The sequence below is a fragment of the Janthinobacterium sp. LPB2021202312-11-4 genome, from assembly GCF_037049705.1.
Taxonomy (GTDB): domain Bacteria; phylum Pseudomonadota; class Gammaproteobacteria; order Pseudomonadales; family Pseudomonadaceae; genus Aquipseudomonas.
The window spans coordinates 115344-172381 of sequence record NZ_JBAGKV010000015.1 but is presented as its reverse complement, the minus strand read 5'-3'; the positions used below and the strand labels follow the sequence as shown (position 1 = coordinate 172381).

At 61.3% G+C, this 57038-nt stretch carries 49 protein-coding genes and 1 riboswitch (2 of these 50 cut by a window edge); of the genes, 35 read left to right on the top strand and 14 right to left on the bottom strand.

Annotation, left to right across the window (positions count from 1 at the left end; genetic code table 11):
- The 16 genes from glnE to V5E99_RS17545 form a co-directional block, all read left to right on the top strand.
- A protein-coding gene (gene glnE, locus V5E99_RS17620) for a bifunctional [glutamate--ammonia ligase]-adenylyl-L-tyrosine phosphorylase/[glutamate--ammonia-ligase] adenylyltransferase (protein WP_499803583.1) crosses the window boundary here: on the top strand, positions 1–2871 show its 3' portion. 69 nt of this gene lie to the left of the window's left edge; the window shows 2871 of its 2940 coding nt (coding positions 70–2940); the start codon falls outside the window, past its left edge; the stop codon is at positions 2869–2871.
- Between the two features lie 194 nt (positions 2872–3065).
- Positions 3066–4100 (top strand): lipopolysaccharide heptosyltransferase II, encoded by a 1035-nt coding sequence (gene waaF / locus V5E99_RS17615; protein WP_499803582.1) that lies wholly within the window; start codon positions 3066–3068, stop codon positions 4098–4100.
- A gap of 1 nt (position 4101) precedes the next feature.
- A complete protein-coding gene (gene waaC, locus V5E99_RS17610) occupies positions 4102–5163 on the top strand; it encodes a lipopolysaccharide heptosyltransferase I (RefSeq protein WP_499803581.1) in 1062 nt (353 codons plus the stop codon).
- The gene (locus V5E99_RS17605; RefSeq protein WP_499803580.1) at positions 5163–6284 is read left to right on the top strand and encodes a glycosyltransferase family 4 protein; all 1122 of its coding nucleotides are present in this window, start codon (positions 5163–5165) and stop codon (positions 6282–6284) included. Before waaC ends, V5E99_RS17605 begins: the two co-directional genes overlap by 1 nt.
- Complete coding sequence (gene rfaP, locus V5E99_RS17600) at positions 6284–7090, top strand: lipopolysaccharide core heptose(I) kinase RfaP (protein ID WP_499803579.1); 807 nt, start codon at positions 6284–6286, stop codon at positions 7088–7090. The genes V5E99_RS17605 and rfaP overlap by 1 nt, the downstream gene beginning before the upstream one ends.
- The gene (locus tag V5E99_RS17595; protein WP_499803578.1) at positions 7090–7824 is read left to right on the top strand and encodes a lipopolysaccharide kinase InaA family protein; all 735 of its coding nucleotides are present in this window, start codon (positions 7090–7092) and stop codon (positions 7822–7824) included. Before rfaP ends, V5E99_RS17595 begins: the two co-directional genes overlap by 1 nt.
- Positions 7821–8573, top strand: a complete 753-nt coding sequence (locus tag V5E99_RS17590) for a lipopolysaccharide kinase InaA family protein (RefSeq protein WP_499803577.1) — start codon at positions 7821–7823, stop codon at positions 8571–8573. Before V5E99_RS17595 ends, V5E99_RS17590 begins: the two co-directional genes overlap by 4 nt.
- Positions 8573–10024 carry a lipopolysaccharide kinase InaA family protein gene (locus V5E99_RS17585; protein WP_499803576.1) on the top strand — a complete coding sequence of 484 codons (1452 nt, stop codon included), beginning with the start codon at positions 8573–8575 and terminating at the stop codon, positions 10022–10024. Before V5E99_RS17590 ends, V5E99_RS17585 begins: the two co-directional genes overlap by 1 nt.
- Positions 10025–10283: 259 nt before the next feature.
- On the top strand, positions 10284–10616 hold the full coding sequence (locus tag V5E99_RS17580; RefSeq protein WP_499803575.1) for a YceK/YidQ family lipoprotein: 333 nt from the start codon (positions 10284–10286) through the stop codon (positions 10614–10616).
- 289 nt (positions 10617–10905) lie between these two features.
- Positions 10906–12663 carry a carbamoyltransferase family protein gene (locus V5E99_RS17575; RefSeq protein WP_499803574.1) on the top strand — a complete coding sequence of 586 codons (1758 nt, stop codon included), beginning with the start codon at positions 10906–10908 and terminating at the stop codon, positions 12661–12663.
- Positions 12647–13777 (top strand): glycosyltransferase, encoded by a 1131-nt coding sequence (locus tag V5E99_RS17570; RefSeq protein WP_499803573.1) that lies wholly within the window; start codon positions 12647–12649, stop codon positions 13775–13777. Before V5E99_RS17575 ends, V5E99_RS17570 begins: the two co-directional genes overlap by 17 nt.
- Positions 13777–14673 (top strand): antimicrobial resistance protein Mig-14, encoded by an 897-nt coding sequence (locus tag V5E99_RS17565; RefSeq protein WP_499803572.1) that lies wholly within the window; start codon positions 13777–13779, stop codon positions 14671–14673. Before V5E99_RS17570 ends, V5E99_RS17565 begins: the two co-directional genes overlap by 1 nt.
- An 8-nt stretch (positions 14674–14681) precedes the next feature.
- The gene (locus V5E99_RS17560; RefSeq protein ID WP_499803571.1) at positions 14682–16106 is read left to right on the top strand and encodes a PIG-L deacetylase family protein; all 1425 of its coding nucleotides are present in this window, start codon (positions 14682–14684) and stop codon (positions 16104–16106) included.
- 62 nt (positions 16107–16168) lie between these two features.
- Positions 16169–17083 carry a DUF6625 family protein gene (locus V5E99_RS17555; protein ID WP_499803570.1) on the top strand — a complete coding sequence of 305 codons (915 nt, stop codon included), beginning with the start codon at positions 16169–16171 and terminating at the stop codon, positions 17081–17083.
- Positions 17046–18200, top strand: coding sequence for a glycosyltransferase family 4 protein (locus V5E99_RS17550; protein ID WP_499803569.1), 1155 nt, complete (start codon positions 17046–17048; stop codon positions 18198–18200). Before V5E99_RS17555 ends, V5E99_RS17550 begins: the two co-directional genes overlap by 38 nt.
- Entirely contained in the window at positions 18197–19081 is an 885-nt protein-coding gene (locus tag V5E99_RS17545; RefSeq protein ID WP_499803568.1) for a glycosyltransferase, read from the top strand. Before V5E99_RS17550 ends, V5E99_RS17545 begins: the two co-directional genes overlap by 4 nt.
- A gap of 25 nt (positions 19082–19106) precedes the next feature.
- On the opposite strand, the gene V5E99_RS17540 is transcribed toward V5E99_RS17545, so the two are convergent.
- Positions 19107–20321 (bottom strand): acyltransferase family protein, encoded by a 1215-nt coding sequence (locus V5E99_RS17540; RefSeq protein WP_499803567.1) that lies wholly within the window; start codon positions 20319–20321, stop codon positions 19107–19109.
- Positions 20321–22024 (bottom strand): O-antigen ligase family protein, encoded by a 1704-nt coding sequence (locus V5E99_RS17535; RefSeq protein ID WP_499803566.1) that lies wholly within the window; start codon positions 22022–22024, stop codon positions 20321–20323. The genes V5E99_RS17540 and V5E99_RS17535 overlap by 1 nt, the downstream gene beginning before the upstream one ends.
- Positions 22025–22060: 36 nt before the next feature.
- Between V5E99_RS17535 and V5E99_RS17530 the strand changes: the two genes are divergently transcribed.
- The 4 genes from V5E99_RS17530 (at position 22061) to hldE (ending at position 26669) form a co-directional block, all read left to right on the top strand.
- Positions 22061–22309 carry a hypothetical protein gene (locus V5E99_RS17530; protein ID WP_499803565.1) on the top strand — a complete coding sequence of 83 codons (249 nt, stop codon included), beginning with the start codon at positions 22061–22063 and terminating at the stop codon, positions 22307–22309.
- A gap of 33 nt (positions 22310–22342) precedes the next feature.
- Positions 22343–24145: a lipid A export permease/ATP-binding protein MsbA gene (gene msbA, locus V5E99_RS17525; RefSeq protein ID WP_499803564.1), complete on the top strand. Its 1803-nt coding sequence runs from the start codon at positions 22343–22345 to the stop codon at positions 24143–24145.
- Between the two features lie 270 nt (positions 24146–24415).
- On the top strand, positions 24416–25120 hold the full coding sequence (locus tag V5E99_RS17520; protein WP_499803563.1) for a sulfotransferase family 2 domain-containing protein: 705 nt from the start codon (positions 24416–24418) through the stop codon (positions 25118–25120).
- A 139-nt stretch (positions 25121–25259) separates the two neighbouring features.
- Positions 25260–26669, top strand: a complete 1410-nt coding sequence (hldE, locus tag V5E99_RS17515) for a bifunctional D-glycero-beta-D-manno-heptose-7-phosphate kinase/D-glycero-beta-D-manno-heptose 1-phosphate adenylyltransferase HldE (RefSeq protein ID WP_499803562.1) — start codon at positions 25260–25262, stop codon at positions 26667–26669.
- A 133-nt stretch (positions 26670–26802) separates the two neighbouring features.
- Here hldE and V5E99_RS17510 read toward each other — a convergent pair whose 3' ends face one another.
- The 4 genes from V5E99_RS17510 to V5E99_RS17495 form a co-directional block, all read right to left on the bottom strand.
- Positions 26803–27771, bottom strand: a complete 969-nt coding sequence (locus V5E99_RS17510; RefSeq protein WP_499803561.1) for a hypothetical protein — start codon at positions 27769–27771, stop codon at positions 26803–26805.
- Between the two features lie 32 nt (positions 27772–27803).
- The gene (locus tag V5E99_RS17505; protein WP_499803560.1) at positions 27804–28616 is read right to left on the bottom strand and encodes an aldo/keto reductase; all 813 of its coding nucleotides are present in this window, start codon (positions 28614–28616) and stop codon (positions 27804–27806) included.
- A complete protein-coding gene (locus V5E99_RS17500; RefSeq protein ID WP_499803559.1) occupies positions 28613–29788 on the bottom strand; it encodes an NAD(P)/FAD-dependent oxidoreductase in 1176 nt (391 codons plus the stop codon). Before V5E99_RS17500 ends, V5E99_RS17505 begins: the two co-directional genes overlap by 4 nt.
- 199 nt (positions 29789–29987) lie before the next feature.
- Positions 29988–30320 carry a DMT family transporter gene (locus V5E99_RS17495; protein ID WP_008027887.1) on the bottom strand — a complete coding sequence of 111 codons (333 nt, stop codon included), beginning with the start codon at positions 30318–30320 and terminating at the stop codon, positions 29988–29990.
- 101 nt (positions 30321–30421) lie between these two features.
- Between V5E99_RS17495 and V5E99_RS17490 the strand changes: the two genes are divergently transcribed.
- Positions 30422–31342 (top strand): LysR family transcriptional regulator, encoded by a 921-nt coding sequence (locus V5E99_RS17490; RefSeq protein WP_499803558.1) that lies wholly within the window; start codon positions 30422–30424, stop codon positions 31340–31342.
- The gene (gene waaA / locus V5E99_RS17485; RefSeq protein WP_499803557.1) at positions 31335–32612 is read left to right on the top strand and encodes a lipid IV(A) 3-deoxy-D-manno-octulosonic acid transferase; all 1278 of its coding nucleotides are present in this window, start codon (positions 31335–31337) and stop codon (positions 32610–32612) included. The genes V5E99_RS17490 and waaA overlap by 8 nt, the downstream gene beginning before the upstream one ends.
- A 100-nt stretch (positions 32613–32712) precedes the next feature.
- Here the strand turns inward: waaA and V5E99_RS17480 are convergent, their stop codons facing one another.
- Positions 32713–34146, bottom strand: coding sequence for a TolC family outer membrane protein (locus tag V5E99_RS17480; RefSeq protein WP_499803556.1), 1434 nt, complete (start codon positions 34144–34146; stop codon positions 32713–32715).
- Positions 34147–34339: 193 nt separating this feature from the next.
- Positions 34340–34445, top strand: a riboswitch (TPP riboswitch).
- Between the two features lie 166 nt (positions 34446–34611).
- Here V5E99_RS17480 and thiC point away from each other — a divergent pair.
- Both thiC and cytX read left to right on the top strand, forming a co-directional pair.
- Entirely contained in the window at positions 34612–36501 is a 1890-nt protein-coding gene (thiC, locus tag V5E99_RS17475; protein ID WP_499803555.1) for a phosphomethylpyrimidine synthase ThiC, read from the top strand.
- Positions 36502–36657: 156 nt separating this feature from the next.
- A complete protein-coding gene (cytX, locus tag V5E99_RS17470) occupies positions 36658–37950 on the top strand; it encodes a putative hydroxymethylpyrimidine transporter CytX (protein ID WP_499803554.1) in 1293 nt (430 codons plus the stop codon).
- On the opposite strand, the gene V5E99_RS17465 is transcribed toward cytX, so the two are convergent.
- Entirely contained in the window at positions 37919–38665 is a 747-nt protein-coding gene (locus tag V5E99_RS17465) for an RsiV family protein (protein ID WP_499803553.1), read from the bottom strand. The genes cytX and V5E99_RS17465 overlap by 32 nt on opposite strands.
- Before the next feature lie 225 nt (positions 38666–38890).
- Between V5E99_RS17465 and V5E99_RS17460 the strand changes: the two genes are divergently transcribed.
- The 3 genes from V5E99_RS17460 (at position 38891) to cpdA (ending at position 40866) form a co-directional block, all read left to right on the top strand.
- Positions 38891–39508 carry an NUDIX domain-containing protein gene (locus V5E99_RS17460; protein WP_499803552.1) on the top strand — a complete coding sequence of 206 codons (618 nt, stop codon included), beginning with the start codon at positions 38891–38893 and terminating at the stop codon, positions 39506–39508.
- The gene (locus V5E99_RS17455) at positions 39499–39951 is read left to right on the top strand and encodes a DUF1249 domain-containing protein (RefSeq protein WP_497643013.1); all 453 of its coding nucleotides are present in this window, start codon (positions 39499–39501) and stop codon (positions 39949–39951) included. Before V5E99_RS17460 ends, V5E99_RS17455 begins: the two co-directional genes overlap by 10 nt.
- A 63-nt stretch (positions 39952–40014) precedes the next feature.
- Complete coding sequence (gene cpdA, locus V5E99_RS17450) at positions 40015–40866, top strand: 3',5'-cyclic-AMP phosphodiesterase (protein ID WP_499803551.1); 852 nt, start codon at positions 40015–40017, stop codon at positions 40864–40866.
- Here cpdA and V5E99_RS17445 read toward each other — a convergent pair.
- The gene (locus tag V5E99_RS17445; protein WP_499803550.1) at positions 40860–41009 is read right to left on the bottom strand and encodes a hypothetical protein; all 150 of its coding nucleotides are present in this window, start codon (positions 41007–41009) and stop codon (positions 40860–40862) included. The two genes, cpdA and V5E99_RS17445, sit on opposite strands and share 7 nt — an antisense overlap.
- Before the next feature lie 52 nt (positions 41010–41061).
- Here V5E99_RS17445 and V5E99_RS17440 point away from each other — a divergent pair, with 52 nt between their 5' ends.
- From V5E99_RS17440 to V5E99_RS17415, 6 genes are all read left to right on the top strand, one after another.
- A complete protein-coding gene (locus V5E99_RS17440) occupies positions 41062–41670 on the top strand; it encodes a YqiA/YcfP family alpha/beta fold hydrolase (protein ID WP_499803549.1) in 609 nt (202 codons plus the stop codon).
- A gap of 42 nt (positions 41671–41712) precedes the next feature.
- Positions 41713–43617, top strand: coding sequence for a DNA topoisomerase IV subunit B (parE, locus tag V5E99_RS17435; protein WP_054053318.1), 1905 nt, complete (start codon positions 41713–41715; stop codon positions 43615–43617).
- Positions 43617–44606 (top strand): esterase-like activity of phytase family protein, encoded by a 990-nt coding sequence (locus V5E99_RS17430; RefSeq protein ID WP_499803548.1) that lies wholly within the window; start codon positions 43617–43619, stop codon positions 44604–44606. The genes parE and V5E99_RS17430 overlap by 1 nt, the downstream gene beginning before the upstream one ends.
- Positions 44603–45124, top strand: coding sequence for a retropepsin-like aspartic protease family protein (locus V5E99_RS17425; protein ID WP_499803547.1), 522 nt, complete (start codon positions 44603–44605; stop codon positions 45122–45124). The genes V5E99_RS17430 and V5E99_RS17425 overlap by 4 nt, the downstream gene beginning before the upstream one ends.
- A 10-nt stretch (positions 45125–45134) precedes the next feature.
- Positions 45135–47402, top strand: a complete 2268-nt coding sequence (gene parC / locus V5E99_RS17420; protein WP_499803546.1) for a DNA topoisomerase IV subunit A — start codon at positions 45135–45137, stop codon at positions 47400–47402.
- A 176-nt stretch (positions 47403–47578) separates the two neighbouring features.
- A complete protein-coding gene (locus V5E99_RS17415; protein ID WP_499803545.1) occupies positions 47579–48292 on the top strand; it encodes a PqiC family protein in 714 nt (237 codons plus the stop codon).
- Between the two features lie 238 nt (positions 48293–48530).
- On the opposite strand, the gene V5E99_RS17410 is transcribed toward V5E99_RS17415, so the two are convergent.
- Positions 48531–50057, bottom strand: coding sequence for an AhpA/YtjB family protein (locus V5E99_RS17410; RefSeq protein WP_499803544.1), 1527 nt, complete (start codon positions 50055–50057; stop codon positions 48531–48533).
- Positions 50058–50191: 134 nt separating this feature from the next.
- Here V5E99_RS17410 and serB point away from each other — a divergent pair, with 134 nt between their 5' ends.
- The gene (gene serB / locus V5E99_RS17405) at positions 50192–51406 is read left to right on the top strand and encodes a phosphoserine phosphatase SerB (RefSeq protein ID WP_499803543.1); all 1215 of its coding nucleotides are present in this window, start codon (positions 50192–50194) and stop codon (positions 51404–51406) included.
- A gap of 105 nt (positions 51407–51511) precedes the next feature.
- On the opposite strand, the gene V5E99_RS17400 is transcribed toward serB, so the two are convergent.
- Positions 51512–53299: a cyclic-di-GMP receptor FimW-related protein gene (locus V5E99_RS17400; protein WP_499803542.1), complete on the bottom strand. Its 1788-nt coding sequence runs from the start codon at positions 53297–53299 to the stop codon at positions 51512–51514.
- A 298-nt stretch (positions 53300–53597) separates the two neighbouring features.
- Here V5E99_RS17400 and V5E99_RS17395 point away from each other — a divergent pair, with 298 nt between their 5' ends.
- Complete coding sequence (locus V5E99_RS17395; RefSeq protein ID WP_499803541.1) at positions 53598–53999, top strand: lectin OAA family protein; 402 nt, start codon at positions 53598–53600, stop codon at positions 53997–53999.
- Positions 54000–54056: 57 nt separating this feature from the next.
- Here the strand turns inward: V5E99_RS17395 and asd are convergent, their stop codons facing one another.
- The 3 genes in view from asd to V5E99_RS17380 are tightly spaced (at most 42 nt apart) and all read right to left on the bottom strand, a layout consistent with a single transcriptional unit that may run on beyond the window.
- Positions 54057–54917, bottom strand: a complete 861-nt coding sequence (gene asd, locus V5E99_RS17390) for an archaetidylserine decarboxylase (RefSeq protein WP_499803540.1) — start codon at positions 54915–54917, stop codon at positions 54057–54059.
- An 18-nt stretch (positions 54918–54935) separates the two neighbouring features.
- A complete protein-coding gene (gene rhdA / locus V5E99_RS17385) occupies positions 54936–55751 on the bottom strand; it encodes a thiosulfate sulfurtransferase (RefSeq protein WP_499803539.1) in 816 nt (271 codons plus the stop codon).
- Between the two features lie 42 nt (positions 55752–55793).
- Positions 55794–57038, bottom strand: the 3' portion of a protein-coding gene (locus V5E99_RS17380) for an HDOD domain-containing protein (protein WP_499803538.1). 294 nt of this gene lie beyond the right edge of the window; 1245 of the gene's 1539 nt are visible here — the last part of the coding sequence; its start codon lies beyond the right edge, outside the window — the gene reads right to left on this strand; it ends in the stop codon at positions 55794–55796.

Here is a 57038-nt window from a genome sequence, read left to right as displayed (position 1 = left end):
TTGCGCGCCGCTGTGGCCTTATTAGAAGACGACCATGGCCTGTCCACCTGGACGCCGGAACGCTGGGCGCAATTCGCCCGGGTCAGCGCCGCCAGCGACTTCGTGATTGAACAGAGTGTTCGTGACCCTTTGATGTTGCTGGGGCTGGTGCAGTCTGGCGAACTCGATCGCCGCTTCGCGCCGGGCGAACTGTGTGGCCAGATTGCGGCAGCGGTGAATGCCGCTGAAACCGAAGACGAACTCGGCCGCGCCCTGCGCCGCCAGCGCACCCGCCAGCAAGTGCGGATCATCTGGCGCGACCTGACCCGCCAGGCCGATCTGGTCCAGACCTGCCGCGACCTCTCGGACATGGCCGATGCCAGCATCGATCAGGCCTATCAGTGGTTGTACGCGCGGCACTGCCAGCAGTTCGGCGTGCCCACCGGCCGGCGCAGCGGCGAGCCGCAGCAAATGGTCATCCTCGGCATGGGCAAGCTCGGCGCGGTGGAGCTGAATCTGTCCTCCGACATCGACCTGATCTTCGCTTACCCCGAGGGCGGCGAAACCGTGGGCGTGAAGCGCTCGCTGGATAACCAGGAATTTTTCATCCGCCTCGGCCAGCGCCTGATCAAGGCCCTGGACCCGATGACCGTCGACGGTTTTGTGTTCCGCGTCGATATGCGCCTGCGCCCATATGGTTCGGCCGGTGCGCTGGTCTTGAGCTTCAACGCGCTCGAACAGTATTACCAGGACCAGGGCCGCGACTGGGAACGCTACGCGATGATCAAGTCGCGGGTGGTGGCGGGCGATCAAGTGGCCGGCGCACAACTGCAAGAAATGCTGCGCCCGTTCGTTTACCGGCGTTATCTGGACTTCTCCGCCATCGAAGCGCTGCGCACCATGAAGCAGTTGATCCAGCAGGAAGTGCGGCGCAAAGGCATGGCCGACAACATCAAGCTCGGCTCCGGCGGCATTCGTGAAGTCGAGTTCATCGCCCAGGCGTTCCAGTTGATCCACGGCGGTCGCGACCTGAGCCTGCAACAACGCCCCCTATTAAAAGTACTGAGCACCCTGGAAGGGCAGGGTTACCTGCCAGAACCGGTGATCAGCGAGTTGCGCAACGGCTACGAATTCTTGCGGTACACCGAGCACGCGATCCAGGCGATTGCCGACCGTCAGACTCAAATGCTGCCGGACGGCGCTCAGGATCAGGCGCGCATTGCTTTTATGCTCGGTTTTGCCGATTGGGACGCGTTCCATGAGCGGCTGATGTATTGGCGTGGCCGCGTGGCGTGGCACTTCGCGCAGGTGATTGCCGATCCGGATGAAGAGGAGGGCGCCGAGGCCGAGGTGGTGGTGGGCGGTGAATGGCTGCCGTTGTGGGAAGAGTCCCAGAACGAAGAGGCCGCCTGCCGGCAGTTGCAGGACGGCGGTTTTGTCGATGCCAGCAAGGCGTTGAAAGCCTTGGCCGGTTTGCGCGGCAGTCCACAATTGCGCGCCATGCAACGCCTGGGGCGCGAACGCCTCGATGCCTTTATTCCGCGTTTGTTGGCGCAGGCCGTCGAGCATGCCAATCCCGATCTGGTATTGGAGCGGGTGCTGCCGCTGGTGGAAGCCGTGGCCCGGCGCTCGGCTTATTTAGTGTTGCTGACGGAAAACCCCGGCGCCCTGCGTCGATTGCTGACGTTATGCGCGGCGAGCCCATGGATTGCCGAGCAAATCACCCGTTTCCCGTTGCTGCTCGATGAGTTGCTCAATGAAGGCCGACTGTTCAAGCCGCCGCTGGCGCCGGAATTGGCCGCCGAGTTGCGCGAGCGCCTGACCCGAATCCCCGAGGATGATCTCGAACAACAGATGGAAGCCTTGCGTCATTTCAAACTGGCGCACCGCTTGCGGGTGGCGGCGTCGGAAATCTCCGGCAGCTTGCCGTTGATGAAGGTCAGCGATTACCTGACCTGGCTCGCCGAGGCAATCCTCGAACAAGTGCTGGCCCTGGCCTGGCGCCAAACGGTCGCCAAGTACGGCAACCCGATGCGCACCGACGGCACTTTGTGCGATCCCGGCTTCGTGATTGTCGGTTATGGGAAGGTCGGCGGCCTGGAATTGGGGCATGGTTCGGACCTGGACCTGGTGTTTATCCACGACGGCGATCCGCAAGCGGAAACCGACGGGGCGAAACCCATCGACGGCGCGCAGTTTTTTACCCGGTTGGGGCAGCGGATCATTCACTTGCTCACGGCGCAGACCAATTCCGGCCAATTGTATGAAGTGGACATGCGTCTGCGGCCGTCCGGTGCGTCCGGGTTGCTGGTGAGTTCCCTCGGGGCATTTGCTCGCTATCAGGAAAACGAAGCCTGGACCTGGGAACATCAGGCGTTGGTGCGGGCGCGGGTGTTGGTGGGCAGCCAGGATGTCGGCCAGGCGTTCGAGAAGGTGCGCGCGGCGATTTTGGGCAAGGCCCGGGATTTGCCGACCTTGCGCCAGGAGGTCAGCGAGATGCGCGCCAAGATGCGCGATAACCTCGGCAGCAAGAGCACCGCCGCCGGCACCGGGGCGAATGCCTTCGAGGCCACGGCGCCGTTCGATCTCAAGCAGGACGCCGGAGGTATCGTCGATATTGAATTTATGGTGCAATACGCGGCCCTGGCGTGGTCCGAGCAGCATCCGTCATTGCTGCGCTGGACCGATAACATCCGCATTCTGGAAGAGCTGGAAAAGGCCGGGCTGATGCCCGTCGAAGACGCCAGCCTGTTGCGCGAGGCCTATAAAGCCTATCGCTCCGCCGCTCACCGGCAGGCCTTGCAGAAGGAGGCCGGAGTGATACCGGGCGATCAGTTCGCGGACGAACGGCGGCAGGTGTTGCGGATCTGGAAAGAGTTGGGGTTAAGCTGAAACCGGATAGTTGAAACACCCAATACCCCAATGTGGGAGCGGGCTTGCTCGCGAAAGCGGAGTATCAGTCGACATCGATGCTGGATGTGCCGGCCCCTTCGCGAGCAAGCCCGCTCCCACAATAGATCTGCAGTGTTTGTAGAATTCTCGAGGCGGGGAGGCGTATGCCTCCCCGGTTCGTTTTTGGAAACCACATGAAAATTCTGATCGTTGGGCCCAGTTGGGTCGGTGACATGGTGATGGCGCAGACACTGTTTCAGTGTCTCAAGCAGCGCCACCCGCAATGCGAAATCGACGTGCTGGCCCCCGAGTGGAGCCGGCCGATCCTTGAGCGCATGCCCGAAGTGCGTCAGGCCTTGAGCTTTCCGCTCGGCCACGGCGCGCTTGAGTTGGCGACCCGTCGGCGCATCGGCAAATCCCTGGCCGGCCAGTACGACCAGGCGATCCTGCTGCCCAATTCCCTGAAATCGGCACTGGTGCCGTTTTTCGCCGGCATCCCGAAACGCACGGGCTGGCGTGGCGAGTTCCGCTATGGCCTGCTCAACGACGTGCGGACCCTGGATAAAGAACGTTATCCGCTGATGATCGAGCGCTTCATGGCCCTGGCCTACGAACCAGGCGCCGAGCTGCCGAAGCCTTATCCACGCCCGAGCCTGCAAATCGACCCGGTGACCCGCGAAGCGGCGCTGGCCAAGTTTGGCCTGGCCCTGGATCGCCCGGTCTTGGCCCTGTGCCCCGGTGCCGAGTTTGGCGAGTCAAAGCGCTGGCCGTCGGAGCATTACGCCAAGGTCGCCGAAGCGAAGATTCGCGAAGGCTGGCAGGTCTGGCTGTTCGGTTCGAAAAACGATCACGCCGTTGGCGAAGACATTCGCGCGCGGCTGATTCCCGGTTTGCGTGAAGAGTCGGTGAACCTCAGCGGCGGCACCTCGCTGGCTGAAGCCATCGACCTGATGTCCTGCGCCGACGCCGTGGTCTCCAACGATTCCGGCCTGATGCACGTAGCCGCTGCGCTGAACCGTCCACTGGTCGCCGTCTACGGCTCGACCTCGCCGGGCTTCACTCCGCCGTTGGCCGAACACGTCGAAATCGTGCGCCTGGGCCTCGATTGCAGCCCGTGCTTTGATCGCACGTGCCGCTTCGGTCATTACAACTGCTTGCGTCAACTGATGCCGCAACCGGTGAACGAAGCCTTGCAGCGGTTGCAGGGCACTGTGGTCGAGGTCAATTAGTTTGCGGGTACTGTTGATCAAGACGTCTTCGCTGGGTGACGTGATTCACGCGTTGCCAGCGTTGACCGACGCGGCGCGGGCGATCCCCGGCATCACGTTCGACTGGGTCGTGGAAGAAGGCTTTGCCGAGATTCCGACGTGGCACCCGGCCGTGGGCAAGGTGATCCCGGTGGCGATCCGTCGCTGGCGCAAAAATATCTGGCAGACCATCAAAAGTGGCGAGTGGAAGCGCTTCAAGCAAAGCGTTCGCGCCACCCAATATGATCTGGTAATCGACGCCCAAGGCTTGCTGAAAAGCGCTTGGCTGACGCGCTACATCAAGGCGCCGGTCGCGGGGCTCGACAAGGATTCGGCCCGCGAGCCGATGGCCGCCCGTTTCTACTCCCGACGCCTGGCCGTGGGCCGTGGGCAGCACGCCGTTGAGCGCGTGCGTCAGTTGTTCGCCTTGGCCTTGGGCTATGACTTGCCCAAAGGCCTGGGCGATTACGGTTTGAACGTCGAGCGCATGGTGGAACTGCCGCGCAAGAATCCGTACGTGCTGTTCCTCCACGGCACCACGTGGGACACCAAGCACTGGCCGGAAGCTTACTGGCGTGAGCTGACCGAGCGCGTCGGCCACCTCGGCGTCGCGGTGAAACTGCCGTGGGGCAACCCGATCGAGAAGGCCCGGGCCGAGCGCATCGCCGCCGGTTTCCGGCATGCGGAAGTGTTGCCGAAACTGAATCTGGCCGGCGTCGGCAAAGTCCTGGCCGGGGCGCAAGCCTGCGTGGCCGTGGACACCGGCCTCGGCCACTTGGCCGCCGCGCTGGACGTGCCGACCCTGTCGCTGTTCGGCCCGACCAACCCGGGCCTGACCGGCGCTTACGGCAAGGCGCAGATTCACATCGCCAGCGACTTCCCGTGCGCGCCGTGCCTGCAAAAGAAATGCACCTATCAACCGACGGCCGAAGACGCCCGTCAGTTTGACCTTAAACGCGAGTGGCCCCTGTGCTTCACGCGTCTGAATCCCCAGCGTGTCGCCAGCCGACTGAGCACGTTGTTACTGGCTGAGGAGCTGCGCTGATGCAATTGGCTTTTGTCCTTTATAAATATTTCCCGTTTGGCGGTTTGCAGCGCGATTTCATGCGCATTGCCCTGGAGTGTCAGCAGCGCGGGCATCAGATTCGCGTCTACACGCTGATCTGGGAAGGTGACGTGCCGCCGGGGTTTGAAGTGCTGGTGGCGCCGGTCAAGGCGTTCTTCAACCATCGGCGCAACGAAAAACTCACGGAATGGATGGAGGCCGACTTGGCCAAGCGTCCGGTGGATCGCCTGATCGGCTTCAATAAAATGCCCGGCCTGGACGTCTACTACGCCGCCGACGGCTGCTTCGAAGACAAGGCGCAGAACCTGCGCAACTCGCTGTACCGGCGCTGGGGCCGCTACCGGCACTTCGCCGAGTACGAGCGCGCGGTGTTTGCCAAGGACGCCAAGACCGAAGTGCTGATGATTTCCGAAGTCCAGCAGCCGCTGTTCATCAAGCATTACGACACGCCGCTGGAACGCTTCCATCTGCTGCCACCGGGCATCTCCCAGGACCGTCGTGCGCCGGCGAATGCCGCCGAAATTCGCGCCGAGTTCCGCCAGGAATTCAACCTCAAGGACGACGATTTGCTGCTGGTGCAAATCGGCTCCGGGTTCAAGACCAAGGGTGTGGATCGCAGCCTCAAAGCCGTGGCGGCACTGCCCGCTGATCTGAAGAAACGCACCCGGCTGTTTGTAATTGGCCAGGACGACCCCAAATTGTTCCAGATGCAGAGCGCTACGCTGGGGCTCGGCGACAACGTGACGTTCCTCAAGGGGCGCAGCGATATCCCGCGTTTCCTGCTGGGCGCCGACCTGTTGATCCACCCGGCGTACAACGAAAACACCGGGACGGTCTTGCTTGAAGCCCTGGTGGCCGGGTTGCCGGTGCTGGTGAGCGCAGTGTGCGGTTACGCCCATTACATCGCCGAGGCCGACGCCGGCCGGGTGCTGGACGAACCGTTCGATCAGGCGCAGCTCGCGCAGTACCTGACCGACATGTTGAATGACGCTCAAGCACGGGCGGCCTGGGGCCGCAACGGTCTGGCCTTCGCTGAGACGGCCGACCTCTACAGCATGCCGCAGCACGCGGCCGATGTGATTCTGGCGGAGCACGCTTAATGAAGTTGATGCTGGCTGAACCGTTCAAAAGCCTCTGGGCCGGACGCGACCCGTTCGCCGAAGTCGAGGGCTTGCAGGGCGAGGTGTACCGCGAGCTCGAAGCGCGCCGGACCCTGCGCACTGAAGTGGACGGCAACGGGTTTTTCGTGAAAATTCACCGGGGCATCGGCTGGGGCGAGATCTTCAAGAACCTGCTCACCGCCAAGCTGCCGGTACTCGGCGCGGGCCAGGAGTGGAAAGCCATTCAGCGCCTGCAAGAGGTCGGCGTGCCAACCATGACCGCCGTCGCGTACGGCGAGAAGGGCAGCAACCCGGCGGATCAACATTCGTTCATCGTCACCGAAGAACTGGCGCCGACCGTCAGCCTCGAAGACTTCAGCATCGATTGGGTCAAGAACCCGCCGCAGCCTAAGCTCAAGCGCGCGCTGATCGCCGAAGTCGCACGCATGACCGGCATGATGCACCGCGCCGGGGTCAACCACCGCGACTGCTACATCTGTCACTTTCTGCTGCATACCGATAAACCGGTGAGCGCCGACGACTTCAAACTCTCGGTGATCGACCTGCACCGCGCCCAGACCCGCCCGGCGATTACCCAGCGCTGGCGCAACAAGGATCTGGCGGCGCTGTACTTTTCGGCCCTGGACATCGGCCTGACCCAACGCGACAAACTGCGTTTCCTCAAGGGCTACTTCCAGCAGCCGTTGCGCCAGATTCTGGCCGAGGAAGCGGCGTTGCTCGCCTGGCTCGAAGGCAAGGCCAACAAACTCTATGACCGTAAACAGCGATACGGGGATGCGCTCTGATGTCGGGTTGGAAACTGGAACCCGCTTACAGCGAGTTGGCTGAAGATTTTGGTAGCCTCGAAGCCGTGTTCAACCTCAAGGGTGAGCGCCTGACCCGCGACCCGTTGTCCGAGGTCATTCGCGTCGAGCGCAATGGCGTCAATTATTACGTCAAGCGTTACGTCGGCGCCGGCAAAGGCCTGCGTCGTTATTTGGGCAAGCCTCGGGTGAAAGCCGAATGGCAAAACCTCAAGCGCTTCGCCAAGTGGGGCATCCCGACCGCCGAAGTGGTGGCCTGGGGCCTGGAACGGCGTGGCGCGGCTTACGACCGTGGGGCGATGATCACCCGCGAGTTGCCGCGCACCGAAGACTTGTCGGCGCTGGCGGATCGCAAAGACCCGAAACTGGCGGACCGCGCCTGGGTCGATCACGTCAGCCAGCAGTTGGCCGGTTACACCCGGACCATGCACGACAATCGCTTCACCCATAACGATTTGAAGTGGCGCAACCTGCTGATCGACGATCAAGCCAAGCTGTTCCTGATCGATTGCCCCAACGGCGATTTCTGGCGCGGTTTCTGGCTCAAATACCGGATCACCAAGGACCTGGCCTGCCTCGACAAAGTGGCCAAATATCACCTGTCGGCCACCCAGCGCCTGCGCTTCTACCTGCAATACCGCGGACGGACCCGGCTCAACGCGGCCGACAAAAAACGCATCCGGCATGTGGTGAGATTTTTCGAGGGACGCGAATGACTGATTTCCTGGCTGCTGAAGACCGTGCGCTGCTTGAGCGGCATGGCCTCGGCACTTTCGACGCGCTCTGGGCCAAGCAGCTCGAGGCGGTGGATGAACCCAACACCGCGCGCGGCGGCTGGAGCAGTGTGTTTCGGCTGGACCTGGAAGGTCAGGGGTTTTACCTCAAGCGCCAGAGCAACTACCTGACGCGCACCTTCCATGCGCCGTTCGGCGAGCCCAGTTTTGCCCGCGAGTTTCGCAACATCACCCGCTATCAAAAGATGGGCATCCCGGCGCTGCAAGCGGCGTTCTTCGGTGAGCGCAAGGTTGACGGCGAAGTCCGGGCGATTCTGCTGACCCGCGCCCTGGATGGTTGGGATGACCTGGATTCGCTGTTGCAGCGCTGGTCGGACCTGAGCGACGCGCAGCACTCGGCCATTCTGCAGGCCTGTGGGCAATTGGCGCGGCGCCTGCACGGCGTGCGTCAGGTGCACGGCTGCTTCTATCCCAAACACATTTTCTTGCAGGCCACCGGCGACGGTTACCAGGCGCAGTTGATCGACCTGGAAAAAACCCGGCCCTTGTTGTTCGGTCAGCGTGACCGGATCAAGGACCTGGAGCCGTTACTGCGCCGGGCGCCGGAATGGGACGAGGGCCAGTTGCGCGAGTTGCTGGCCAGCTATGTGGCTCAGCCCAGCGACAGTTCGTTGGTCGACGATTGGGTGTCGCGACTGACCGCGCGCCGCAGTCACAAGGAGACGCGTTGATGCGTTTGTCCGAGCTGAAAAACGCCGGTCGCAGCCCGCGCCTGCCGTTGAACATTCCCCTGGCCGATGCCGCCGGGCCTGCCGAGTTGCAACTGTTGAGCCTGCTGCGCGTATTGCCGGGCCAGCGTTACGTGGGCGCGGGTGTCTGGCGTGGCCGGCCGGTGCTGGCCAAGTTGCTGGTGGGCAGCAAAGCGGCGCGGCATTTCCAGCGTGAACGCGATGGCGTGCGTTTGCTCGCCGATCAAGGCCTGACCACGCCGCAACTGTTGGCGGATGGCTTGAAGGACGGCGAGGGCGGTTGGCTGCTTTTTGATTTTCTTGAAGGCGCCGAAAGCCTCGGCGATACCTGGAAGCAGGTCGAGAATTTACCGGTGCTGTCCGATGGGCAAGGGGCCGTATTGGCTGAGGCGTTGGGGGCTATCGGCCAAATGCATCGCAAGGGGCTGTGGCAGGAAGACCTGCACCTGGACAACCTGTTGCGCCAGCGTGGCCGGTTGTACCTGATCGATGGCGCCGGGATCTGTGCAGAAACCCCTGGCCAACCGCTGTCGCGACAGAAAGTCCTGGAAAACCTCGGGGTGTTTTTCGCCCAGTTGCCCAAGTCGATGGAGCCCTTCATCGAAGAGTTGCTGGTCTACTACCTCCTGAGCAACGGCGAACACGCCTTGCCGATGGAAGCCTTGCAGAAGCAGATCAGCAAGGTCCGCAGTTGGCGTTTGAAGGACTTCCTGATCAAGTGTGGCCGTGAATGCACGCTGTTCAGTGTTAGGCGCGGGGCGTTCGGCTTGCGGGCGATTCGCCGTGAGGAAGAAGTGGCGATGTTGCCGGTGCTGGAGCAGGCCGATGCCTTGCTCGATCAGGGGCACCTGTACAAGACCGGCGGCGCGGCGAGCGTCGGCAAGGTCGAAGTGGCCGGGCGTCCGCTGGTGATCAAGCGTTACAACATCAAGGGCTTTGCCCATTGGCTCAAGCGCTTCTGGCGCCCGAGCCGTGCGTGGCATTCCTGGCGCGAAGGCAATCGATTGGTGTTCCTCGGCATCGCCACGCCCAAACCGCTGGCCGTGCTGGAGACGCGTTTTCTCTGGTTGCGCAGCCGGGCTTATCTGGTGACGGAATACCTGGCGGGGCCGGACATCATCGAGCGGTTTGCGCCGTTCGTTGAGAGTGGCGAGGCACCGGAAGCTGAATTGCTGGCGCTGGATCACCTGTTCGCCGAATTGATTCGCGAGCGTATCAGCCATGGGGATTTCAAGGGCCATAACCTGTTCTGGCAGCAGGATCGCTGGGCGCTGATTGACCTGGATTCGATGTGCCAGCACGGCTCGGCGGGCAGCTTTGCCCCGGCCTACGCGCGGGATCGGGCGCGGTTTATGCGCAACTGGCCTGAGAGCAGCGCGTTGTATCGGGTGATTGATCAACGGTTGCCCAAAGACATCTCCAGCGCGGCCTGAATCGGGCCTTCGGCCCTATCGCGAGCAAGCTCGCTCCCACAGTGGATTTGCGGCGGACACAAAAATGTGTGCGCAACACAAGACTATTGTGGGCGCGAGCTTGCTCGCGATGAGGTCCTGCCATCCAACACAAAAATCCCCGGCCTGTCATCGGAGGACACGTTCTTACGAACCGTCCTACACGATCCACAGACCCCATGAACTGTGCGCCGAATAACCCCGATGCTAGTTTGCCTGACGTATTCCGAAGGCAAATCTGATGATCAAAATGGCGGTTTTACTCAGCGCGTGTTCACTGACCTTATCCGGCTGCGGCACGGCGGTGACCGTCCTTCAGGACGATGCCGATGCAGCCCGTAGTCTTAGAAAACAAAAAACCTACTGCCAATCCATCCCGCGCATCTACAGCGGTCTGGCCTACGACTTCTGCGTATTGAACGCACCGCCCGACCCCACCGGGTTTCTGGTGCCGCTGGTCTTGCTGGACTTGAGCCTGTCGGGTGTTCTGGACACGGTGGTCTTGCCGTATACGATCTATCGGCAGAGTGCTGACGGTAATATTTCGATTTATTGGCGGGCAGGGCGTGGGTAACAAGGCGGGAAGGATAGTTGGGTCTGAATTTCCCAATCCTCAGAAAGCGAAAAGCCCCGATGAACTCACCGAGGCCTTAACGCCGACCGGGATCTCCCAGTCCATTTGCGCCAAAGCCTGCGTCGCGGCCCTTTTACTGTCAACGCGCGACCCCGCCTCTTCCTGCTAGAGGCTTGCCGGCGCTTTTAAGCTATAATCCCGCCCTTTAGCTGTCTCTCGCCCCTTGCGAGGGCACATTAATTTTTGAGGCGCATGTCGCCTGAATGCAGACTAAAGAGGCTAGACCCCTGTGGCATTGACGATTCTTGGCCTGTCCGGCGCCCTTAGCCATGATCCTTCCGCAGCCTTGTACATCGACGGCAAGCTGGTCGCGGCGGCTGAGGAAGAGCGCTTCGTACGCGATAAACATGCAAAGAACCGCATGCCCTACGAATCGGCGAAGTTCTGCCTCGAACAGGCAGGCATCAAGCCTTCCGACGTTGACGTGGTAGCGATTCCTTTCGCGCCGATCAGCCTGTTCGGCAAGGCGCGCTGGCACTATGCCAAGCGTTACTGGTACGCCCCGGACCGCGCCCTCGACGCGATCCTGATGGGCAACCGTCGCTACAAGCGCTATCGCAACAAGATCGTGTTCTGCCTTGAACAACTGGGTTTCGACCCGAAGAAAATCAAGATCGAGCCGGTCGAGCACCACTTGGCCCACGCTTCCAGCGCTTATCACTGCTCCGGTTTCAAAGAGAAAACCGCGATCCTCGGGATCGATGGCAAAGGTGAGTACGCCACGACCTTCTTCGGTTACGGCGAAAACGGCAAGATCCACAAGATCAAGGAATTCTTCGATCCGGACTCCCTCGGCGGCCTGTATGGCGCGATTACCGAGTTCCTCGGTTTCGAGATGCTCGACGGCGAGTTCAAGGTCATGGGCATGGCGCCGTACGGCGACCCGAGCAAATACGATTTCTCGCGCCTGGCCTCGTTTGAAAACGGCGAACTGGTGATCAACACCGACTACGCCAACGTCATCGGCCTGCGTCGCTACAAAGAGAAGGGCAAAGGTTTCTACTTCTCGCCGAAGCTGATCGAGTGGCTGGGTCCGAAGCGCGAAGGCGACATCGCCGACGAGCCGTACATCCACTACGCCGCCAGCATGCAAGCGCTGTTCGAAAAGATCTCGCTGCAGATGATCGACCACTACCTGGGCGACGTGCTCAAGGAAACCGGCAAACTGGCCTTCGCCGGTGGCTGTGCGTTGAACGTCAAGCTGAACCAGAAAATCATCGCTCGTGACGACGTCAAAGAGCTGTTCGTACAACCGGCGTCCGGCGATGCCGGCACGGCGGTCGGCGCGGCGGCTTATGTGTCCCACGCCCGTGGCGTACCGGTCGAGAAGATGGAACACGTCTACCTCGGCCCGTCGTACAGCAACGAAGACGTGATCGCCGCGTGCGCCCGCCACCCGAGCAAGCCGACCTGGCGCAAGCTCGAGAACATGCCGGAAAACATCGCCAAGATCATGGTCGATGGCAACCCGGTGGCCTGGTTCCAGGGTCGCATGGAGTTCGGTCCGCGTGCCTTGGGCGGTCGTTCGATCATCGGTTGCCCGAGTGCGACCGGCGTGGCTGACCGCATCAACCACCAGATCAAGTTCCGCGAGCGCTGGAGGCCTTTCTGCCCGTCGATGCTCGACACCGTGGCCCCGCAGATGATCAAGGTCGATCACCCGGCGCCGTTCATGACCTTCACTTTTGAAGTGGCGGAAGAGTGGAAGACCCGCGTGCCGGAAGTCGTCCACGAAGACGGCACGTCCCGGGCCCAGGTGCTCAAGCGCGAATACAACCCGCGCTACTACGACATGATGAAAGCGCTGGAAGTGTTGACCGGCAACGGCGTGTCGCTGAACACCTCGCTAAACCGTCGTGGCGAGCCGATGATTTGCTCACCGACTGACGCCCTGAACATGTTCTTTGGCTCCGACCTGCAATACCTGATCATGGAAGACATTCTGGTGGTCAAAGAAGGCGCGGACGCTTATGACACGCTCGGCTGAACGCCATGTGTTGCAGTTCTGTCACGGCTATGACGGGCCGTTCCTGGACTGCGCCCGGCAGTACGCCAGCCTGTTCGCGGGGACGGGGTATCGGGTGACCACGGTCTTTTTGACCGGGGCCGCCGATGCTGACGTCGCCGCGGGCTGCGCTTCCGATGAAGTGCTGTTCATGGAATACAGCTCCGAGGCCATTCGTGGCCTGAAGCTGGGCGCCATTAGCGATCTGCGCAAGATCGCCGCTTCGCGCAATTTCAGTTTCTGCATTGCCCATCGCTTCAAGCCGATCTACATCGCCTTGCTCGGCACTTCGCTGCCGGTGATTGGCGTGCATCACGCGTTTGGCGATTACAAACGCGGCACTCGCAAGTTGTTCGCGCAGATCTTCCGCAAGCGCTTGAGCCTGCTCGGCGTGTCCGATGCGGTGCGCGACGACATGCGCCAGTGCCTGCCGAAATGGCCGGCGGCGCGGATTCAGACGCTCTACAACCGCATTGATGTGCAAGCCATGCAAGTCAGCCAGGTATCGGCCCGCGAGGCCCGGGAAACCCTCGGCCTGGCGGCGGATGCCTGGGTGGTCGGCAACGTCGGGCGGCTGCACCCGGACAAGGATCAAGCCACGCTGCTGCACGGTTTTGCTGCGGCGTTGCCGGGTTTGCCGGGCAACAGCCAGTTGGTGATTCTCGGTTCCGGTCGCCTGGAACAAGACCTCAAGTCGTTGGCCCGTGAACTCGGGATCGGCGACCGCGTGCTGTTCCTCGGCCAGGTGCCGGACGCCCGACGTTATTTCCGGGCCTTCGATGTGTTCGCGTTGAGCTCCGATCACGAACCGTTCGGCATGGTGCTGCTCGAAGCCATGGCCGCCGGCGTGCCGTTGCTCGCCACCGCGTGCGGTGGGGCGAAGGAAGTGGTCGAAGGCGTGGGCATTCTGTTCCCGCTCGGCGATGCCGAACGTTTGGCGCAAGGGCTGCAGCATTTGGCCGCGATGGACGAGCAACAACGTCGCCAGTGTGCCGAGCTGATGCTCGATCGCTTGCGCGAGCGTTTCAGCGATCGCGCCGTGCGCGAGGCTTTCTGGCATTTGCCACACGTTACCGAACTGGCACAGAGGGGCTGATGCTCAACCGATTTCAAGGCTGGCGCGAACGAGGCTGGGCGTCGGTTGACGCCTCGACGTATGCCGAGGCCTGGCAGCGTTTCGGCGGCAGCGTCGCGACGCATCCATTGGTGGTCGAACGCCTGGCGCAGTTGGCCGAAATCCCGGTGCGTTACCTCGCCTGGGAGCAGGACGGCGAACTCAAAGCGGCGATTCCGACCTGGGGCCGCGACCTGGCCTTGTCCAAGGACGTGCTCAAGCGCAGCGGTAAAAAAGGCTTGTTCGACCTCGGCAACGCCGAGCTGATCCTGCCGGCCGCCGCCGATGCCCAGGCCCCTTTGCGGCATCGCGGGCGTTATCTGTCGGCGCTGAATGAAGGGCGTTTCACCGGCATCAAATTGCAGGCCGAGCAACTGGCCATGGCCCGAACCCCCGAAGAACTGTCGAAGAAGTTTCGCTACAACCAGCGCCGCGAACTGCGTTTGCTGGAAGAGGCGGGCGGGATGGTGCGGCCGGTTTCAGAGTTTTCCAGCCACGAACTGGCGGCGATCTACTGCGACCTGTTCCAGCGCCGCTGGGGTTTCCCGGCGACCGGCGCGGCACGCATGGGCGACGTGATCGAGTTGCTGCGCGACTTGCTGATTGGCTCGGTGATTTTCCTCAACGACGCACCCATTGCGATTCAACTGGTGTACCGCGTCGAAGCGCCGGAGTGGATCAGCGTCGAGTACATCAACGGCGGCGTCGACCCTGAAACCCGCGAGTTCAGCCCCGGCAGCGTGCTGAGTTTCCTCAACACCCAAAGCGCCTGGGAACAGGCGCGTGCCGTGGGCAAGCCGCTGCGGTTTTCCTTCGGTCGCGCCGACCGTGAATACAAGGACCGCTGGTGCAATCCTGTGCCGGTCTTCACCGTATGAGCCAACCCATGAGCCGCAAACAGCAACTGCTCAAGCGTCATCGTCGCAACAAGCGCATCGGCCTGCTGATTGCGCTGGGATTGTTGATTGTCGTGGGTGTGCTGGTGGCCTGGTGGTTGCCGCTGGTGCTCGCGGTTTTGGGCTGGATCGCGCACGAGGCGTGGTTCGCCGATCATTTGTTCTATTCGCCCAAAGACGATTATCAGTACAGTTTCCCGCCCTACACCCAGCGGCCCAAGGTTCATCTGGTGGGCGAGCATCTGCGCCTGGACGAAGGCGTGATGCTGGTTGATGACGCCACGCTGGTGTTGGCGCTGCGGGTGAAAAGCACTTGGTTGGGGCGCTTTTTCGATCCAGTGGTCGAGTTGGCCGGTGGCAACCATCCGGATCGGCAGACCTTCGAGCGCGGCGTCAATGGCCTGCGCTACCTGAACCTCAGCGGTCAGGCGCATGTTCTGTCCCAAGGGCAACTCAGGTTGCGCGGACGCTTCTGCAAGGTGTTCGGTGAGCCGGTGCTCTGGGTCTTCGAGCAGCCGGATTATCGCCGTCAGCGGGTGATGGTCATCGCGCCCCACGCCGACGACGCCGAACTGGCGGCTTACGGTTTGTACAGTCAGGCCAGTGAGGCCTGGATTGTCACCCTGACCGCCGGTGAAATCGAAGCCGAGCACTATCAGCAGTTCGGAATGAACAAGGTCGAGGCTGCGCGGCTCAAGGGCCGTTTGCGCGCCTGGGACAGCATTGCCGTACCGCGCTGGGCGGGCGTGCCTGAGGCGCATTGCGTGCAGTTGGGTTATTTCTGTCTGCAACTGGCGGCGATGAAAGCCGCGCCCACTCAGCCGATCGGTTCACGGGAAGCCGAATTGGGCGACACCCGGCTGTTCCGCCAGTTGAACCCGTTTACCCTGCCGGGTGACGTCGACGGCGCGCCGACCTGGAACAACCTGCTGGCGGACCTGCGCGAAGTGTTGCTGCGGGCGCGCCCGGAGGTGATCGTCCTGCCGCACCCGACACTCGATCCGCACCCCGACCATCTCTGCGCTCAAGAAGCCGTTCTTGAAGCGCTCAAAGGCCTCGACTGGCAACCCACGTTGCTCGGCTACGCCAACCACCTGCACGACAATGATCGCTGGCCGATGGGCGATGCCGGCCATGGCATCGCGCTGCCACCGGCGTTCGATTCGACCCTGGCGATGCAGCCGTGCTGCCTGCCGATGTCTATCGAGCAGCAACGCGACAAGGCCATGGCGCTGGGCATGATGCATGATCTGCAACCGCCCATGCCGTTCAAGCGACGTTTGCGCCGCTGGATACAGCGGCTGCTGGCTGGACGCATGCCGCCGGTTTACGGAGAGAATGAGTTCTTTCGCAAAGCCGTGAGGCGCCACGAATTGTTGTGGGTTTTGAAGCATAACGATACATCTGCACCGTAAAAATGAAGCATGACTCGGTTTAGCATGGCCGCAAATTAACCTGCCGCAGTGAAGTTTCTGTGATGAGTCCATGCCCGCGTATTCTTTTTCTGATTCCTTATTTTGGCCAATGGCCATTTTGGATGCCGTTCTTTCTGGAGAGTTGCAGGCGTAATACGGACATTGACTGGTTGTTGTTCAGTGACTGCGGCATACCCGAGAACCTGCCGCCGAACGTCACCGTCGAGACCATGACCTTCAGCGATTACTGCGCGCTGGTGTCCCGGCGCTTGAACATCGACTTTGCGCCCGCTGCGGCTTACAAGCTGTGCGACATCAAACCGGCGTTGGGGCACATTCACGCTGATCGCCTGCAAGGCTATGATTTCTGGGCGTTCGGCGATATTGATCTGGTGTATGGTGACCTGCGAAGTTACTTCACCCCGGATCGGCTGGCCGCTTATGACCTGTTCTCCACCCATGAACGACGGGTCGCCGGGCATCTTTGCCTGATGCGCAACACCGCGCGCAAGCGTGAGTTGTTCATGCAGATCAAGGGTTGGAAAAAGCGTTTTACCGATCACGAACATCACGCACTGGACGAAGGGGCCTTCAGCCGCATCTTCCTCTGGCGCAAGAATTTTCCCGAGCCGTTGTTCACGCTGCTGGGCAAGCTCAACCCGTGGCGTCGTCGCAGCGAGTTCACCGAAGCGTTCAGCACGCCCGGTGGCTGCATCAAGTGGCACGACGGCACGGACGATTTTCCGCGTCACTGGTATTGGCGCAATGGCTGTTTGAGCAATGATCGCGATGGCGATCGCCGGTTTCCGTATTTCCACTTTGTTTGCTGGAAACGCAACGAGTGGTCACGGTTGCCCCCACCCGATCCGGCCGAGGTCAGGCGCATCGCCTCTGACCCGACATGGGTCATCGATGCGACTGGTTTCCACGGGGAGAGTTATGAGTCAACGGTCAAAGGTTCTGCAACTGCAGCCTGACTACAACGTCAAAGCCCATGATTTTGCCGACCTGGCAGAGCAGATCGTCAAGGCACTGCCCGGCGATCGCTATGAGGTGACTGCCGCGTTCCTGCGCGGCAAGCCGGGGCCTGGCGAGGCGGTGAGCCGTGCCGACCGTTCGGTGTACTTCGAGTTTTCCGACAAGTCCCTCAAGGGCATGCGCCTGCGTGCGATGTGGCAGTTGTTCAAGTTCTGCCGCGCGGAAAAATTCGATGTGGTGATCTGCAACCGCTTCAAACCCGTGAACATGATGCTGACGCTCAACCGTTGGCTGAAAGTGCCGCTGTGCATCGGGATTTCCCACGGTTTCGGCGAGTACGACCGTTTTTACCGGCGCCGCCAGACCCAGCGCCTGATCGATCGCCACTGGCGCTTCGTCGGGGTCTCGCCAGCGGTCAAACAGTACTTGCTGGACTGCGACTGTGGTTTTACCGACCAGAACACCTACGCCATTACCAACGCTATCGACATCGAACAGGCTGAAGGCTTGCAGCACAGCCGCGAGCGCGCCCGTGAGTTGTTGGGCATCGATCCGTCGGTACGGCTGATCGGCGCGCTGGGGCGTCTGGTGCCGGTCAAGGGGCACACCTATTTGTTGCAGGCGTTTGCTGCGCTGAAGGACAAATACCCGAACACCCAACTGGCGATCATCGGTGCCGGCCGCGAAGAGGCGAAACTGGCGGCCGAGATCGAACGCCTGGGCCTGACCGGCCGTGCGCACCTGTTGGGTTTCAAGGAAATCGCCTTGCAGTACATTCGCGCCTTTGACGTCTGGACCATGCCGTCATTGGCCGAAGGCCTGGGCCTGGCGCTGCTCGAAGGCATGAGCGGGCACCTGCCGGTGATCGCCTCGAACGTGCCGGCCATGCTGCCGTTGATCGAGGGCGCCGGAGGTCTGGCGATTACCCCCAAGGATGTACCGAGTCTGGTTGCGGCGCTGGATAACTACCTCGCCCTGTCGGACGAGGAACTCAAGGCCAAAGGCGAACAAGCCTTCCGTTACCTGCAGCAAGAACACGACATCGAGGTGTTCCGCCAGGAATACCTGACCCTGATTGACTCCGGCCTGGAACAGGCCCGCAAGGAACAGAAATGAACGACGCGCAGCCCATCGTTACCGTCATCATCGCGTCGTACAACCATGCGCCCTACATCGAGGAAAGCATCCTCAGTGTCATCAACCAGACCTACCCCAACATTGAGTTGCTGGTGGTCGATGACGGCTCCAAGGACGACAGCGTCGAGCGCATCAAGGTGTTGCAGGCGCAGTACGGTTTCGATTTCCGGGTCCAGCAGAATCAGGGGCTGACCAACACGCTCAATGGCGCGATCGCTCGTTCCAAGGGCAGCCTGATCGTGCCGTTCGGTTCCGACGACATCATGTTGCCGGAGCGAATCGCCACGCAGGTGGCGTACATGGACGGCAAGCCCGAAGTCGGGATCTGCGCCGGCAACATCGAACTGATCGACGCCGACGGCAATCTGTACCCGGAGAAGCGCCAGCGCCGGGATGTGCCGTTCCGGCGCCTGGATTTCGATGACATGTTCCTGGAGCGCAAGCCCTATCCGCCGGCGCCGACCCTGATGATCCGCCGCGAGGCGCTGGACAAGGTGGGCGGGTTCGATCCGAATATTCGTCTGGAAGACTTGCTGATCGAGTTGAAGGTGACCCATGCCGGTTACTTCATCGACGGTCTGAATGTGCTGATGGCGCGCTATCGCAAGCACGCCACCAACTCCTACAAGAACCACCGCTTCATGATCGACAACATCCTGCGGTCCTATGCGCTGTTCAGCGACCATCCGCTGTACGACGAGGTGCGCTACAAGTTCCTCAGCTCGATGTTCCTGAAAACCGCCAACCGCGACCGCAAGCTCGCGCGGGAACTGCTGGCGCAGATCCCGTTCAAGGCGTGGAACAAGAAGACCTGGCGCGGTCTGGGGCGACTGTTGTTTTCGCCGCTGGAAAAGGACTGACGCCGCGCTGGAAGATCGCTCCGGTTTATCGGGCGATCTTCTCCCGCAGGTTCTTGGCCGCCCGCCCCTGACGCAGCCACTGCAACAGATGCTTGCCAGCGTTGATGCCGGGCTTCTCGATATACAGGAAGGTCGCGCTGCTGATAACGATCAGCAGGCACGCACACAGCGCCATCAGCGGCAGGAATGTCCAGGTTTCACGGGTATCGATCGGCAAGACGTGCGGCAAGCGCTGGACCAGCAGCCACAGCACGAAACCGTGCAGCAGGTAGGTGCTGTAGCTGATTTCGCCGAGCCAGCGGATGCTGCGCGGTTTCAGGGCGCCAAACAGCGTGTGCCCGGACGCCACGACCACGAAGAACACCGACAACAGCAGCAGCGGCACCAGGCTGAAGGCACGGCTGAACGCGGTGAAGGCTGTCGCCAGCGCCAGCAAGGCAATAATCCCCGCCAGCCGAGTTTGACCCCAGGCCACCAGTTGCGGTTTACGCACCCAGTACGCGGCGCCAATGCCGCCCAGGAAGCTGGCCAGGAAGTGCTTCTTCAGCGAATGCTCCCAGCCGACGATCTGATACACGGCATAGATGCCGATCAGGCACAGCACCACTTGCAACCAACTGCCGCGATAGATGAACACCATGGCGGCCAGGGGCAGCGCCAGGTAAAAGAACACCTCGTAGCCCAGCGTCCAGGTGACATTGGAGATCAGCATGCCGGTCTGGTGATAGCCGTTGACGTCCGGGCGGTCGAACGTCAGCCACGCGAAGATCTGCTCGGCCAGCCGCAGGCCGGATTCCTTCAGCTCCCAGTTCTGCAAATGGAAGACCGAGACAAACACCAGCAGCATCAGCGGCAAATACAGCGGGTAGAGGCGAAACAGCCGCGAGACCGTAAAGGCCAGCCAGTCGTGATTGCGCCCCTGGGCCAGCAATCGTCCCCAGAACAGAAAACCGGTGATCATGAAAAACAGCGCGACACTGCCCTGGCCCAGCTGCGAGTAGAAGTTGCTCGGCGGGAAATCAACCACACCGGTGCGCAAGAAGATCCAGGTAATGATCGAGTGGTGCACGAACACCCCGAACGCCAGGTAGCCGCGCAGGCCATCAATGCTGGCATAGCGGCTTTCTCCGGAATGTTGCAGGTGCCGGGCGATTTTCGGAACCGTGCGCAACAGCAATGCGGCGGTCACGATGGCCAGCAGATAGGCTGCCAGCGCAATAAGGGGGTTGGTTTCAGTCATCAGTGAGCCCGGGCCGGATTGCTGGCGGCCAGCACTTGCCTGTGCAGGTTGCTAACGGCGGATTTTGACGCCGTGACGGCGTATCCCTGAAGCAGCGCTTCGAAATGGTCTTCGAACAACCAGCGCTGGTCTTCGGTGTAGCGTTGCATATGGCGCAAATTACGCTGACGCAGGGACAGGCTCAATGACGACGGATAGATGCGCATGTCGGCCAGATCGATCAGGCCGAATTCGCCGTCCTCCAGCACCAGCACGTTACCCAAGTGCAGGGAACGGAAATACACGCCTTGCTCATGCAGCAGCGCCATGAATTTGCCGAAACGCTCGACCAGCGCCTGACGCACCGCCGGGGCGGTAATGCCTTGCAGCACCTGGCGCAGGGTATTGCCCGGTAGCGGCGAGTAATGCACCGCGCTGCTGCCGTCCTTGAGGCGGTACAGGTCCTGGGTCTGTGGCGTCGCAATGCCCATGGTGCGCAATTGTTCGCTGTTGACGGCAAAACGCTCGGAATACGGATTGAAACTGCCCGAGGTGTACCAGCGGCGGCGGCGGAACAGTTTGAGGAAGCTGCCATCCTGCAGGCGCAGGACTTTGGGCCCCAGCCCGTCCTCTTCGATCACCTGGGCGTTGACGGTCATCTGTTGCATCGCGGTCGGCGTCAGCGCCTTGACCGGTATGGCCAGCAAGCGTCGGGCGCGCTGGTTAATGCTCAACGCCGCGATCAGCGCCAGGGGAATCCACAGCAGGAACCAGTGCTCTTTGGGCCGGGAAATGATCCCGCCCCCTTCGGTCAGGCCTGCGCCGATGCCGAACACCAGCCAGGTCGAGGCGATGATAAACAGCGGTTGCACACGATGCCGCCAACTGCTCAGCAGGGCCCAGGCCTGAAAAAACAGCCAGGGTATAAAGCCCAGAATGCCGACGTAATAGAGCACGCCCAGAGCAAAGCTGTGAGGTTCCTGCAAGGCATAGCCGACGCCGGGGTCGAGGGACAGACTGGCGTTGTAGCCATGGCCGATCCAGGGGTGTTCGGCGATCCGTTGCAGCGCCATCTGCCAGATTTCAAAGCGATAGGAATCGCCGCGCAGCAGGATCATCTTGGCAAACATCACACCCACCGCGGCCCCCCCGAGGATCATGGTGCTCAGCAAAATGACGGAGCGGCGGTTCCAGCAGATGAAACACAACCAGAAAGCGGCCATGGTCAGCGCCACCAGTGGGGTCCTGGAGCCGGTTGCAATCACCGCTGCAAACATCACGGCCATCGCCGGGAGGCTGAGGCAGAGGATCAGCGGGCGTTTGCAGGTCATGCTCAGGCTCAGCCAGTAGGCGCAGAAGAAGCCGAACACGTGAGAACTGAGCAACGGATTATCAAATGCGCCGCCACCGATCAGGCGCATGCCTGGCTCATACACACGGGCAAACATGAACAGGTTGTAGACCGAGGCGATCAACCCGACCATCGCCGCGCTGAAGATCAGCGGCTGGACGATCTCACTGCGATGGCGCACCAGCAAATAGCACCCGGCAAACAACAGCAGCGTATGAAGCGGCGGCTTGAATTGGCCTGCGATGCTGTCGTCGTCCGACGGGCCCCAGCACAGGCTCAGCATGGCCCAGGCAGCGAACAGTAACAGCGCGATGAACACCGGCTCGCGCAACAGTTGCTTGAGCTCCCGCGGGCGCAGGCAAAGGGCGATCAATGAGGGGATGCTGAACAGACCATAAAACAGCTTGTGATGAAGACTGCGACCCGGCAGGAAAAACAGCGCGCTCAGGAGCAGGAGATAACCCAATGGAAGAATCCACAGGCAAATGAAATCGAAGATTCGATTAGACGTACTTTTGAAACCGCTGACTTGCATGCTGAGAGATTCAATCCTGAAGTTGATCGGCCATTTCGGGATGATGGCTATTTGATGCTTAATGCAGTGCCTAACAATAACAGCCTTTATGCGTTTGCCAGAACCCTGAAGAAGCTGTGCTAAAGTCAGCGTCCTTTTTATCGACAAACGCGTGATATGACCGACTCCAGTCTCTCCGCAAGCCCATCGAGCTTGAAAATCTACTTCCGTCTGCTCGGCTATGTACGGCCGTATATCAGTCTGTTCCTGATCAGCATTGTCGGCTTTCTGATTTTCGCTTCGACGCAGCCAATGCTTGGCTACATTCTCAAGTACTTCGTCGATGGCCTGTCCAATCCGGAAGCGGTGCTGTTCCCGACGGTGCCGTACCTGCGCGACCTGCAACTGCTGCAAGCGGTGCCGTTGCTGATCATCCTGATCGCGGCGTGGCAGGGATTTGGCTCGTATCTGGGCAACTACTTCCTGGCCAAGGTGTCACTCGGGCTGGTCCACGACTTGCGGGTGCAGTTGTTCAACAACCTGCTGGTGCTGCCCAACCGGTACTTCGACAAGCATAACTCGGGTCATCTGATTTCGCGTATCACCTTCAACGTGACCATGGTCACCGGGGCGGCCACGGATGCGATCAAGGTCGTAATCCGTGAAGGCATGACGGTGATCTTCCTGTTCGCCTCGCTGCTGTTCATGAACTGGCGCCTGACGCTGGTGATGGTTGCGATCCTGCCGCTGATCGCCGTCATGGTGCGCACCGCCAGCAAGAAATTCCGCAAGCAGAGCAAGAAGATCCAGGCGGCCATGGGCGACGTGACGCACGTGTCTTCGGAAACCATCCAGGGCTATCGAGTGGTGCGCAGCTTCGGCGGCGAAGTCTACGAGCAGAAGCGCTTCCTGGAAGCCAGCCAGGGCAATACCGACAAGCAACTGCGCATGACCCGCACCGGCGCGATCTACACGCCGCTGCTGCAATTGGTGATCTACACCGCCATGGCCGTGCTGATGTTCCTGGTGCTGTACCTGCGCGGCGACGCGTCGGCCGGTGACATGATTGCCTACATCACCCTGGCCGGCCTGTTGCCCAAGCCGATCCGTCAATTGTCCGAAGTCAGCTCGACCATTCAGAAAGGCGTGGCCGGTGCCGAGAGCATTTTCGAACAACTGGACGTCGAGCCTGAAATCGATACCGGCACCATCGAGCGCGATGCGGTCACCGGTCGCCTGGACGTGCGCAACCTGAGCTTCACTTACCCGGACACCGATCGCCAGGTGCTCAACGACATCAGCTTCTCGGCCGAGCCGGGGCAAATGGTGGCGCTGGTGGGGCGTTCGGGCAGTGGCAAGTCGACGCTGGCCAACCTGATCCCGCGCTTCTATCACCACAACAAGGGCGAGATCCTGATCGATGGCGTGGAGGTGGAGCAGTACAAACTGCTGAACCTGCGCAAGCACATCGCCCAGGTGACCCAGCACGTGACGCTGTTCAGCGACACCGTGGCCAACAACATCGCGTATGGCGACCTGGCTGGCGCGCCCCGTGAAGACATCGAGAAAGCGGCGAGAGACGCTTACGCCATGGACTTCATCGAGCAGTTGCCCGAAGGCCTGGATACGCAGGTCGGCGAAAACGGCGTGTTGCTGTCCGGCGGTCAACGCCAGCGCCTGGCGATTGCCCGGGCCTTGCTGAAGAACGCGCCGTTGCTGATTCTCGACGAGGCCACCTCGGCCCTCGATACCGAATCGGAGCGGCACATTCAGGCTGCACTGGATCAGGTCATGAAAGGCCGCACGACCTTGGTGATCGCTCACCGGTTGTCGACCATCGAGAAGGCTGACCTGATTCTGGTCATGGATCAGGGCCGGATCGTCGAGCGCGGCACCCACGCCCAACTGTTGGCGCAAAACGGCTATTACGCCCGTTTGAACGCCATGGGCCTGGATGCGCCGGCCGAAGACATCGCCTGATCGAAGCAAGGTTGAGCTCCCTGTCCCACTGTGGCGAGGGAGCTTGCTCCCGCCAGCCTGACTGCGCGGTTGATCCGAAAGATTGGGTAAGCCAGTTAGGGCTGCTGCGCAGCCGAGCGGGAGCAGGTTCCCTCGCCACAGGTGATTTGTATCCGGATCTTTACCCTTCTTGACCAAACCTGAATAAAACTCAGCACCGCGCTTGTTAAGGTTCCTGAACGAACTTTTGACTTCAATCGAGGGGGCCATCCCCGTCGCGCGGGTACTGCAATGTTGCAACGATACCTCTGGAAACTATTGCCCAAGCAGCAGCGCGCCTTTCTGCTGGGGCGCCTGTCGGTCGTGGATCGTCAGGTGGTGAACAAGTCGATGTCGGCGAATCTGCAATTCCCCAAGTCCTTCGCCGAGCACCAGTGCCTGTTCATTCACGTGCCCAAGTGTGCCGGGAGCAGCGTGTGTGCGGCGCTGTTCGATGACTGGAGCCCTGGACATCTGCCGTTGTACTGGTACGAGGCGCAGTTTCCCGAGCAGTTTGCTGCCAGTTTCAAGTTCGCTTTTGTCCGCGACCCACTGGAAAGGGCCTATTCGGCCTACGCTTTTCTGCGGGGCAACACGTTGGGGCGGCGCGATCAGGCTGCGCAGAAACTGGTCAACCAGTACCGCGACTTCGAGGACTTCGTGGCGCGTTGGCTGCACCCGGAGACGATTGGCCGGCAACTGCATTTTGCGGCGCAAACGGATTTTCTCACCGACTCCCTGGGGCATCTGGCGCTGGACTTTCTCGGCTATCAGGAACACCTGGAGCGGGATTTCGCGCTGGTCTGCGAACAGTTGAAGCACCCGGTGGCGCTCCCTCGTATCAATTGCTCACAACAACGCCTGCCAAGCCTTGCCCGGGATTTCTGCTCGGTACGGACGCGGCGGTTGGTGCGGCGGGCGTATCAACGTGATTACGAGATGCTCGGCTATGAGTAATCTCGGTTTTCTGCTCAATAAATGATCAGGAAGCCCCGTCAATTCATCCTGTTGCAGCCACCGCACAAGCCTTCGCCAACCCTGTGTTAATATCGCGCCCCTGTTCATTTTGTATGTGGGTTGCTCCATGAAGTTGTCCATGCCGCGATTCGATCAAGCCCCTGTCTTGGTGGTCGGCGATGTCATGCTCGACCGTTACTGGCATGGTGGTACCTCACGGATTTCCCCTGAGGCGCCAGTGCCGGTGGTCAAGGTCGAGCAAATCGAGGACCGCCCGGGCGGTGCCGCCAACGTTGCGCTCAACATCGCCGCCCTCGGCGCCCCGGCTTCGCTGGTCGGTGTGACCGGTGACGACGAAGCCGCCGACAGCCTGGCCAACAGCCTCAAGGGCGCTGGCGTGCGGGCCTTGTTCCAGCGCATCGCGCATCAGCCGACCATCGTCAAACTGCGGGTCATGAGCCGTCACCAGCAACTGCTGCGTATCGACTTTGAAGAACCGTTCGCCACCGATGCGTCGGCGCTGGTCGCGCAAGTCGAGGAACTGCTCGAAGGCATCAAGGTGCTGGTGCTGTCCGACTACGGCAAAGGCGCGCTGAAAAACCATCAGGTGCTGATCCAGGCCGCCCGTGCCCGTGGCATTCCGGTGCTGGCCGATCCCAAGGGCAAGGATTTCTCGATCTACCGTGGTGCGAGCCTGATCACCCCGAACCTCAGCGAATTCGAAGCCATCGTTGGCGGTTGCGCCGACGAGCACGAATTGGTGAGCAAGGGCGCGGCCCTGATGCACGACCTCGACCTCGGCGCCTTGCTGGTGACCCGTGGCGAGCACGGCATGACCTTGCTGCGTCCGGATCACCCGGCGTTGCACTTACCAGCACGGGCCCGTGAGGTGTTTGACGTGACCGGCGCCGGCGACACGGTGATTTCGACCCTGGCGGCCGCGATTGCCGCTGGCGAAGAATTGCCCCACGCGGTGGCCCTGGCCAACCTGGCGGCGGGCATTGTGGTGGGCAAGCTCGGTACGGCGTGCATCAGTGCACCGGAACTGCGTCGCGCCATCCAGCGTGAGGAAGGTTCCGAGCGCGGTGTGCTGGGCCTTGAGCAACTGTTGCTGGCGGTCGACGATGCGCGTGCGCACAAAGAGAAGATCGTCTTCACCAACGGTTGCTTCGACATCCTGCATGCCGGCCACGTGACCTACCTCGAGCAGGCGCGGGCCCAGGGCGATCGGCTGATCGTCGCGGTCAACGACGACGCTTCGGTGAGTCGCTTGAAAGGCCCGGGCCGCCCGATCAACAGCGTTGACCGGCGCATGGCCGTACTGGCCGGTCTGGGGGCGGTGGATTGGGTCATCAGCTTTGCCGAAGGCACTCCGGAAAACCTGCTGCGCCAGGTCAAGCCGGACGTGTTGGTCAAGGGCGGGGATTACGGGATCGACCAAGTGGTCGGTGCCGACATCGTGACCGCTTATGGCGGGACGGTGAAAGTGTTGGGGCTGGTGGAAAACAGCTCCACTACCGCGATTGTCGAGAAGATCCGCAACAACTGACTGTGTTGAGGGGGCAAGCTCCCTCGTCACAAGAGTGTCTAATTGCAAGATCAAAAGATCGCAGCCTTCGGCAGCTCCTACCCGGTGTACACATAACCCCGTAGGAGCTGCCGAAGGCTGCGATCTTTTGCTTTCAGGAGTTCACTTTCTTACGCGGCACGATTTTCTTCAGCAGTTGTTTGGCCTTCCCCCGCAGCCGCGCCAACCCTGAATCTTTCCCCGGCGGTGCCAAACCCTGTTGGCGCACCCAGTCCTTCCAGCGAATCCGCTCATCGCGCACCAGCCAGCCTACCTGCTGGGCAAAACTCTCGGCCAGGTACAACCCGCGCGTACTCGCCGGGTACAGTTGATCTTTTTTCAGCGTGTACAGTTCAGCCATCGGCTGGCCGTCCTGCAACGGCATCAGATACAAATCCGGACGCTTGCGATCCAGCCGCGCCACCAGTTGATCGCCCTCCAGTCGCTCGTCCACATGAAACAGGCTCAGGGACTTGGCTTCCTTGGGGACGTCCAGGCGCAAGTCATAGATCAATTGCAACGACGCCGTCGGCAAATGCACATACGCCCGTGGCCGTTCGATCAACTGCATGTTGGCGCAGCGCACCGGCCGCGCCGCGCCGGACAACGGTGTCAGGCGAAACGGCAGGGCTTCGCGATAATGCAGGGCGGAGGAGTAGGGCGCCGGCAGCCAGGTGTCGTTGAAACGCCCGCCGAGCCAGCCTTCCGGGGTTTCCAGCAGGCACTCTTCGGCAATTTCCTGGATCGCCGTGTGCAGCGGCAGGTTCAGTTCGTGGGCCGGCACGTAACCGGAAATCAGCTTGAGCACCACATCGCCGCGATCCTGCCGACGCTGGCGCACCAGCACCCAGTAATCGCGATTCTGCCAATGCAGGGTCAGGCGCACCGAAACCCCGAGGTTGGCCAGCTCCAGGGCAAAGCGTTCGTTGTCGGCCACGGCCACCGGGCGGCGACGTTGCAGGGTCTGGGAGAAATTCAGCGGCATCCCGACGCTCTGATAACTCAGGCCTTCGGGAGTCGCTTCGACGTACAACGGCAGGGTCTTGAAGTTGCTCGGGTTCTTTCTAATGAGCGTACGCGGCATGTCGGCTCCTGCTTAAGGCCGCGTGGGCGGCGTCAGTGACTACGAAGGACCTGGGCAACGGTCGCGACGTTGTGGGCGAGGTGCAGCGGATTGATGGTCCCGACAATAGCACTGGCAACACCCGGATGTTGGAACAACAACTCGAAGCTGGCGCGCACCGGGTCCACGCCCGGGCTCAGGCAGACGTGACCGCTGGCGAGGGCTTTTTTCACCAGGATCGCTTTGCCGTGAGCAGCAGCATAGTCAATGACGGCTTTTTCGTTTTGTTCGTTCAGATTGTAGGTGACCATGGCGCAATCACCTTGTTCCAGAGCCTTCAAACCACCCTCGACGGTTTTACCGGAAAAACCGAAACCACGAATCTTGCCTTCGGCCTTGAGCTGGGCAAGCGTCCCGTAGACTTCGCCGTCGTTGAGGATCGCAAGGTCGTTGCCGTCGGAGTGCACCAGCACCAGGTCGATAAAATCCGTTTCCAGACGTTGCAGGCTGCGTTCCACTGACAATCGAGTGCGGGCGGCGCTGAAATCGTGGCTCGATTGGCCGTCGGCAAATTCTTCGCCGACCTTGCTGACAATCACCCAATCCTGACGCTGACCGCGCAGCAGCGGGCCAAGGCGTTCTTCGCTGCGGCCATAGGCCGGGGCGGTGTCGATCAGGTTGATGCCCATGTCGCGAGCGAGCTTGAGCAGCCGGCGTGCTTCGTCATCGTCCGGGATCTGGAAACCGTTGGGGTACTTCACGCCTTGGTCGCGGCCCAGTTTCACCGTGCCCAGGCCCAGGGGCGAAACCCGCAGGCCGGTACTGCCTAGTGGGCGATGCAGGTCGTGCAGGGTCGGTACGCTCATGGCAGCAGTTGCTCCCAGGCTGGAATGCCCATCGGTGGTTTCGGGAAGTCGGGCAGTGGCGTCGCCGGGCCGGGCTGGATGCCGTCGCGGGCCAGGCTGGCGATCACTCGGTCAGCGAAGTCCGGCGCCAAGGCCAGTTTGGTGGGCCAGCCGACCAGCAGCCGACCCTCTTCGGCCAGGAACGCATTGTCCGGGCGGGTCAGCCCGGTTTGCAGCGGCTCGGCGCGGTCCACGCGCAAGGTCGCCCATTGCACCGTGCTCAGGTCGATCCACGGCAGCAACTGGCCGAGTTCTTTTTGCGCCGTGGCGATTTGCTCGGCGGGTTCGCGGGCCACACCGTCGGCTTCGGCGATGTCGCCGCCCAAGTACCAGACCCACTGGCCGTCGGCCGCCGGGTGGGTGGTCACGGTGATGCGCGGCTTGGTGCCGCCGCCCAGGCAATGGGCATACAGCGGTTTGAGGCTCGGGCCTTTGGCGATGATCATGTGCAACGGCCGGCGCTGCATGGCCGGCTGAGTCAGCCCCAGCGCTTCAAGCAATGCAGCGGTGCCGGCGCCAGCGCTGAGAACGATGCGCTGGGCACGAATCTCGCGGCCATCGACTTTCAGGCCGACCAGAACGCCACCGTCCAGCAACGGTTCGATGGTTTGACCGGCGAGCAAGCCATCACCGGCCAGATCGGCCAGGCGCTGGATCACGCTCGGGACGTCGACCACCAGTTCGGCCAGTCGGTAGACCTTGCCCTTGAAGCGCTTGTCTTGCAGCGCTGGCGGCAGTTGATCGCCCTTGACCTGATCGACCCGGCCACGTACGGCTTTACTGGCGAAGAAACTGGTGAGGTTGCCGGCAATCGTGCCCGGGGACCAGAGGTAATGGGCTTCGGACAGCAGGCGTACGCCGCTCAGGTCCAGCTCGCCGTCGCCGGCCAAGGCTTCACGCCAGCGGCGCGGCATGTCGGCGATGGCTTCCGAGGCGCCGGACAGGGCGCCGTGCAGCGCGTACTTGGCGCCGCCGTGGATGATGCCCTGGGACTTTACGCTCTGCCCGCCACCGAGGCTGGCGCTTTCCACCAGCACGGTCGAAAACCCCTGGCGACGCAGTCGCGCATTGAGCCAGAGGCCGGCGACACCAGCGCCGACAATCAGAACGTCGGTGGAAATAACGGATGGCATGCAGCGACCTCAGTGTTCAAGACGAGGGCGCAGTATACAGACTCGATGGGGAGGGGATTTGTCGGTGATCAATCGGGTATCCACAAACCCTGTGGGCGCGGGTTTGCTCGCGAAAGCGGTGTGTCAGGCAACGTCGATGTTGACTGATACGGCCTCTTCGCGAGCAAGCCCGCTCCCACAGTGGGTTGCATGTCGGCGGTTAGTGACCGGCGGTTTTGGAGAAGAGCTGGATGACGACGACGCCCAGCACGATGAGCGCCATCCCCAGCATCGCCGGCACATCCAGTTTCTGGCCGTAGATGAACAGCGCGGCCACGCTGACCATCACAATCCCCATGCCCGCCCACACGGCGTAAGCGACCCCCACCGGCACGCTGCGCACCACCAGGGTCAGCATCCAGAACGCGATGCCGTAGCCGACGATCACCAGGATCAGCGGCAGGGGCGTGCTGAAACCTTTGACCGCTTTCATCGAAACAGTTGCGATCACTTCGGCGCAGATGGCGATGGCCAGGTAGTAGTAAGCGGTCATGGGGTAATCCTCGTGTGATGTGTTGCTCTGAGGTCGGCATTCTAGAGATTCTTCAGATGCGGTAAAGTCATTACCTATCTGCTGGGGAGATGGGTTGAACCATGAACATGCAATGGAATCTGGAACAGCTGCGCTTGTTTGTCAGCGTAGCGGAGCAGCGCTCGTTTTCGGCGGTGGCGCGGGATCAGCGCAAGGCGCAGTCGGCGGTCAGCAGTTCGATTGCGCTGCTGGAGGAGGACCTGGGCGTGAGCCTGTTCGACCGCAGCAGCGGCCGTCAGCCAACGCTCACCGAGGCCGGCAGTGCCTTGTTGGAGGAGGCGCGGGAAGTCTTGCGTCAATGCGAACGCCTGAACGGCCGGGCGCTGGCGATGATGCGCGGCCAGGAAGCGCGTTTGCGCGTGGCCCAGGATGAGGCGATGCCGTATCAGCCGATCATTGAAAGCTTCGAGGCCCTGGCCGAACAATTTCCCAGCCTGGAAGTGCAACTGACCAGCGCCGCCCAAGGCGATGTCGCGCGCAAACTGGTGGAGCGCCGGGCCGATTTGGGGTTGCTGTTCTTTCACGATCAGATCCCCGAAGCCCTTGAGCGCCGCGTGGTGGGCAGCGTCGAAATGGTCACCGTGTGCGGCAAAGGGCATCCACTGGCGACGCAGGGCGAAGTGAACTGCCAGCAACTGGCGCAGCATCGGCAGTTGCTGATGTCCACCGAGTCCAGCGTCTACCCCGGCAGCGAACCGGCGAGCCCGCAGGTCTGGCGCGCCGACAGTTTCTACGTGATGGCCGAATGGCTGGTGCGCGGCCTCGGTTGGGCCTGGCTGCCCCGGCATGTGGTGCAGTACCCGACGTATCAAAATCAAATGGTCGAACTGGTCAGCGAATGGACCCCGCCGGCCCTGGTGGTGGAACTGGTCTGGCGCCGCGACGAGCCCCTGGGCCCGGCGGCGCGCTGGTTGGCCGAACGTTTTGCTGTGCACTTGCAGGCGATCGGCTTAAAAACCGATAAACTCCGCCGCCATGAATAGAACTCTCTACACCGCGCTGTTTTACCTGGGGCTGCCATTGGTAGCGATTCGGCTGTGGCTGCGCTCGCGCAAGGCCCCGGCGTATGCCAAACGCATTGGCGAGCGCTTCTCCTTCGGGCTGCCGGTGATGCAGCCGGGCGGCATATGGGTGCACGCGGTGTCGGTGGGGGAAAGCATCGCGGCGGCGCCGATGATTCGTGCGTTGCTGCAACGCTATCCAACGCTGCCGATCACCGTCACCTGCATGACCCCGACCGGTTCGGAACGCATCCACGCGTTGTTCGCCAATGAGCCGCGCATCCAGCACTGCTATTTGCCCTACGACTTGCCGTGTGCGGCGGCGCGGTTCCTGGATCGAGTGCGGCCGACGCTGGCGGTGATCATGGAAACCGAACTGTGGCCCAACCACATTCACCAGTGCGCCAAACGCGGGATTCCGGTGGCGCTGGCCAATGCGCGACTGTCCGAGCGTTCGGCCAAGGGCTATGGCCGTTTCCATAAACTGACCGGGCCGATGCTGGCCGAGATGAGTCTGTTCGCGGTGCAGACCGAAGCCGAGGCCGAGCGTTTCCGCGCACTGGGCGCACGTGCGGAAACCGTCGAGGTCACTGGCTCGATCAAATTCGACCTCACCATCGACCCGCAGTTGCTCCAGCGCGCCGCCGAGTTGCGCGGGCAGTGGCAAGCACTGGAGCGCCCGGTGTGGATCGCCGCCAGTACCCACGAAGGGGAAGACGACGTGGTGCTGGCAGCCCATCGTCAGTTACTCGCCAATCACCCCGACGCGTTGCTGATTCTGGTGCCGCGCCATCCGGAGCGTTTCAACGCGGTGTTCGAGCTGTGCAAACAGCAGGGTTTCGCCACGGTGCGCCGCTCCACGGGTGAGTCGGTCACGGCCGAAACCTCGGTATTGCTGGGCGACACCATGGGCGAATTGTTGTTTCTCTATGCCTTGGCCGACAGCGCGTTTGTCGGCGGCAGCCTGGTGCCGAACGGCGGGCATAACCTGCTGGAACCGGCGGCGCTGGCCAAACCCGTCCTCAGCGGCCCGCACCTGTTCAACTTCCTCGAAATCGCCGCGCAACTGCGCAACGCCGGGGCATTGGCTGAGGTGGATGATGCCGAAGGTTTGGCGGTGGCGGTGCAGCGCTTGTTCGAATTGCCGCAGGATGCGCAGCGCATGGCGGACGCGGGGTTGAAAGTGATGCGCACCAATCAGGGCGCGTTGCAGCGGTTGCTGGATGGGTTGGGGCGGTTGATCGATCGTTAGATTGCGTTGGCTGAAACAAAAAGATCGCAGCCTTCGGCAGCTCCTACAGGGTTTACACCATCCCAATGTAGGAGCTGCCGAAGGCTGCGATCTTTTGCTTTTAAGGCCGGGCCTTAAGCTGTTCCGCCGCAGCCTTCGCCAGGTCCGGCGGCAGGAAGTCTTTATCCGGGTTGTAGTCAGCCTTGAGATAGCGCGACAAATCCTGCAAATCCCCCGGGTTCAACGTGCCCGCCGCTTGCTTGAGGCGCAGGTTGTCGAGGATGTAGTCGTAGCGGGTGTTGTTGTAGTTGCGCACCGAGGTGTACAGCTGACGCTGGGCGTCGAGCACGTCGACGATATTGCGCGTCCCCACCTGATAACCGATTTCGGTGGCTTCTACCGCGCTCTGGTTGGAGATGATCGATTGCTTGCGCGCCTGAACCTGTTCGACGTCGGTGTTCACCGCGCGGTGCAGATTTCGGGTGCTTTCGACGATCTGCCGCCGCAGGCCTTCACGCTGTTGTTCGGTCTGGTCCAGGCGAGAGTACGATTCGCGCACCTGGGAACTGGTCAGCCCGCCGCTGTAGATCGGGATACTCAGTTGCAGCGCCAGGGTGCGTTGCTCGACGTTGCCACCGTAAGGGGTGCCGAAGGCATTCGGGTTGGCGAAACCCAGCGCATCGTTGTCGCCTTTTTCGTATTTCGCCACGGCATCGAGGGTCGGCGCGTGACCGGCCTTGCGTTGCTTGAGGGTTTCTTCGGCGGCGCTGACCGCGTAGTTGCTGGCCAGCAAATTCAGGTTCTGGCGGGCCGCGGTGTCGACCCAGGCCTTGGCGTCATTCGGCGTCGGCGGCAGGATCGGCAAGGTGTGGACGATGCCCTGGATCGAGTTGTACTGACGGTTGGTCAGGGTGATCAAGGCTTCGAACGCATCATCGACCTGGCGCTGGGCCAGAATCCGGTTGGCTCGCGCGGTGTCATAACTGGCTTGGGATTGCAGCACGTCGGTCTTGTCCGACAGGCCCACGTCGAAGCGCTCATTGGACTGGTCGAGCTGGCGCTTGAACGCCGCTTCTTCTGCCTTGGTCGAGGCCAGGTTGTCCTGACTGCGCAGCACGTTGAAGTAGTTTTCGGCACTTTGCAGGATCAGGTTCTGCTCGGTCGCCGAGAGTTGCAGGGCGGCCTGTTCGTTGACGTCTTTGGCTGCCTGGAACTGGAACCAGCGGTCAGCGCGGAACAATGGCTGGGCCAGGGTCGCCTGATAGGAATGAGCGCTGCGGTTGGCGGTTGCCGAAGGCTGGTCGAGCTGGGTGCGCACGTTGGCCACTTCGGCGCCGCCGGAGATATTCGGCAGCAACCCGGCACGGGCCTGGGGCACGACTTCTTTCTGTGCGCCGTACTGGGCGCGGGCGGCGGCCAGGTCGGCGTTGTTGTCCACGGCTTCCTGGTAGACGCTGACCAGGTCGGTCTTGGTGGATAAGGGCGCTTCTGCTGCCCAGGCCATTCCGTTGGACGCACAAGACACGGCAAGGGCCAGTGAAAGTTTGCGCAGCATTTGGCCATCCCTAAAAAATTACGCTGATAATTTGAGCGCCAAAGGTACGGCGCGGCGCCGTGCAGCGTCAAGGCGCGGCACAGCGTAGCGAGTGTAGTAGCACGCGCGTACCGCAACAATCCGCTAATTGCGCCATTCATCATGGTGTTTACTGCGGTGTTGGCGTTCTTTGCCACTTGTGTCTAGACTGGCCGGGTTCTTGTCGGGGTGCCTTGCTATGAGGCTGAGATCGAATAATTTCGGATCCCGTTGAACCTGATCAGGTTAACGCCTGCGTAGGGAACAAGATTTCTCGTCACCCGGCGAGTCCTCTTGTGCTTCGTCCGGGATGTTGTTCGACAATCGAACACCCCTCGAGCACTGAGCACAGCACCAACGGCTTTGTCATGGCTGATTGGTCGCGTCCATTCGTTACAGGTTCGCTCCGACAAAAATCCACTGCCTGGATGTGTTGGAGAGCCCGTGATGACGATAAAACTAAAAAATACGACGAACCTGAGTGATTCGGCCCAAGTCGATCAACAGTCGGTTCAACCGTTTACCTGCTCGCAAAAAATCTATGTTCAGGGCTCGCGCCCGGACATCCTCGTGCCGATGCGCGAAATCAGCCTCGACGTGACCCCGACCGACTTCGGCGGCGAGATCAACGCGCCGGTGGTGGTGTACGACACTTCGGGCCCGTACACCGACCCCAACGTCATCATCGACGTGCGCAAAGGCCTGGCCGACATTCGTTCGCCGTGGATCGAAGCCCGTGGCGACACGGAGCGCCTGCCTGGTTTGAGCTCCGACTTCGGCAAGGAACGCCTCGCCGACCCGGAGCTGACCAAGCTGCGTTTCGCCCACGTGAACAACCCGCGCCGCGCCAAGGCTGGCGGTAACGTCAGCCAGATGCACTACGCGCGCAAAGGCATCATCACGCCCGAGATGGAATTCGTCGCCATCCGCGAAAACATGAAGCTCGAAGTGGCCCGTGCCGCTGGCCTGCTCGACCAGCAACACGCCGGCTACAGCTTCGGCGCCAGCGTGCCGAAAATCATCACCCCCGAATTCGTTCGTGAAGAGATCGCTCGCGGTCGCGCCATCATCCCGGCCAACATCAACCACACCGAACTGGAACCGATGATCATCGGCCGTAACTTCCTGGTGAAGATCAACGGCAACATCGGCAACAGCGCCCTGGGTTCGTCCATCGAAGAAGAAGTGGCGAAACTGACCTGGGGCATTCGCTGGGGCGCGGACAACATCATGGACTTGTCCACCGGCAAGCACATTCACGAAACCCGCGAGTGGATCATCCGCAACTCGCCAGTGCCGATCGGCACCGTGCCGATTTACCAGGCCCTGGAAAAAGTCGGCGGCGCCGCTGAAGACCTGACCTGGGAGCTGTTCCGCGACACGCTGATCGAGCAGGCCGAGCAGGGCGTCGACTACTTCACCATCCACGCCGGCGTATTGCTGCGCTACGTGCCGCTGACCGCCAAACGCGTGACCGGCATCGTTTCGCGCGGCGGTTCGATCATGGCCAAGTGGTGCCTGGCGCACCACAAAGAGAACTTCGCCTACACCCATTTCGAAGAAATCTGCGAAATCATGAAGGCCTACGACGTCAGCTTCTCGCTGGGCGACGGCCTGCGTCCGGGCTCGATTGCCGACGCCAACGACGCCGCGCAATTCGGTGAGCTGGAAACCCTCGGCGAACTGACCAAGATTGCCTGGAAGCACGACGTGCAAACCATGATCGAAGGCCCGGGCCACGTGCCGATGCAGTTGATCAAAGAGAACATGGACAAGCAGCTTGAGTGCTGCGACGAGGCGCCGTTCTACACCCTCGGGCCGCTGACCACCGACATTGCACCGGGCTACGACCACATCACTTCCGGCATCGGTGCGGCGATGATCGGCTGGTTCGGTTGCGCCATGCTCTGCTACGTCACGCCGAAGGAACACTTGGGCCTGCCGAACAAAGATGATGTGAAGACCGGGATCATCACCTACAAGATCGCTGCGCACGCCGCCGACCTTGCGAAGGGCCATCCGGGCGCGCAGATTCGTGACAATGCCTTGAGCAAGGCGCGATTCGAATTCCGTTGGGAAGACCAGTTCAACCTGGGCCTCGATCCGGACACCGCACGCTCGTATCACGATGAAACCCTGCCGAAGGATTCGGCCAAGGTCGCGCACTTCTGCTCCATGTGCGGGCCGAAATTCTGCTCGATGAAAATCACCCAGGAAGTCCGCGAATACGCGGCCAACCAGCGGATTGAAACGATTGATGCCGAAGTCGCCCAGGGATTGGCGGAACAGGCCGAGCGGTTCAAGAAGGAAGGCAGTCAGCTGTACAAGAAGGTTTGATCTGATCCGCAGCGCCGGTCGCTAAAGGCTGGCGCTGTTTTTGTAGGAGCAAGGCTTGCCCGCGATGGCGTCCTCGAGATCGCCATCGCGGGCAAGCTTTGCTCCTACAGGTTCGGTGATCAACACAACAACAAATGTCCCTCTGAGATAACACCTTTGAGCATTCAACCCAGCACCTATTCCCCAGACATCGCAGTGCCCACCGACAAACGTGTGTTCGGCGGGCGCGATCTGTTTTCCCTGTGGTTCTCCCTCGGCATCGGCCTGATGGTCTTGCAGACCGGCGCGCTGCTCGCGCCGGGCCTGGGCTTGTCCGGCTCGCTGCTGGCGATTTTCCTCGGCACGCTGGTGGGCGTTCTGCTGCTGGCCGCCGTGGGCGTGATCGGCAGCGATACTGGCCTGTCGTCGATGGCCGCGCTCAAACTCAGCCTCGGCAAACATGGCGCGAGCCTGCCGGCGGTGCTGAACTTGTTGCAACTGATCGGTTGGGGCTCGTTCGAAATCATCGTCATGCGCGATGCCGCCAGCCTGCTCGGCGCCAAGGCGTTCAGCGAAGGCAGCCTGTTATCCAATCCGCTGCTGTGGACGTTGGTCTTTGGCGCGTTGGCCACTTTGCTCGCCGTCAGCGGCCCGCTGACCTTCGTGCGACAGATTCTGCGCAAGTGGGGCATCTGGCTGCTGCTGGCCGCGTGCCTCTGGCTGACCTGGAACCTGTTCGCCAAGGCCGATCTGCCCGCGTTGTGGGCCCAGGCCGGTGACGGGTCGATGCCATTTGCCGTGGGTTTTGACATTGCGATTGCGATGCCGTTGTCGTGGCTGCCGTTGATTGCCGACTACTCGCGTTTCGGTAAGCGCGCGAAAAACGTGTTCGGCGGCACGGCGCTGGGTTTCTTTATCGGTAACTTCTGGCTGATGAGCCTGGGCGTGGCCTACACCCTGGCGTTCGCGCCGAGCGGTGAAGTGAATGCCTTGCTGTTGGCGCTGGCCGGTGCCGGCCTGGGGATTCCGCTGCTGCTGATTTTGCTGGATGAGTCGGAAAACGCTTTTGCCGACATTCACTCGGCAGCGGTATCGAGCGGGATTCTGTTGCGCTTGAAAGTCGAGCATCTGGCGTTGGCCATCGGCGTCATCTGCACGCTGATCGCTTGCCTGGCGCCGTTGGCCCAGTACCAGAACTTCCTGCTGTTGATCGGTTCGGTGTTTGCGCCGCTGTTCGGCGTGGTGCTGGTGGATCACTTCATCCTGCGCAAACGCGGTAGCCAAGTGGCGTCAGCCGCGTTGCGCTGGCCAGCGTTGCTTGCCTGGTTGGGCGGGGTGAGCACCTATCATCTGTTGGCCAATCTCTATCCCGAGATCGGCGCAACCCTGCCGTCGCTGGTGCTGGCAGGGCTGCTGCAACTGGTGCTCGGTCGAGCCTTCAGTTACGGCCGGGAAACAGCTCGGGCCTGAGAATGCCGTTGAGGCGCGGGTAAGGGATCTTCAGTTCAATGTGGCCCAGGGCGTACGGCGCCAGGGTGCTCACGTTGTACTTGAGGATCACCGCGCCGTAGGTCAGCGCCACGTGCGGGGTTTTCACGAACGGCCAGCTCTTCACGAACTCGGCTTCCTGATCGAGCTTGGTGCTGATCAGCCAGCTGTTGTGCGCCACTTGCGCGGCTTTCCAGAACGCCTCTTCCTGCCCCGGCAACAACATATCTTGCAGGGTCAGCACCTTGTGCTGCTGGCGCGAGTAGTTGATGAACGCGCGGCCCGGCGTGCCATGGTCGCCGCCGGTGTCCAGGTAACTGGACAACTCAACGATCACCAAGCCGTCATGCTGCTCACGTACCTTGGCCTGCAAGTAGCTGCTGGTGTGGGGCTCGGCGCTGCGTAAAAACTGTTCGCGGTAGGCGGCCAGGGTCGGTGCAACCGGGGCGCCGGGTGTGGTTTGGGTCAATTGCAGCAGGCGCTTTTCGACGATGCCATCGAGCTGTGGCTCGGCGGAGAAATGCACCGTATCGATGTTCACCAGTGGGCATTCAGGTGTGGAGCAACCTGGCTTCAAGGTTTCCGAGGCATCGCGGGTGGTGTCCAGCGGCGTCCGGTAGTTGGGTTGAAACAGACTCTGGCAGGCGCCCAACGTCAGGGCGATGGCGGCCACGGAGGCGATTTTAAAAAGCGACATGGGCGTCCTTCATAAAACAGGGAAAGGCGAAAAGTTACCGCTTCGACTGTCAACGAAGCAGTCAGTTCGCCACTAAGCTAATTAGAGTTGGTTTCGCCCTCACCGTCTATCCCGCTGACGGTAAAGGGGCTGCATCAAACGCCGCGAGCGCGTTAGGATGGCGCGAAGTCGAGGGTGCAAGTCAAAAAGCAGCCTCGTAACGGATAGCAGTAAACGAGGATTGTCATGACTGATTTTGCCACCGCCACTCCGACCACCGTTGATATCGTTCAGCGCGAAAGATGCTTCGAGGGCTTCTACAAACTCGATCGCGTGCATTTGCGCCATGAATTGTTCGCTGGCGGCATGAGTCGTGAAATCAATCGTGAAGTGTTTGTGCGCCACGATGCGGTGTGCGTGCTGCCGTACGATCCACAGCGCGACGAAGTGGTGTTGATCGAGCAGTTTCGGGTCGGCGCCATGGGCAAGACCGACAACCCGTGGTTGATCGAGCTGGTCGCCGGTCTGATCGACAAAGACGAAGTGCCGGAAGAAGTTGCTCACCGCGAAGCGCAGGAGGAAGCTGGGCTTGTGTTCGGGGCGCTGTGGCCGATGACCAAATACTTTCCATCGCCCGGCGGCAGCAATGAATTCGTGCACTTGTTCCTTGGGCGTTGTGAAACACACGGAGTAGGGGGCCTGCATGGACTGGCAGAAGAAGCAGAAGATATCCGCGTCACGGTCTGGGCCTTCGAAGATGCCCTGCAGGCCGTCCGCGACGGACGAATTGCCAACGCGGCCAGCATCATTGCTTTGCAATGGCTTGCTTTGAACCGCGCTGAAGTGAGGGGGTTATGGTCGTAAACAAGTTGCGCGATCGCTATCGAGTCGACCTCGTGGGGCTGCAAGCCTCCTGCGAGGCCAACTACGCGCGCCTGATGCGACTGCTGCCGGACATGCGCAACGAGCCCGAAGCGCGGCGCATAGCCGTGACCCAGGGCGATCAGATGTTGGGCGTGCTGGCGCTGGAAGTGTTGCAAGTCAACCCGTACACCACGACGCTGCAAGTGCGCCAGGAACACAGCCTGCCCTGGCTGCCGGTGCCGCAGCTCGAAGTTCAGGTCTACCACGATGCGTGCATGGCGGAAGTTGTCAGCGCCGAACATGCACGACGCTTCCGGGGCATCTATCCTTACCCGAATGCCGCGATGCACCAGCCGGATGAAAAGGCCCAGCTCAATCTGTTCCTGGGGGAATGGCTGAGTCACTGCCTGGCGTGTGGGCACGAGTACGCCGTCGTTCGCTAGTTGTGAACTGCGTCCGCTTCACAGGTTTCCTCTTTTAGATTTCCCCCAGCATAATTGCGGCACTTGTCCACCACCGTGATTCCGCCCTGGGAGAACGCCTTGCCGAGCGTATCCACATTGACCACCGCCGATTCGGCGTTGCTGGTGCAAATCTCCGACAGTCACCTGTTTGCCGAGGCGGACGGTACGTTGCTGGGCATGAATACGCGCGACAGCCTGCAAAAGGTCATTGAACTGGTACGGCTGCAACAGCCGCAGATCGATTTGATCATTGCCAGTGGTGACATTTCCCAGGACGGCACGCTGGAGTCCTATCAGCAGTTTCGCGATTTGACCCGACAGCTCGATGCCCCGGCACGCTGGATTCCCGGCAATCATGATGAACCGATGATCATGGCCGAGGCCGCCGTGCAGAGTGCGCTGCTTGAGCCCGTGGTGGATATCGGCAACTGGCGGGTGACCTTGCTTGATTCCGCCGTGCCGGGTTCGGTGCCGGGGTATTTGCAGGATGAGCAGTTGCAGTTGCTGGCCCGTTCGCTGAGCGAGGCGCCGGAGCGGCATCATCTGGTGTGTTTTCACCATCATCCGGTGTCGATTGGGTGTGCGTGGATGGAGCCGATCGGCTTGCGTAATCCTGAGGGGTTGTTTGCGGTGCTGGATCGGTTTCCGCAGGTGCGCGCGGTGTTGTGGGGGCATGTGCATCAGGAGATTGATCAGGATCGCAATGGCGTGCGGCTGATTGCGTCGCCTTCGACCTGTATTCAGTTCGAGCCGGGGAGTGAGGATTTCAAGGTCGGGGAACAGGCGCCGGGGTATCGGTGGTTGCGGCTTTTGCCGGATGGCCAGTTGGAAACGGGTGTTGAGCGTGTCACTGGTTTCGACTTTACGGTTGATTACGGTTCCAACGGTTACTGATTGCCCCCGTAGGAGCTGCCGAAGGCTGCGATCTTTTGATCTTGATCTTTTTTCAGGCCGCTGAAGATCAAAGTCGAAAGATCGCAGCCTTCGGCAACTCCTGCCGCGCCGTGTTCATTTCGATGGACGCTGGCACCCAACATGCTCCATCTCCCTGTAAACTGCGCCTCTTTACCCGACGCACAGGGAGTTCAAATGTCCGGTTCGATCCTTTATATCCACGGTTTCAACAGCGCGCCTTCGTCAAAAAAGGCGACTCAGTTGATGGCGGTGATGGACCGTCTGGGCTTGAGCGATCACTTGCAGGTTCCGGCCTTGCATCACCACCCGCGCGAGGCCATCGGTCAGCTAAACCGGGCGATTGAGGCGCTGGGGCGGCCGCTGCTGGTCGGCAGCTCACTCGGCGGCTACTATGCCACTCACTTGGCCGAGCACCATGGCCTCAAGGCCCTGCTGGTTAACCCTGCCGTCAGTCCGCACCGGATGTTTGACGGGTATCTGGGGACGCAGAAAAACCTGTATACCGATGAAACCTGGGAATTGACCCACGACCATGTGACGGCCCTGGCCGAGCTGGAAGTGCCGGCGCCCCAGGACCCGCAGCGGTATCAGGTGTGGTTGCAGACCGGCGACGAAACGCTGGACTACCGCCTCGCCCAGCAGTATTACCGGGCCTGCGCCTTGCGTATCCAGGCCGGCGGCGACCACAGTTACCAGGGGTTCGCCGAGCAATTGCCGGCCATGTTGAGTTTTGCCGGCATCGGCGCAGATTTGTATCAGGCGATTGATTTCACGGCTCTGTGAGTCATCGCCCCTTATTTAAACGAACACTGACGACGAGACCCCATGGCCACTCCCAGCGCTAGCTCTTATAACGCAGACGCCATCGAAGTCCTCTCGGGCCTCGACCCGGTGCGCAAACGCCCCGGCATGTACACCGACACCAGTCGGCCGAACCACCTTGCCCAGGAAGTCATCGACAACAGCGTCGACGAAGCCTTGGCCGGGCACGCGACGTCGGTGCAGGTCATCCTGCACGCCGATCACTCCCTGGAAGTCAGCGATGACGGCCGTGGCATGCCGGTGGACATTCACCCGGAAGAGGGCGTTTCCGGGGTCGAGCTGATCCTCACCAAGCTTCATGCGGGCGGCAAGTTTTCCAACAAGAACTACCAGTTCTCCGGCGGTTTGCACGGGGTGGGTATTTCCGTGGTCAACGCCTTGTCGAACGAAGTCCGGGTGCGTGTAAAACGCGACGGCAACGAATATCAGATGACTTTCGCTGACGGTTACAAGAAAACCGAGCTGGAAGTCATTGGCACCGTTGGCAAGCGCAACACCGGCACCAGCGTGTTCTTCGCGCCGGACCCGAAATACTTCGATTCGCCAAAATTCTCCATCAGCCGCCTCAAGCACGTGCTCAAGGCCAAGGCCGTTCTGTGCCCGGGGCTGCTGGTCAGTTTTGAAGACAAGGCCACCGGCGAAAAAGTCGAATGGCATTACGAAGACGGCCTGCGTTCCTACCTGGTAGACGCGGTCAACGGCTTCGAACGCCTGCCGGACGAGCCCTTCTGCGGCAGCCTGGCCGGTAATAAAGAAGCGGTGGATTGGGCGCTGCTGTGGTTGCCGGAAGGTGGCGACAGCGTGCAGGAAAGCTACGTCAACCTGATCCCGACGGCTCAGGGCGGCACCCACGTCAACGGTTTGCGTCAGGGCTTGCTCGATGCGATGCGCGAGTTCTGCGAATTCCGCAGCCTGTTGCCCCGTGGCGTGAAGCTGGCGCCGGAAGACGTTTGGGAGCGCATCGCCTTCGTCCTGTCGATGAAAATGCAGGAGCCGCAATTCTCCGGCCAGACCAAGGAACGCCTATCGTCCCGTGAAGCGGCGGCGTTTGTCTCCGGTGTGGTCAAGGATGCGTTCAGCCTGTGGCTCAACGCCAACCCGGAAACCGGCATGCTGCTGGCGGAACTGGCGATCAACAACGCCGGCCGTCGTCTGAAGGCCAGTAAGAAAGTCGAGCGCAAGCGCGTCACCGCAGGGCCGGCACTGCCGGGCAAACTCGCTGACTGCGCCGGGCAGGACCCGATGCGCTCCGAGCTGTTCCTGGTGGAAGGTGATTCCGCCGGCGGTTCGGCCAAGCAGGCGCGGGACAAAGAGTTTCAAGCGATCCTGCCGTTGCGCGGCAAGATCCTCAACACCTGGGAAGTCGACGGCAGCGAAGTGCTGGCCAGCCAGGAAGTGCACAACATCGCCGTGGCCATCGGCGTCGATCCAGGCTCGGCGGATATCGCTCAGTTGCGTTACGGCAAAATCTGCATCCTCGCCGACGCCGACTCCGACGGTTTGCACATCGCCACGCTGCTGTGCGCGTTGTTCGTCCAGCATTTCCGTCCGTTGGTGGATGCCGGTCACGTCTACGTCGCGATGCCGCCGCTGTACCGCATCGACCTGGGCAAAGAGATTTACTACGCCCTCGACGAGGCCGAGCGCGATGGCATCCTCGATCGTCTGGTGGCCGAGAAGAAACGCGGCAAGCCACAGGTCACCCGATTCAAAGGTCTGGGTGAAATGAACCCGCCGCAACTGCGCGAAACCACCATGGACCCGAACACGCGGCGCCTGGTGCAGTTGACCCTGGACGATTTCGAAGCGACCTCGGAAATGATGGACATGCTGCTGGCGAAGAAACGCGCCGGTGATCGCAAGTCCTGGCTCGAATCCAAAGGCAACCTGGCCGAGGTTCTGGGCTGATGCGGGTTGGCTTTGCCCTGGCGTGTGCGTTGCTGCTGGTTTCGGTAACGGCGACTGCCGAACCGGCGCCGGAGTTGCGCCTGTTGTCCGAGCATGCCGTCGATGGCATGCGCGGCGGCAACCTGTCCGGGCTGGCCCAGTGCGGCAAGGAGCTGTGGACGGTTTCCGATCGCGACGATGATCAAATCTACCGTCTCGATACCAGCGCCAACACCTGGCAAGCCGAAACCGTGCGCATCGACGTCCCGCCCGTGCCGGACACCGGTTTGCCCTGGGGGTTGCGTTCGCGGACCTGGGCGGCGTCTTTTGTGCGCGGCGGCGACCTGGATTTCGAAGGCATCACCTGCGACAGCGCCGGCAATCGTTACATCGTCAGCGAAGGTCATGCGGCTGTCCTGCAAGTGCCGCCAACGGGCCCGGCCAACTGGCTGAAAATCTCGCCCATGATGGTTCGCGAAGCGCGGGCCAGCGGCATGCTGCTGCAATTCAACGCGATATTCGAAGGCCTGGCGATCAACCCGGCAGGCGATCAGATGTGGCTCGCCGCCGAGCGCCAAAGCCGCGGTTTGCTGCTGATCAAACGCAAACAGACCGTCTGGGATTGCGACGGTCGCTGTGTCCTGTTGAGCGAAGCCGGCCTGGAAATGCAGCCGCCGCAATTTCCCAAGGCCAGACCGGTCAGCCGGGATTTTTCCGACCTGTCATTGTTCGAGGGCAAGCTGTTTACCCTTGAGCGCAATGCCTATCAGATCTGTCGCCGCGACGCGCAAACCGCCAAGGTCGAGCGTTGTTGGTCGTATGCCGCCGAGTTGTTGCAGGAAAACCGCCGTTATTCGCAGGGCTACGGTTTGGAAGAAGCGTTGATCATCGACGCCGACGGTGCCTGGATTGGCGTCGACAACAACTTCGGTCCTCGCGCCGATGGTGAAGTCCGCCCGATTGTCTGGCGTTTCGCCGCGCCTGAAGGTGGCTGGAGCGCCAAGCCGTGAGTCAGCAACCACCGGGCAAACGCGCCGGTCGGGTGTTTATGGTGCTGGCCTGGTGCGCGGCGTTGTTTTTGGCGACGCGGTTTTTCGGGCAATGGGAAGAACGCCAGCAAAACCCTAATGCGGTGGTCACCTCGCAACAGGGCGAAGGTTTTGTCGAAGTGAAACTGGTCGGCAACAACCAGGGGCATTTCGTCGCCAGCGGCCAGATCAACGGCCAGCCGGTGGATTTCATGCTGGACACCGGGGCGACCGATGTGTCGATCCCGCAAGCATTGGTCGAGCGGCTGAAACTGGAGAAAGGCTTCGGGGTGACCCTGAGCACGGCCAACGGTTTGAGCCAGGGTTATCGAACCCGCATCGACAGGCTGCAACTGGGCGACATTGTGCTGCGTGATGTTCGCGCGCTGGTCGCGCCAGGCCTGGATGGCAATCAAGTGCTGCTCGGCATGAGCGCACTGAACAAACTTGAATTTACCCAGCGCGGTGGCACCATGCTGCTGCGCCAGACCACGAAATAATGAGGCCCGCATGAGCGACTCCCTTGATCTCAGCCTGGACGGTGTAGAGCGCCGGTCACTGGCTGACTTCACCGAAAATGCCTACCTCAACTACTCCATGTACGTGATCATGGACCGTGCCTTGCCGCATATCGGCGACGGCCTGAAACCGGTACAGCGGCGCATCATCTATGCGATGAGCGAGTTGGGGCTGGACGCTGACTCCAAGCACAAGAAATCGGCGCGTACCGTCGGTGACGTGCTCGGCAAGTTCCACCCGCACGGCGATTCGGCGTGCTACGAAGCCATGGTCCTGATGGCCCAGCCGTTCAGCTACCGCTACACGCTGGTGGACGGTCAGGGCAACTGGGGTGCGCCGGATGATCCCAAGTCCTTCGCCGCCATGCGTTACACCGAAGCACGGCTGTCGCGTTATTCCGAAGTGCTGCTCAGCGAACTGGGCCAGGGCACGGCGGACTGGGGCCCGAACTTCGACGGCACCCTCGACGAACCGCTGGTGTTGCCGGCGCGTTTGCCGAACATCCTGCTCAACGGCACCACCGGCATCGCCGTGGGCATGGCCACCGACGTGCCGCCGCACAACCTGCGGGAAGTCGCGACGGCGTGCGTGCGTTTGCTCGATGAGCCCAAAGCGACGGTCGAACAGCTCTGTGAACACATCCAGGGCCCGGATTATCCGACCGAAGCGGAAATCATCACGCCCCGCGCCGACCTGCTGAAAATGTACGAAACCGGCAAGGGCTCGGTGCGCATGCGCGCCGTGTACCACATCGAAGACGGCGACATCATTGTCACCGCGCTGCCGCATCAGGTGTCCGGTGCCAAGGTGCTGGAACAGATCGCCGCGATGATGCAGGCCAAACCGTCCAAGGCCCCGCAAATCGCTGACCTGCGCGACGAATCCGATCACGAAAACCCGTGCCGGATCGTGATCATCCCCGGCGCGCGCAAGAACTTCGACCACGATGCGCTGATGCAGCACCTGTTCGCCAGCACCGAGCTGGAGTCGAGCTACCGGGTCAACATCAACATCATCGGCCTCGATGGTAAGCCGCAACTGAAAAACCTGCGGGCGTTGCTGGTCGAGTGGCTGGAATTCCGGGTGCAGACCGTGCGTCGTCGCCTGCAATTCCGCCTCGACAAGGTCGAGCGCCGCTTGCACCTGTTGGACGGTTTGCTGATTGCCTACCTCAACCTGGATGAAGTGATCCACATCATCCGCACCGAGGAGCACCCCAAAGCCGCCCTGATCGCGCGTTTCGCCCTGAGCGAAATCCAGGCCGACTACATTCTCGACACCCGTTTGCGTCAGTTGGCGCGACTGGAAGAAATGAAGCTGCGTGCCGAGCAGGATGAATTGCTCAAGGAACAAGCCAAGCTGCAAGCCCTGCTGGGCAGCGAAGCCAAGCTGAAAAAACTGGTGCGCACCGAGCTGATCAAGGACGCCGAAACCTATGGCGACGACCGCCGCTCGCCGATTGTCGAGCGCACCGAAGCCAAAGCCCTGACCGAACACGACCTGTTGCCGAACGAGAAAGTGACGGTGGTGCTGTCGGAAAAAGGCTGGGTTCGCTCCGCCAAGGGCCACGAAATCGACGCCACCGGGTTGTCCTATAAGGCGGGTGACGGGTTCAAGGCCTTGGCGCCGGGTCGCTCCAACCAGTTTGCGGTGTTTATCGACTCCACCGGTCGCAGTTACTCCGTGCCGGCGCACACCTTGCCATCGGCCCGTGGCCAGGGCGAACCGTTGACCGGTCGTCTGACACCGCCGCCGGGAGCGACTTTCGAATGCGTGCTGATGCCGGAAGACGATTCGCTGTACGTGATCGCCTCCGACGCCGGTTACGGATTCGTGGTCAAGGGTGAAGACTTCCAGGCCAAGAACAAGGCCGGCAAGGCGTTGCTGAGCTTGCCGAACAACTCGAAAGTCATCCTGCCGCGCCCGGTGGTCGATCGCGAAAACAACTGGCTGGCCTCGGTCACGACCGAAGGTCGCCTGCTGATCTTCAAAATCAGCGACCTGCCACAATTAGGTAAGGGCAAAGGCAACAAGATCATCGGGATTTCCAGTGAGCGTGTGGCCAGTCGCGAAGAATATGTCACGGACATCGCCGTACTGCCGGATGGCGCCACGTTGGTGCTACAGGCCGGAAAGCGTACCTTGTCGCTGAAAGCGGACGACCTCGAACACTACAAAGGTGAGCGCGGGCGTCGTGGTAACAAACTGCCACGTGGCTTCCAGCGGGTCGATGCGCTGCTCGTCGAAAACCTCAATTAGGCGTGCTAGAGGCGCTGATCTACGATTTAACGCGTAGATCGGCGCTTTCGCGCTGGAGTCGGAACGCATATTCACGGATGATATGGCCTTTCAAGCGCCGGCGTGGCCGAGCGTTCTTCATATTTATTGAGTATTTTCACTGTGGTTAGCCTTGTGGCGGCCACCTGGATGGGACGATGACTGCTCTGCGCCTTCCTTTTATTTTGATGCTCGCTGGCGTTCTTGGCCTGGCGGGTTGCAGCGTTCACCAACCGGTGTCGCTGTATCAGCTGGACAGCGGAAGTCCGGCTCAACCAGCGCAAAGCGCTGGCATGGCTGTTTTGTTGGGCCCGGTAACGATTGCCGACTACCTGCAACGTGAAACCCTGCTGCAACGTCAACCGGATGGCAGCCTTCAGGCGTCGGCCGATGGTCGTTGGGCCGGTAGCTTGTCTTCGGACATCGATCAGTTGTTGTTGCGTCAGGTCGCCGGTCATCTGGACAGCCAACGCGTGGTGCTGGCGCCTGCGACATTGGGCTTTGCCCCGGATGTCCAGGTATTGCTGACGATTACTCGCCTGGACTCGGGTGAGTCGCAACCGGCGATCCTTGATGCGCAATGGCGTTTGATCGACCGTCGTGGCCAGGTTCGCGATAACCGCATCATTCACCTGCAGGAGCAACACGCAGGTGGGACAGCGGCTCAGGTCCAGGCCCAGGGTGTGCTGTTGCAGCGTCTGGCGGAGCAGTTGTCCGTCGCGCTGAAGCCACTGGCCAACCAGCCACCGATTGCTGAAGCCCCGCGTAAAAAGGAGCCCAAGCCCGTAGCGCCGGCAGCCGAGCAGGACAAGCAGCCGAAGATCCCGATGGCTTCGCCGATTCGCACCGATATGGAAGTGTTCAGGTTCTAAAGCCTGGATGGATTCACCACAAAGCCTGCAGCGATGCGGGCTTTGTTGTTTCTGCAGGTTGGGAATCTCCAGTGCCTGTCCTGGCCTCTTCGCGGGCAAGCCTCGCTCCTACGGGTTATCTGTTTGCCCGCCACCTACCCTGTAGGAGCGAGGCTTGCCCGCGAAGAGGCCGGGACAGGCAATAAAAAGCCCGCAGACGAGTGATCATCTGCGGGCTCTGATGTTGCTGTCTTAAGGCTTACGCCCGGCGTTCGTGCATCCGCGCCAGTTGCCGTTCCAGCATCGACGGATAAGGCTCCATCAACCGCTCTACACAGCAAGCGCCTTCAGGGCTGGCAATCGGTCGAATCCGCGCACGCTGACGGATCAGTGCGTCGTCGCCGATCTTGCGCTCCACCAGCAGCAGGTTGCGGCTGTGTTGCGACAGGGCCAGGGCGTCCTGGGCCGACTCGGTCAGCAGCAGGTCGATCTGGCTCAGGCCGAACAACCCGTCGCCCAAGGTCAGGCCCAACTGCAATTGCAGGGTGATGCCGCTGTCGGCGACCTCGATCTGCAACTGATGGCCCAGGGCACGTAGCAACTCACCGCAGCAAATCGCGTTGGTCAGGTAATCGTCGCCGCTGTCTTCGGTGTGGAACAGCATCAGCGTGCTGCCATCGTTCAGTGTGTGCAGTTCGCTCTGATACAGCGAGGCGGCCTGATCGAGGCAATCACGGTAGCGCTTGAGCAGTTCTTCCAGGCGCGTCCGGGGCAGGCGACGCAGTTGATCCTGAGCCCCCAGTTGCACGGCCAGGACCGCGCTGTGCTGTGGCACATTCGAGATCAGCGGTTTTGCTGCCGGCATCGGCGCCTGGTCTGCCGACTCATCGCGCAGGTCGGCAAACGCGTCATCGTCGTCATCATCTTCGACGGTGCTGACACTGCGCTTTGGCGCAGGCTTGAGGCCGGCCACAGGCTTGGTTTCGTCGAAACTCGGGTCCCGCAGATTGCGCACTTCGAAGGCCGGATCAGCCTCCTCGTCGTAATCGACATCGTCGAATTCAGGTTCTGGCTCAGGCTCAGGTTCAACACGCTCCGGAGCGAAGTTGGCGTGCAGCTGACGGGCCAGGTCGCCGATCTCATCCTGGCGCTCGGTGGCCGGGGTGTATTCGTCGATATTGCGCAGCCAGACCCGCAATTGCAGCAGCGGCGTGGAGATGTGCCGACCCAGGCGCAGGCTCAAGGCCAGGGACAGGGCCAGCAGAATCGCACTCAGGATGCCCATGCTTTGCAGGCTGATGGTCATCGGCTGCTGGAACTGATCCATGTCCAGGCTGATGCGCAGTTGCCCGGCGGTCACGTCCTGGAAGGTGATCTTGCTCTCATACATGCCCTCGGCTTCGCCCAACAGGCTGTGCTTGGGACGCTGACCGGACTCGGCGAGGATGCGGTTATCCACGCTGTAGATGGCGGCATGGGCCACCAGCTTGTTTTTGGTCAGGTTGTTGAGCAGCACGTTGAGGCTGAGGATGTCGTTGGACACCAACAGCTCCGTGGCCGAGGTAGCGGTCTGCGTGGTCAGGCTTTCGCCCAGCGCATCCGCCTGCTCGTGCATGGCCTGCTTGAACTGCAAACCCATCACACAGGCATAGATCACCAGGGCCAGAGCGACCAGGATCACGTTATGGCTGGCAATGCGCAATGCAATCGGTACACGGCGGTGGCGCAGTGCACGGAAGATCAGCAGGAAGAAGTTATCGGTTTTTACTGGCGTGGGCCGGTTCACTGAGCTCGGCTCTTTTGTCCGTGAAGTTGACGCGCAGTATAGCGACAGGCCCTAGACCGGCAAAGCGCTGACGGTGCCCGATGGTCACTGAAAGTGGGTAGAATGCGGTTTTTTTCCACCTGCGGGGGTGCGCCTTGCGCGAAATCGTCCTGATAAACATCACGGGAGTCGACCGTCCGGGTCTGACTGCGGCCATTACCGGCGTTCTGGCCCAGGGTGGTGTGAACATTCTCGACATTGGTCAGGCGGTGATCCACGACACCCTGTCGTTCGGCATCCTGGTTGAAATCCCTGACACCGAGCAGGGCAAGTCGGTGCTCAAGGACATCCTATTCAAAGGCTACGAGCTCGATCAGCAAGTGCGTTTCACGCCGGTGTCCGAAGAGGATTACCAGCAGTGGGTCGGCAACCAGGGCAAAAAACGCCACATCGTGACCCTGCTGACCCGCAAAGTGACTGCGGGCCAATTGCAGGCCGTGAGCTCGATCACCGCCAAATACGGTTTGAACATCGACCATATCGATCGTTTGTCCGGGCGCATGCCGCTGGATACCCCGGCGGACAAGGGCAAGGGCTGCATCGAGTTCTCCGTGCGCGGTGAAGCGGCCGATCCCCAGGCCCTGCGCGCCGAATTCCTCAGCGTTGCACAGGAATTGAACGTCGATATCGCCTTCCAGGAAGATTCGCTGTTCCGTCGCAACCGTCGTCTGGCGGTGTTCGACATGGACTCGACGCTGATCGAAGCCGAAGTCATCGACGAACTGGCCAAAGCGGCCGGCGTGGGTGACCAAGTCTCTGAAATCACTGAGCGGGCGATGGCCGGTGAACTGGATTTCCGCGCCAGCTTCAAGGAACGTCTGGCCTTGCTCAAAGGCCTGGACGTCAGTGTGCTGGATTCGATCGGCGCCTCGCTGCGCCTGACCGAAGGTGCCGAAACCCTGTTCGCCGAGCTCAAGCGCCTGGGCTACAAGACGGCAATCCTGTCTGGCGGTTTCTCCTACTTCGCCAAGCAATTGCAGGCCAAACTCGGCATCGACTACGTGTTCGCCAACGAACTGGAAGTGGTGGACGGCAAGGTCACGGGCGTGGCGGTCGAGCCGATTGTCGATGCCCAGCGCAAAGCGGATTTGCTGAGAGAACTGGCCCACAAGGAAGGTTTGCGTCTGGAGCAGACCATTGCGGTCGGCGACGGCGCCAACGACTTGCCGATGCTGGCGATTGCCGGGCTGGGCGTGGCGTTCCGCGCCAAACCATTGGTTAAGCAGTCGGCGAAACAGGCCATCTCCACCCTTGGGCTGGATGGTGTGCTGTATTTGCTGGGCTTTCGGGATCGTGACGGGCAGCTCTGATTAAAGAGCGAAGATCAAAAGATCGCAGCCTTCGGCAGCTCCTACAGGGTTTTTCGTAACCCGTAGGAGCTGCCGAAGGCTGCGATCTTTTGCTTTAAGGCTTTGCTAAAGCGATTTCCACAATGAATCAAAATCCTCTTCTTCACTGACAACGCCGTTCCCCGTGGCGATTTCATTCTTGCTCGCCTCCAGCGACCGATACGCAAACTGGTTAAAACTGTTGGTACTCGACACCCGCCGATCCAGCCCGGCGCGACGTTCCTGACCGTTGGTGTTGATCAGCACTTTGTTGCCTTCCTGAAACGGCAGGCGCGGGGCGAGCAGGGTGGCCGGCAGGTCAATCGCGCTGATGGCCGGCAGCAGCAAGCCACGCAAATACTGACTGTGATCGTCGCGAGTTCGGACCAATTGCAGACCGCAAGGCTCGGCGTACGGTGCGACTTGCTCAATCCCCATTTGCGTACCGCCACCGCGCACCTGACGAATCCAGCGCACCACCGCGATGCTCCAGCCCTGACCGGCAAAGTCTTCGACACCGACCATTTCACCCGCCTGTAATTCGGCCGGCACCGCACCCGGCCACGCCAGGCAATAACCGCCAGGGCTGTGATTGATCACCGGCAGGGCATAGGTCGGGAAATGCTGATTGCGGTCGCCGGCCTCGTGGCTGTCGTCGTTCTGTAGCGTCGGGTATTCGATTTCTTCGTAAGGCAGCAATGTGTCGGCATTGCTGTTGGGCGCGGCGTCGAACGCCTGGCTCCAGTTGTCTTTGCCTCCCGTCGGGGCCGTCGCCGCAAACTGCGCGAGCCGCCCGGCGGGGTTCTTCAGGATGTCGCTGAACGAGCGTTGCCCGCCCAGATAAAAGTGCAGCGCGCTCATGCCCACGCACAGCGTCAACGTGCCATTGCTGGCGGTGCGCTGGAAACTGCGCTCGGCGGCCTGACCCCACGCGGCGTGCAGGTGCTGCAACGTATCGAGGTTGAGGCCGGTCGGTACGGGCAACGTGGAGGTGCCGTCACCCAGGTTCAGCAGATGAGCTTCGATGGCCGCCACCAGTGGCTGCGGGTCAATCCCGAGCAAACTTGCTTGCTGTTCGGCGCGGAACTTGGCGCGATAACGCGGCCCGGTGTCGAGGTCTGGCGCAATGGCGAACAGTTCATTGCCGGATTTGCCGGGTTGCAGCTTGATCCATTTGCTCCAGGGTTCCAGCACTTCGGCGAGCCGGGCGATCTGGTTCTGGCGCAGTTGATTGCAACGTGAAGCGCCCATCAGCAGGGCGGCCACGTAGGTGTTTTCGATGCTCAGGTCCTGGGTCTGGCTGGCCAGTTCATCGCGCACGCTCAGGTGCTGCAATCGATACTCGCAGCCAATCCGGTACAACTGATGCAGCTCCAGCCAAACGCCTTCCGGCACCGGGCAATAGAGTTGAGTGGCGCGAACCAGCGGGCCGTTCAGGCAATGGATTGCCCGTTGCAGTGCCTGGGTCAGCAGCGGCGCGCGGTCCTTGCTGAAACGCGGGGCGATGCGCATCACGATCTGCTTGTAGCCAATCGCCAAATGGCTTTGCAGTGCCTGGCAGAGGTTGGCGATCTTGCGCGAGCGCTCGTCGAGGACAATCGCCTGGTGCAGGAAATGCCGCTCCAGGTGTTTGCAGACGTAATACACCTCGGGTCGCAGCAATTCGAGCAATTGCAGGCGATTGTCGCTGGGTGTCAGCAATTGATTGAGTTCGCTCAAGCCTTGATACAACTGGCGAGCGGTTTCGCCAATGTTGGCTTTGGGCAGGTTGGCGATCCAGCGCTTGAGGTCACGCGGGGTGGTTTCGCAGAACGACAGGCGCAACTGTGTCGGGATCGGTGCACGCAGCAATAGCGCAGGATTGGTCTCATTCATGCCGTGAAAAAACTCCGACCGGGAAATGGGCAGTGAATGACCTGACTGTAGCACCTATGCCACGCGCAGGTACGTTCGCCCCGTAGGAGCTGCCGAAGGCTGCGATCTTTTGACTTTGATTTCAAGATCAAAAGATCGCAGCCTTCGGCAGCTCCTACGGGGGCGACCGTTTGTCTGTGAATTGGGTGGCGCATTGGGCGCCGACTAATCTGACACTCGTGCGACTGGATACGCACGGTCGCATGGCCTGCTGCCTACGCAGAGCAAGTCTCTTCGTAACTTCAAGGAGATGAGGTTCATGTCTAAATACGTAGTGGCAAATCAATGGGGCGGTAGTTCGGCACCCTGGCATCCGGGCGGAGACTGGGTGTTAGGCGCACGGGACAACCAGAACGTGGTCGCGATCGAGATCAAGTCGGGCGATGGCGGCAAGAGTTTCACCGGCACCATGACGTATGCGGGTGAAGGTCCCATTGGCTTCAAGGCTCAGCGCACGGGCCAGAACCAGTACAACGTTGAAAATCAGTGGGGCGGCAACGATGCCCCGTGGCATCCGGGTGGAAAATGGGTCATCGGAGGCCGGGATAATCAGAACGTTGTGGCGTTGAGCGTGACCTCCAGTGATGGAGGGAAAAACCTCAGTGGCACCAATACCTACGCCAACGAAGGGCCGATCGGCTTCCGTGGACAGATAGAGTAACGGCACCACCGAGTGGTCTCCGCCCCTTCGAAGACGTTCGAAAGGGCGGATCAGTGGTCAGGTTTTCGGCAGGCCCATGCCCTGGCCCATCTGCACCGGCGTACCGGCCGCCAGTTCTTCGGCCCACTTGACCTGATCCGGCCCGAACAGCACGACCGCTGTCGAACCCAATTTGAAACGACCCAGCTCCGCACCTTTTTCCAGGTGGATCGGCGCACGGGCGGCTTCGTCGTAGCGGAAGGTTTTGAGCTCGCGTTTCGGCGGCGTAACCAGCCCGGCCCACACGGTTTCAATCGACGCCACAATCATCGCGCCCACCAGCACCACGGCCATTGGCCCGCGTTCGGTGTCGAAAATGCACGCCACACGCTCGTTGCGGGCGAACAGTTCCGGGACGTTTTCGGCGGTGGTCTGGTTGACCGAGAAGATCCGGCCCGGAATGTAGACCATTTCGCGCAGGGTGCCGGCCAGCGGCATGTGCACGCGGTGGTAGTCCTTCGGCGACAGGTAAATGGTGGCGAAGTCGCCGCCCATGAACGGCGCGGCATTCGCCGCGTCACCGCCGAGCAATTCCAGCACGCTGAAGCTGTGGCCCTTGGCCTGGAACACGCGACCGTGTTCGATCGGGCCGAGTTGGCTGACCGCACCGTCGGCCGGGCTGAGGATCGCGCCCGGGGTTTCGTCCAGCGGCCGCGCGCCGTCTTTCAAGGCGCGGGTGAAGAACGCGTTGAAGTGCTCGTAGGCGGTCAGGTCTTCAACCAGCGCCTGGGACATGTCCACTTGATAACGCTTGGCAAACCATGCCGTGAAGGCGTTTTTGAACCAGCGCACGCGGCATTCGGCAATGCAGCCGGCCAGTCGCGAGAGCAAGTGATGGGGCAGCAGGTATTGGCTGAGGATAAACAAACGCTTATTCATTAACGGTCCTTAAAAACCTTAAATCTCTACGGGGGTGTCGGGGTGGTTGCCCCATTCGCCCCAGGAGCCGGCGTAGCCTTTGACCCGCGGATAACCGAGGGATTTGGCCACCAGATAGGTGAAGCCAGAACGGTGGTGGGTCTGGCAGTGGGTGATGATTTCTTTGTCTTTGGTGATGCCGAGCTGTTCGAGGATCTGCGGCATGTCGCGGCGGATGCGCAGGTTGCGCGCCTGATCCATGCCGGCGGTCCATTCGAAATTGACCGCGCCGGGGATGTGCCCGGCCTTGGCCGCCAGCACTTTTTCGCCGGAATACTCCAGCGGCCCACGGGCGTCCCAGATCGCCAGGTCCGCAGCGCCGAGACGGCTTTGCAGGTACTCGCGGGTGGCGGTGGGTTCGTCGTGCAGCTTCAACGAAACCGGGCCGCCGACCGGGGCCGGGACCTGAATCGACATCGGCAAGCCCTCTGCCAGCCAGGCCGGCAGGCCGCCGTCGAGGTAGTGGTAGTTCTTGTGGCCGATGACATCCAGCAGCCAGATGAAGCGCCCGGCCCAACCACCACCTTCGTCGTCATAAACGACATAGACCGCGTCGGGGTTGTGGCCCAGTTCGCCGAACAACGCTTCAAGTGCCGCTTGCGGCGGCATCAGGCCCGGCGCCGGCGCCTGGCCGAGTTGCGTGCGTTTCGGATCGACGAAGCGTGCGCCGGGCAGATGCCCTTCGGTGTAACGGGCGCTGCTGGTCAGGTCCACGAGGATCAGATCGCGGGCGTCGAGACGCGGGAGCAAGTCGCTCGGCTCGATGACCAGCGGCAAGCCAGAGAAGTCAGACATGTGAGGTCTCCAGGGCACAAAGGGAGGGATTGTAGCGCAGCATCATTGGCCGCGGCTGCTAAAGGTACTCAGGGCTTTTTCGATGCACTGCGCGGTTTTGCCGAAGGCCTGCACGGTGATTTCCGAAAACGGCCCGCCACCCTGATCCGCCACGACAATCATGATCACCCGGCCATTATTGACCAGCGAGCGCAGCAGCAAATGTTCGCCGCCGAACTGCGAGCGCAGGCCAGCGGGCAGCAGGGCCGAGAACTGGGCGTTATTGGCCGGCGTTATGCGCACCTGGGCCTGTTGCGAGAGCAGGCGTTGCAACACGCTGCTCTGGCTGACCAGGAAGTTCAGGCCCGCCGCTTCTTTGGCCAGCCCGGCGGTTTGATGCACCCGCAGATTGGCGTGGGTGCGGTCGGCCATCAGGATCATCACCCGGCGCATGCCGCAGTCGACCAGCGCATCCCGGGCCGACGTGGTCAGGTGCATGGCGTTGGTGAAGCGGCTCGGCTCCACCAGCAACTCGGCACATTGCTTGCGCCATTTCGTCAGGTCTTCGGCGGTGGGCGCCGGGGCCGGCAGCAAACCGGCGTGAATGTGGTGAGTGCCCCACGGCCAGAGCAGCGAAACGGCCGGGTGCCAGAGGTCCGGCATGGCGTGATGGCGGGCGCTGTTGGCGGCCTGTTGGTGCAATTGTTGTTGCACCTCGTCCATCGGCATTTGCAGGTACAGGCTGGTCAGGTACTGCCAGCGTTGACTGTGCGGACTGTCCCAGGCCTGTTGCGCCGACAGCGCCAGGCCGTTGGCCAGCAGCACGGTATTGGCCGGCTGATTGAGCCAGCGACGCAGGGTCGGGTCGTCGTCGAGACGATTTTGCTGGCGCAGCGGGTGATCGCTGTCCCGGGCAATGCGCAGGACTTTCACCAGCTCCCGTTGCTCGTTGAGCAGCAGCCGATAACCCTGTTGCACCCAGTTCGGCAGGCGCCAGATGTCTACCAAGGCCAGGCAGATGTTCAGCAGGCGCACGCCGAACAACTGCTTTTCGACCTTGCGCGCCGACTCGCCTTTATGAATGACTCGCAGCTCCCATTCTTCGAGCAATTGCGGATGGGTCAGCGCCATCGGCCACAGCGGCGAGAGAAACAGCAGGCTGCCCCAATGGATGTCCTGCCACAGCCGCGCCAGTCGACTGGCGAAAAAACCGTTGGCCTGTTGTGTTGCGTGCTGGCTGATCATTTGCAACTGACGCAGGGCCAGCGGGATCTCGGACTGGGGGTGCGCGGGCAGGCGGGCGAGCAA

What these genes read in the sequence shown, in the direction of transcription:
- V5E99_RS17550 (WP_499803569.1), top strand. Translation starts at nt 17,046, where the DNA reads ATGAGTCAACGGTCAAAGGTTCTGCAACTGCAGCCTGACTACAACGTC.
- parE (WP_054053318.1), top strand. Translation starts at nt 41,713, where the DNA reads ATGGCCACTCCCAGCGCTAGCTCTTATAACGCAGACGCCATCGAAGTC.
- V5E99_RS17395 (WP_499803541.1), top strand. Translation starts at nt 53,598, where the DNA reads ATGTCTAAATACGTAGTGGCAAATCAATGGGGCGGTAGTTCGGCACCC.
- hldE (WP_499803562.1), top strand. Translation starts at nt 25,260, where the DNA reads ATGCCGCGATTCGATCAAGCCCCTGTCTTGGTGGTCGGCGATGTCATG.
- V5E99_RS17440 (WP_499803549.1), top strand. Translation starts at nt 41,062, where the DNA reads ATGTCCGGTTCGATCCTTTATATCCACGGTTTCAACAGCGCGCCTTCG.
- asd (WP_499803540.1), bottom strand. Translation starts at nt 54,917, where the DNA reads ATGAATAAGCGTTTGTTTATCCTCAGCCAATACCTGCTGCCCCATCAC.
- thiC (WP_499803555.1), top strand. Translation starts at nt 34,612, where the DNA reads ATGACGATAAAACTAAAAAATACGACGAACCTGAGTGATTCGGCCCAA.
- V5E99_RS17480 (WP_499803556.1), bottom strand. Translation starts at nt 34,146, where the DNA reads ATGCTGCGCAAACTTTCACTGGCCCTTGCCGTGTCTTGTGCGTCCAAC.
- waaF (WP_499803582.1), top strand. Translation starts at nt 3,066, where the DNA reads ATGAAAATTCTGATCGTTGGGCCCAGTTGGGTCGGTGACATGGTGATG.
- V5E99_RS17400 (WP_499803542.1), bottom strand. Translation starts at nt 53,299, where the DNA reads ATGAATGAGACCAATCCTGCGCTATTGCTGCGTGCACCGATCCCGACA.
- rhdA (WP_499803539.1), bottom strand. Translation starts at nt 55,751, where the DNA reads ATGTCTGACTTCTCTGGCTTGCCGCTGGTCATCGAGCCGAGCGACTTG.
- msbA (WP_499803564.1), top strand. Translation starts at nt 22,343, where the DNA reads ATGACCGACTCCAGTCTCTCCGCAAGCCCATCGAGCTTGAAAATCTAC.
- V5E99_RS17455 (WP_497643013.1), top strand. Translation starts at nt 39,499, where the DNA reads ATGGTCGTAAACAAGTTGCGCGATCGCTATCGAGTCGACCTCGTGGGG.
- V5E99_RS17510 (WP_499803561.1), bottom strand. Translation starts at nt 27,771, where the DNA reads ATGCCGCGTACGCTCATTAGAAAGAACCCGAGCAACTTCAAGACCCTG.
- V5E99_RS17490 (WP_499803558.1), top strand. Translation starts at nt 30,422, where the DNA reads ATGAACATGCAATGGAATCTGGAACAGCTGCGCTTGTTTGTCAGCGTA.
- parC (WP_499803546.1), top strand. Translation starts at nt 45,135, where the DNA reads ATGAGCGACTCCCTTGATCTCAGCCTGGACGGTGTAGAGCGCCGGTCA.
- V5E99_RS17430 (WP_499803548.1), top strand. Translation starts at nt 43,617, where the DNA reads ATGCGGGTTGGCTTTGCCCTGGCGTGTGCGTTGCTGCTGGTTTCGGTA.
- rfaP (WP_499803579.1), top strand. Translation starts at nt 6,284, where the DNA reads ATGAAGTTGATGCTGGCTGAACCGTTCAAAAGCCTCTGGGCCGGACGC.
- V5E99_RS17570 (WP_499803573.1), top strand. Translation starts at nt 12,647, where the DNA reads ATGACACGCTCGGCTGAACGCCATGTGTTGCAGTTCTGTCACGGCTAT.
- V5E99_RS17595 (WP_499803578.1), top strand. Translation starts at nt 7,090, where the DNA reads ATGTCGGGTTGGAAACTGGAACCCGCTTACAGCGAGTTGGCTGAAGAT.
- V5E99_RS17415 (WP_499803545.1), top strand. Translation starts at nt 47,579, where the DNA reads ATGACTGCTCTGCGCCTTCCTTTTATTTTGATGCTCGCTGGCGTTCTT.
- V5E99_RS17590 (WP_499803577.1), top strand. Translation starts at nt 7,821, where the DNA reads ATGACTGATTTCCTGGCTGCTGAAGACCGTGCGCTGCTTGAGCGGCAT.
- V5E99_RS17465 (WP_499803553.1), bottom strand. Translation starts at nt 38,665, where the DNA reads ATGTCGCTTTTTAAAATCGCCTCCGTGGCCGCCATCGCCCTGACGTTG.
- V5E99_RS17565 (WP_499803572.1), top strand. Translation starts at nt 13,777, where the DNA reads ATGCTCAACCGATTTCAAGGCTGGCGCGAACGAGGCTGGGCGTCGGTT.
- V5E99_RS17540 (WP_499803567.1), bottom strand. Translation starts at nt 20,321, where the DNA reads ATGACTGAAACCAACCCCCTTATTGCGCTGGCAGCCTATCTGCTGGCC.
- V5E99_RS17495 (WP_008027887.1), bottom strand. Translation starts at nt 30,320, where the DNA reads ATGACCGCTTACTACTACCTGGCCATCGCCATCTGCGCCGAAGTGATC.
- V5E99_RS17530 (WP_499803565.1), top strand. Translation starts at nt 22,061, where the DNA reads ATGAAGACTGCGACCCGGCAGGAAAAACAGCGCGCTCAGGAGCAGGAG.
- V5E99_RS17555 (WP_499803570.1), top strand. Translation starts at nt 16,169, where the DNA reads ATGAGTCCATGCCCGCGTATTCTTTTTCTGATTCCTTATTTTGGCCAA.
- V5E99_RS17500 (WP_499803559.1), bottom strand. Translation starts at nt 29,788, where the DNA reads ATGCCATCCGTTATTTCCACCGACGTTCTGATTGTCGGCGCTGGTGTC.
- V5E99_RS17560 (WP_499803571.1), top strand. Translation starts at nt 14,682, where the DNA reads ATGAGCCGCAAACAGCAACTGCTCAAGCGTCATCGTCGCAACAAGCGC.
- V5E99_RS17445 (WP_499803550.1), bottom strand. Translation starts at nt 41,009, where the DNA reads ATGTTGGGTGCCAGCGTCCATCGAAATGAACACGGCGCGGCAGGAGTT.
- V5E99_RS17520 (WP_499803563.1), top strand. Translation starts at nt 24,416, where the DNA reads ATGTTGCAACGATACCTCTGGAAACTATTGCCCAAGCAGCAGCGCGCC.
- V5E99_RS17545 (WP_499803568.1), top strand. Translation starts at nt 18,197, where the DNA reads ATGAACGACGCGCAGCCCATCGTTACCGTCATCATCGCGTCGTACAAC.
- V5E99_RS17505 (WP_499803560.1), bottom strand. Translation starts at nt 28,616, where the DNA reads ATGAGCGTACCGACCCTGCACGACCTGCATCGCCCACTAGGCAGTACC.
- V5E99_RS17605 (WP_499803580.1), top strand. Translation starts at nt 5,163, where the DNA reads ATGCAATTGGCTTTTGTCCTTTATAAATATTTCCCGTTTGGCGGTTTG.
- waaA (WP_499803557.1), top strand. Translation starts at nt 31,335, where the DNA reads ATGAATAGAACTCTCTACACCGCGCTGTTTTACCTGGGGCTGCCATTG.
- V5E99_RS17580 (WP_499803575.1), top strand. Translation starts at nt 10,284, where the DNA reads ATGATCAAAATGGCGGTTTTACTCAGCGCGTGTTCACTGACCTTATCC.
- V5E99_RS17585 (WP_499803576.1), top strand. Translation starts at nt 8,573, where the DNA reads ATGCGTTTGTCCGAGCTGAAAAACGCCGGTCGCAGCCCGCGCCTGCCG.
- V5E99_RS17460 (WP_499803552.1), top strand. Translation starts at nt 38,891, where the DNA reads ATGACTGATTTTGCCACCGCCACTCCGACCACCGTTGATATCGTTCAG.